Below are 54729 nucleotides of genomic sequence, written 5' to 3' on the forward strand. Positions count from 1 at the left end.
GTAGCTGCCCGTGGCGGAGGTAGCTGCCCGTGGCGGAGGTAGCTGCCCGTGGCGGAGGTAGCTGCCCGTGGCGGAGGTAGCTGCCCGTGGCGGAGGTAGCTGCCCGTGGCGGAGGTAGCCGCGGTGGCGGTGGGGCTTGGGGGTCAGCGTTCGCGGCCGCCGTCGTTGTTTCGGCTTCGGTCGGCTTCGCGGGAGCGGTCGCCGCGCATGTGCTCGGGGCGTTCGCCTTGGTTTCCTGCGCCGCTCTCGCGGGTCGCTCCGGCGGCGGGGGCTACTCCGGTGCGGGTCTGCTCCAGCGTGTCCCGCTCGCCGGACGGGATCTCCGGGCCTTGGCCGTTGGTCGCCTTGCCGTTCTGACGGTAGTGGTCGAGCAGCGGCTCGACGGCCGGCTGTGGCCATTCGACGGACGTCTGGCCCTGCTCCTCCGAACCGAGCTCGGCCTGCGAATCGACCGCCGACTGTGCGGTGCTGCTGGCCTTCTCCGCACCACCGGGCCCCTGCTGCCCGGCCTCACCCGGACTTTGCTCGCCGCCCTGCATCCCCTGCTCGGACGTCTGCCCTTGCTGAGCCGCCTGACCCTGCTGAGCCGCTTGCCCTTGCTGAGCGGTCTGCCCCTGCTGGGACATGTCGACCTGCTGCCCCTGACCATCTTGCGTCTGAACGTCCTGCGCTTGAACGTCCTGCGCTTGAACGTCCTGCGCTTGAACGTCCTGCGCTTGAACATCTCGCGTCTGAACGTCCTGGGTCTGGCCGTCTTGAGTCTGGCCGTCCTGGGTCTGGCTGTCTTGGGTCTGGCTGTCTTGGGACTGGAGGTCTTGGGCCGATGCCTGCTCGTCCTGGGTCAGGTCGGTTTGCTGTGTGGTGTCTGGCCCGAGGTCCTGCTGGTCGGCCAGGTCAGCCTGGGCCTCTGAACCCTGCTCCAGGTCGGCCCGCTGATCCTGCGCGGGCACGTCCTGTTCGTGCCGCAGGTCAGTCTGCTGGTCCTGCGCAACGTCGGTCTGCTGGTCCTGGGCGGGCGCTTGCTGCTCCTGGGTCACGTCGGTCTGCTGCGCGTCGTCCTGTCCGCGGTCCTGCTGGTCTCGCTGCAGATCCTCTTGCTGGCCCTGGCCGGCCGGGTCTTGCTGGTCCTGCTCGGCCTCGGTCTGCTCCAGGTTCTCGGGACGGTTTGCCGGATCCTGCTCCTGACCGAGATCCTGCTGCTCCTGCTGCGCCTGCTGCAGGTCCTCCTGCTGGCCCTGGTCGGTCGGGTCCTGCTGGTCCTGCTCAGCTTCGGTCTGCTCCAGGTTCGCGGGCTGAGTCGCGGGGTCCTGCTCCTGACCGGGGTCCTGCTGCTCTTGCTGCTCCTGCTGCAGGTCCTGCTGCCGGCGCTGGTCTTCCGGATCCAGCGCGGCCTGTTCGGCCAGCTCGGGGTTCTGCTGGTCCTGCGCCGCCTCGGCCTGTTCGACGTTGTCGGGCTGGGTCGCCGGGTCCTGCTGCTCCTCGAGATCCTGCTGCTCCTGCTGGTCCTGGAGGTCGTCGGCCAGCTGTTCTTCGTCCAGGCGGTCGTCGAGTTCGTCGGCTGCGGCCACCGTGCCGGCGGCGGCTGCTGCGGCGCCGGGGTCTATCCCGTCACGGGACTCCTGGGCGCGCCGCTGGTCCTCCTCGCGCTTCTTCTCCGCGTCTTCGCGGTCCCGTGCCGCTTCGCGGTCCTCGATCGCCTGGTCCGTCTCGGCCTCGGCCTCGGCGTCGTCCGCCGCCCGGTCCTCGGCCGCGTTCTGGTTCTCGTCCGCGACCCGGCGCTCGTAGTCGTCGGGGATGTGGTCCCCATCGCGGTCGTTCAGGGCCTGCGCGTCCGCGTCCCGCTGGTCCTGGGCGCGCTCCGTCTCGTTGCCCTGCTGCTGCTCGCGCAGGAGGTCGCGCTGGTTGCGGAGGTCGGCTGCCTCGGTCTCCAGATCATTGGCCCGTTGTTCCGCGGCGCGCACCTGACGCTCGATGTCCTGGGTGTCCGCGCGCGGGTCACCCTGCACGCCCTGATTGCCGTTTCCGTTGCGGCGCTGGAGGAGGGCCGTCTCGAGTCCGGCCCGGATCCGCTGCTGCGGGCTGAACCGGCTCCGCGCAATGCCCTCGAGGCGCTTCATGAAGGCATACAGCTGCCTGAGTTCCCGGCGGAGGTCAGCGAACAGGTCCTCGGCTTGTACCTCTGACATCAGGCCACCTCGCTGGCGTAGACGGAGTATCCGAAGCCGGCTGTCGTGTCGTCCGGTCCCGGCTGGGACGCAAACAGGTGGAACTCGGCTCCCGGCCGGAGCCAGACCGCCAGGTGCCGGCGGCGGCCGCGCCACTCCGGCGGGATCCGGACGTCGTTCCCCGACCCGACGAAGACCGGCGGCCCCCAGTACCGGCGGGCGAGATCGAGCTGGGCCGGCCAGTGATCGTCGATGCCGTCCTCGACTGCTGAGAGCTCACCGGCACCGATGTCGTACGCCGACCAGCCGCTGCGGGGACTCTCGGGCAGTACGGCGTCGGGCAGCACGAGCATGACCGTCTCGCGCGGTGTGACAAGGCCCCAGGTGTAACGATCCGGGTCGATGTTGCCGGGCGCCCATGGGCGCCAGCCAGTGGCGGCGGTGACGCGATTGACCAGGGCGCGGATCGCGTCCATGCCGGTGGCCGGCGGTCCCCAGATCGATCGCCAGTCGACGACCTCGGCCAGATCCGCCATCGCGCGCTCGTCGTCCTCGGACGACCGCTCCTGCGTCTTCACTCCGCCACACTCCTCTCACGTGTTGGCCCAGAGTATGCCCGGATCGGTACCACCTACCGCCGATCATTGCGCGCCTGTGGACAACCGATCCCGGTACGCCGTTCGCGAGCAGTAACCGCAGATCGCCGTACGCCCGGCCCAAGTTGAGTTGTAGTGGAAACATGAAGCTGCCGGCGCCACCGACGGAGAAGTCGTTCCCCTCGCCCCTGCACCATCCACGGGTGGCGACGGTGATCGGCCGCTGGCTGGGGATCGCCGTCGCGGTCTGCTTCCTGACCGGGCTGTACAGCCACTTCCAGCAGGACACTCCCACCTGGCTGCCTGTGCCCAGTCGTCCGGCCGGCCTGTACCGCGTCAGCCAAGGTCTGCACGTCCTGAGCGGCACCGTGGCGATCCCGTTGCTGCTGGCAAAGTTGTGGACGGTCTACCCGAAACTGTTCGCGAAGCTGCCCAGCCCCAAGGATCTCGCGCCCCTCCTCGAGCGCGCATCGATCCTGGTCCTCGTCTCCACCATGGCGCTCGAACTGTTCATCGGCTTCCTCAACACCCTGCAGTGGTACCCGTGGCCGTTCCCCTTCCGTCAGACCCACTACGCCCTCGCGTGGATCATCGTCGGCGCACTCCTCGTGCACCTCGCAGTCAAACTGCCCCTGATCCGCGAAAACTGGCGCCGTACGCCGGAACTCGCGCCGGAATCGCTGCCACCGGCCACCACCGGACTGACCCGGCGCGGCCTGTTCCGAACCGTCGCCGGCGCCGCGACGCTCGTCGGCATCACGTCGGTCGGCCAGTCCGCCCCGGCCCTCGGACCGGTCGCCGTACTCGCGCCCCGCAAGCCGAACGTCGGCCCGCAAGGCCTGCCGGTGAACCGTACGGCGGAAGCCGCCGGCGTGACCGGGATCGGCCCGGACTGGCGCTTCACCGTCGAGGGCCTACGGCAACTGTCGTACACGATCGACGAACTCCGAGCGCTGCCGCAGAACGGTTCCGACCTGCCGATCGCCTGCGTCGAGGGATGGAGCCAGGGCGCGCGCTGGGAGGGCGTGCGGATCCGCGACCTCCTCGAACTCTGCGGCGCCCCACCGAAGTCGCGGGTCCGCGTGGTGTCGATGGAGAAGGGCGGCTTCTACGCGACCACCGAACTGCCGGAGGAGTTCGCCGCCGATCCGCTCACGCTGCTGGCGCTCAGATTGAACGGCGGTGAGCTCGCGCTCGACCACGGGTTCCCGGCGCGGATCATCGCTCCGAACCGGCCCGGCGTCCTGCAGACCAAGTGGGTTCACCGGCTGGAGGTCATCGCATGAAGACCCGGATCGCCCTACTGGCCGCAGGTCTCGCGACCGGCCTCTGGGGCCTGTGGACTCTGGTCCACACCGTCGAACTCCGAGCGATCACCAGGCTGCCGATCTGGCTGGCCGGCGCCGTCATCGCCGACGACTTCCTCCTGATACCGCTGACCGTCGCGACCGGCTGGCTGGTCACCCGTTGGTCGACCGGCCCCGGCCACCACCGAACAGTCGGCGCACTGCGCACCACCTTGCTGTACGTCGGCATCACCACCCTGATCGCCCTGCCGTTACTGCTACGGCAGGGAACCGGGGCCAACCCGACGATCCTCCCCCGCGACTACCTCCGCGACTGGCTCTTGCTGGAGGCAACAATCATCGCGGTCGGAGTGATCAGCGCCGCACGTTCAAGAGGTCGCGGGCCTCGTCGGGCGACATCGGCGGACGCTGGGCGAGGGTCGCGAGCGTTGCGGCGCGTTCGACGAGTTCCGCGTTGTGAGTGACCGACTGACCCTTCGCGAGCGTCAGCGTGTCCTCCATACCGACCCGGAGGTTGCCGCCCTTGGACAGGGCGGCCAGCGCGACCGTCAGCGCCGTACGGCCGATGCCGGTGGCGGACCAGGACGTGACAGCGTCGGGGAGGGCGTTGACGGCGGCGACGAGCGCGTCCGCCGTACCGGGCATGCCGCCCGGGACACCCATCACGAGGTCACAATGCACGCGACCGCCGTACGGCAGGCCGTACTTGTCCAGCAGCCGATGTAGCGCGGCGACGTGACCGAGATCGAACAGCTCGAACTCGGGGACGACCTCGCGTTCCTGGGTGAGCTGGAAGAGCTGCGTGACGAACGGCCACGGGTTCATGAAGACGTCGTCGCCGAAGTTGACCGTGCCCATGGTCAGCGAGCAGGAGTCGGGTACGGCGTCCAGCACCCGCAACCGATTCTCGTACGGGTCGGTGACGGCACCGCCCGTGGAGAGCTGGACGATCAGCGCGGTGTTCTCCCGGACCGCGGCGACCGTCTCGGTCAGCCGGCCGAGGTCGAGAGTCGGCCGGTGCTCGCCGTCGCGGATGTGGATGTGGATCATCGCGGCCCCCGCGGACTCGCAGCGCTTCGCTGTCTCGACCAGCTCGTCGAGCGTGGTCGGCAACGCCGGGCAGTCCGCCTTCGCGGTCTCGGCACCGGTGGGAGCAACAGTGATCAGAGTCGACGCCATGGACGAATCCTGCCAGATCGCACTTCGAAACGGATATTTGCCGGTCGCGGGGTCCGATCACCGGACGATCTCCGGCACGGCAGGATGTTCCTATGAGAGCCGTAGTACAGCGAGTCAGTCAGGCCTCGGTCAGCGTGGACGGCGAGGTGGTCGGGGCGATCGACGCGCCCGGACTGCTGGTCCTGCTCGGCGTCACCCACGACGACACCCCCGAGAAGGCCGCCACGCTCGCCGCCAAGATCTGGACGCTGCGCATCCTGCACGACGAACGCTCCGCCGCCGACGAACAGACCCCGATCCTCGCGATCAGCCAGTTCACCCTGTACGCCGACACGCGCAAGGGCCGCCGCCCCTCATGGAGCGCGGCGGCCCCCGGGCCGGTCTCGGAACCGCTGTACGACGCGTTCTGCAGCAGCCTGGAGACCCTCGGCGCGAAGGTCGAACGCGGCCGCTTCGGCGCCGACATGCAGGTGTCCCTGGTCAACGACGGCCCGGTCACCCTCATCCTCGACGCCTGAGAAAGACGTCTGGGAACAACCACCCGGACAACGAACAACCGGCCCCCGGATCCGTGCGGGATCCGGGGGCCGGGAGTTCTGGGTCGGTGAGGTTCGACTCAGAGCGTGTCTACTGAGCTCAGCTGACGACGCCGGCGGCCGAGTGGCCGACGATGACCTTGGTGTTCAGGCTGTAGACGTCGACGACCAGCGCGTTCACCGAGATGTACCGCTTCTGCCGCATGACCTCGTTGAAGGTCAGACGGGCAACGCCCGGGATGTCCAGCGTCTTGTTCTCGCCGGTCGGGACGTTGTAGGTCTTGTTGCCGACCTTGATCGAGGCGATCTGCGAGGACGAGCTGACGCCGCCCTTGCCGTCCTTGGTCTTCCACGCCGACGCCGAGGACTCGATGGCGCCGATGGACAGCGTGCCCACCTTCACGCCCGCGACGTGCGAGGTGAAGTTGATGTAGGACTTGTTCTCGCCGATGGCGCCGTTCTTGGTGGTGTAGACACCACCGACGTAGGCGACCTTCGGGATGTTCAGCTCGCCGACCGCGACCCGGACCGTCTTGCCCTCAGTGCCCTGGCAGGTGGTCTGAAGCGACGTCGGGCTGGACACGACCAGCTTGTCGGCCTTGGCCTGGGTGCCGTAGGCGTCACCGATCACCAGCGCGGTGGCCGGCTTCGAGATCTCCGCGCGGGTCTTCAGGACCGCGACGTCGACGCCCTGCGGGATGTACTGGTTCTTCACCGTCGCGTGCAGCACGACGGCCTGCGCGTACGAGTAGATGCCGGAAGCGGTCTTCACACCGCCGACACGGTTCAGCACGATGTAGCCGAGGCCCGGAACCGCGACCTTGGTGTTCGGCTTGGGGTTCAGCAGCGACGGCACCGTGATTGCGCCGATCTTCACGCCCGCGAACGAGGTGCTGCCGGTGTAGGACAGCTGGCCGTTCGAGTACTTCGACGTGGTGGTGGTCTTCACGCCGGTCAGCGTGAGCAGGGTGCCGACCTTGACGTCGGCGGCCGTCGCGGTGCTGGTGACGCCCGTCCCGCTCTTGTCGTTGAACCCGTGCGTGTCGGTCTTGACCGAGCGCGCGATCGCCTGGTTGTTCACGTTCGCCGTGGCCAGGTCGTTCTTGTCAGCCTTGGTGGCGTCCGTGGTGCAACCGAACTTGCTGATGACCTGCGGGCCGCTGTTCGCCAGACCGGATTCGACGTCGGTCCCGTACGAGTAACCGCTGTATCCGAAAACCGGCGAGGCGGACGCCGAACCCGAGGTCAGCGCGATCGTAGAAGCCACGCCGACAACCGCCGCAACTCCGACGGCGGCGAGCTTCTTGTATCCGATGCGGGGTCGCATTGACCCCTCCTCCCTGAGTGATGACGTGACCCGAAGTGCGGGTCAGGACACAGACACAACTCGGCCGACTGCGGTAGGTGACGAGCCGACCCCGCTCCGAGACCAAACCGTTACATTCCCGCCCCCTCCGGCGAGATTTACCCGACACCCCGTAACTCGGGTGCGATGACCGGCGCGAATCCCTGCTATGTAAGCGATTCCGGGACGTCTCCAGGCATGCCGAAGGGCCCGGACGCGCAAGGTCCGGGCCCCTCGGTGCTTACTTCAGGGTGGGCCACCTCGGGTGGTGGTGGCACCTTCAGTAACGAACGACTGCTCAGACGGTGACGGCCACTTCCGCGACCTCGCCGTACTGCGCGACGACCTGCCGGTCGACCGGCTGTGCCTTCGGCGCCAGCGTGCGCAGCGTCCAGCTGCCCGGCGCCGCGAAGAACCGGAAGTGTCCGGTCGCCGAGGTCGGCACCTCGGCCGTGAACTCACCAGTGGCGTCCAGCAGCCGCACGTAGGCGCCGCCGACCGGCTCCTCGCCGCGCAGCACCTGGCCCTGGATCACGGCCTCCTTGTCGACGTCGACGCCCTTGAGGTCGAGGCCGCCCTGCTTGGCTCCGCACATGTGTCACGCCTTCCCGGGCTCGTCGCCGAGCGCAACGGGTACGCCGACCAGCGAACCCCACTCGGTCCAGGAACCGTCGTAGTTCTTCACGTTCTCCTGGCCGAGGATCTCGTGCAGCACGAACCAGGTGTGCGCCGAGCGCTCGCCGATCCGGCAGTACGCGATCGTGTCCTTGCCGAAGTCCACACCGGCGTCGGCGTACAACTGCTTCAGCTCGTCGTCCGCGCGGAAGGTGCCGTCGTCGTTGGCCGCCTTGCTCCACGGGATGTTCGCCGCGGTCGGGATGTGACCCGCACGCTGCGCCTGCTCCTGCGGGAGGTGCGCCGGGGCGAGCAGCCGGCCGGCGTACTCGTCTGGGCTGCGCACGTCGACCAGGTTCTTCACGCCGATGGCCTCGTTGACCTCGTCACGGAAGGCGCGGATGTCGAGGTTCGGGGCCTTCGCGGTGTACTCGGTCGCCTCGCGCTTCTCCACCTCGTCGGTCAGCTCGCGGCTGTCCAGCTCCCAGCGCTTGCGGCCGCCGTCGAGCAGGCGGACGTCATCGTGGCCGTAGAGCTTGAAGTACCAGTACGCGTACGCCGCGAACCAGTTGTTGTTGCCGCCGTACAGCACGACCGTGTCGTCGTTCTTGACGCCACGCTCGGACAGCAGCGCGCTGAACTGCTCCTGGTTGACGAAGTCGCGGCGGACCGCGTCCTGCAGGTCGTCCTTCCAGTCCAGCTTGATCGCGCCGGCGATGTGGCCGGCGTCGTACGCCGAGACGTCTTCGTCGACCTCGATCAGGACGACACCGGCGTCGTTCTTGTGCTCCTCGACCCAGTCGGCCGAGACGAGCGCGGATTCCCTGCTCATGTGTGCTGCCTCTCAGTTGGTAGCGGTGGTAGCTGGCGTACGAATGCGGTGGATCAGCAGATAGGCCTCGCAGCCGAGGCAGAGCCCGACGGCCGCGTTCACGAACGCGGCCACCAGGGCGAATCCGGTGGCGACCACTCCCAGCACGGTGAAACCGGTCAGGTACCCGGCCAGGCCGATCACCGCGAAGACGAGGCCGACCAGCTGGGCGAACCGCGGCGGGGCCGCGTCCTCCAGCTCCTTCGGCGGGCCGAGCCGGGGCCGGACCAGCCGCTTGAACAGCAAGCCGTACGGCGACGCGCCGACCCCGAACGCGACCGAGACCGCGAACACGACGGCTTGCACCGCCAGCGGCCAGGGGTTGTTCAGGACGAGCGTCAGCGCCAGGACGAGCGTGGTGAGTCCGGCGGCGAACCGGAGTCCGCGCGGATCGACCTTCTGTGCCGCCTGTGGTTCGGACATGACGACTCCCGGAAAAGGAGGGTGCCGAGCCGGATCCCGCCCGGGTACGCGGGGAGGCGACGTACGCGGAACCGTGCTCAGTGACCGGTTCCGCAGCGCTCGGGACGCCGCCTGGTCAGCGGCGACGACACAGCGATGAGCGCACCCGGCAGTTGTCCACTGCCCTGCGCTTCGTCAGCCATGTCGTGTAAACCACGCATCGAGCGTACGGAACCCCGGCGGCCCTGCTCACCCTGGTCCCATCAGTTGAGACAACTGATCACATCGCGGACTATCGGGTCCGTACCACGTTGGTACCAGCCACCTTGTCGTGCAGCGCCTGCTTCTTGTCGTCCCACAGCGGCCAGAGGTAGTCGAGCAGCACCAGGAAGCTGAACAGCGTGCCCACCAGCGGGACCGCGCTGAGCAGGCTGAGGAGGATCTCGAAGCCGTACCGCTTGGCCACGGCCTGACCCGGCGGGTTACCGGGCACGTCCCGCAGCCGGACCGCGATACCGAGCGCCATCTTGCCCGGCGTCGCGCCCTTCTTGGTCAGGAACAGGTACTCGTAGAGGAAGCCGACCGCGGCGCTCAGCAGCGTCGCCGGGATGATCCACTTGTAGACATCGGGCGGCAGCGACGTGTTGGTCTGCGGGTTGCCGGCGGCGGCCGCGTCGAACACGTCGGTCAGGAAGCCCTGGAGGATCTTGCCCTCCTGCCAGTAGAAGTAGCCGGTCAGCGGCAGGCCGACGATCCAGATGATGATCGAGTCGATGAGGTGCGCCCACACGCGGCGCCACCAGCCGGAGAGCGGCTGCCCGTCCGGAGTCGCGTAGACCTTCTGCCCCGGGTAGCCGTAACCACCCTGCTGCTGCGGATGACCGGCGTACTGGCCGTACTGCTGTTGCCCGTACTGCTGTTGCCCGTAGTGCTGCTGGCCGTATTGCTGCCCGTACGGCTGCTGGCCAGGGGTCTGCGGCTGGCCGGGCGCCGGCGGCTGGTAGCCGGGCGCGTACTGGCCGTACCGGGGCTGCGGGACCGGTTGCCCGTGCTGCGTGGGTCCTGGGCCACCGGCGCCGTACACCTGCCCGTGCTGGGCGGCCTGACCGAACTGGCCCTGGAACGGCGGTGGGCCCTGCTGCGCGCGGCGCTGATCGGTCCAGGTGCTGCCGTCCCAATAGCGCTGCTGCTTGGGGTCCTCGGGGTCGTCGTACCAACCGGCTGGAGAGGTCACGCGGAGAGTCTTGCTTACGTCGCGGCTCTTTCGCCATTCTGCTGTTCGATCGCGACGGCCAGAGCAGCGATCACGTCCGGCTTCCGGGGTGCTCCGCTGGCGCGCTTCACGACCGCTCCGGTGCTGTCGAGCACCAGCGTGGTCGGCGTACGGAGGATGTCCAGGCGCCGGACGAGCTCGAGGTGCGACTCGGCGTCCAGCTCGACGTGGCGCACGCCGTCGACCATGCCCTCGACCTCGACCAGAGTCCGCCGAGTCGCGCGGCAGGGCGCACAGAACGCCGACGAGAACTGCAGTAGCGTCGCCCGCTCCCCCAGCTCGCCGCCCAGCTCAGCGGCCGTCACCCGCTCCACGTCGTCCTCGCTCTTCCCGCGAAACCGCCCGTCGACCCACGCCTTGAGCCCACTGAGCACCAGGCCGGCGGCAACAGCCCCCACCAGTACCCACAATCCCAAGCTCACAGCTACCCACGGTACGACGCCCCATTCAGGATTCAACCGCCCGTTTCACGTACTGAGAAGCTCCACCGGGTCACCACCGAGCCGGTGCCGGGACCGCCCGGTGGGCCAGGGCAGACAGTCGTCACCGTCGCCCGGGTACCGCGGCACCACGTGGATGTGCAGGTGGTCGATGCTGCGACCAGAGTCCGGACCGCTGGCGTTCAGCAGGCAGACACCGGTCGCGCCGAGGCGGTCGACCATCCGCTGGGCGATGCGCTGCGCCAGATCCATCACGTGCACCAGGTCGCCGGGCGGTGTGTCCAGGACGCCGACCTTGGTATGACGGCGCGGGACCACGAGCGTGTGGCCCGGTGAGATCTCCTCGCCGGGCAGCGGAAGGAACGCGACCGCCGCGTCCTCGTTCGCGATCCAGCGGGCGGTGTCGGCTGAGATGAGGCCGCAGAAAACGCAGGTATCCATCGGACAATTCTCCTCCGGTCTAATGGGTCCTGTGGAGAGTGGACTGACCGTGCGTTCGGGTGTGGTGATCCCCGAGGGCGAACTGGCGTGGCGGTTCTCACGGTCGAGCGGACCGGGCGGGCAGTCGGTGAACACCACGGACAGCCGCGTCGAGCTCAGCTTCGACGTCGCGGGTACGTCGGCGTTGAGCGACGTACTGAAGACTCGGGCGCTGGAACGGCTGCAGTCGCGGCTGGTCGACGGGGTGGTCACGATCGCGGCGTCGGAGTACAAGTCGCAGTGGCGGAACCGGGAAGCTGCGCGGGAGCGGCTGGCGACGCTGCTGCGTGAGGCGATCGCACCACCGCCGCGGAAGCGCCGCCCGACGAAGCCGAGCAAGGGCTCGGTCCGGCGCCGCCTGGACGACAAGAAGCGCCGCGGCGAGACCAAACGCCTCCGGGGTCGCCCGACCGATTAGGACGCCCCTCTGGATGGTTAGGCTTCCGCCGTGCAGGAAACGGGGACCGGGGGGTCTGAGCAGCAGGAGCCGGAGGAGCTTCCGGAATTCCAGGACCTGAAGGTACGGGGCCGTTCGGTCCGCACCTGGGCGATCAGCGCCGGCGTCGTCCTGCTGGTGATCTCAGCGGCGTTCGGCGGGCTCAAGAAGGCCGGCGACGAGACGCCGCACGTGGCGGCCGGGACCGCGATCGACGCCGGACAGTTCGAGGTGAAGATCCAGCGGGCCGTCGCCGTGAAGGACCTGAAGCCGTTGTTCGTCCCGGACGAGGGTGGCCTGCTGATCGCGGTCGTGACCAAGCTGAAGGTGACCGACGACCTCGGCACGACGCCACCGCCGGACCTGATCCGCCTGATCGGCGTACCCGGGGTGAAGGACACCGACCCGCCACTCGGGACCACCAACCTGCGCGACGAGACGATGAACCCGGTGCTGACCCCGGACGCCGCCGAGGACGTCGCGTACGTCTGGAAGCTCCCGAAGGGCACCAAGCTTCCGGCCGACGTCAGCCTGACGGTCCAGGGCTACGAACACGAGGACGAGTCGCTCCTCGACCACCACGAGAAGTGGCTGCCGGACACGATCGTCGCGGACAGCACGGTCGCGGTGAAGGACAACACCAAATGAGCACTCGCAAGTTGCTCAACGTCGCCCTCACCCTCGGCGTCCTGGTCGCGATCGTCGGCCTCTACCGGCTGACGCCGACGCAGAAGGACATCCAGCAGCCCACCCCGGTCCGAGGGATCGTCGGCCGCGCGGTGAAGACACCGCGATTCGACCTGACCGTCGATGACGTCCGGGTCGGCAAGAAGCTCCGGATCCCGCACTCCACGCCCGACCGGGACAGCCTGACCGACTTCGTGGTCGTCGACGCGACCGTCACCGCCACCCAGGAGCCGGTGCACATCCAGAACGTGCGGATCCGGTCATCCGACGGCGTCACCTATCTCGGTGCCAACCGCAGCGGTCTCGACCAGGTCGACCTGACCGGCAGCGAGTTCGCGCCGGACATCCCGACCCGCGGCTCGTTCGTGGTCGAGATGCCGGCCGACAAGGTGCCCGGGGCAACGTTGCTGGTGATGGAGAAGTCGATCCTGAACGACCTCGAGCCCCAGGTCACCGTCCCGCTCGGCGAGGACGCACCGCAACTGCAGGACGTCGTCACCCTCTCCGCCGCGAGCGACACGTGAGCGGCGCGCGCCGCGCCCGCCGCGGCTGGCTCCGGAAGAACACGGTCGCGCTCGCGACGCTGGCGCTGACGATCCCGCTGGCCGGTTGGTGGACCACCCACAGCGACTACAAGTCCTGGTACGACGCTGAGCCCCGCGATCCCGTGGTCGTGTCGGCGAGCGGGACGCCGTACAACGGGGCGACCTGGTTCGGTGCCGGCGTCGAGCAGAACCCGCAGGCCTCGGAGACGGGTCGTGATGACGACCTCCCCAGCGGTACGACGCGGATCCGGGTCTACTTCCGCTTGCAGGTCGATCAACTGTCCGCGCTCGACGGTCTCGGCGGTTGCCAGATCCAGCTCCGTGCGCCGGACGGCCGGATCTGGAAGGAAACCGTGGTCGCTGACGCCTACCAGGACCGTCCGACCGGGTGCACGGGAGGTACGGACGACAAGCCGGAGAGCTGGCGTGGCGCGCAGGCGCAGTACTTCGTGAAGCCGGTGGCCGGGAAGCCGTTCGAGACAGTCGCGATCTTCGTCGTACCGACAGCGGTGGCCGGCAGCGTGCGGCCGACGATCACGTGGGCTACGAAGCTCCCTCAGTACCTGGCATTCCCGAAGTAGCCGCGCTCAGGTCGGTGACGCCCTGGTCACCGGCCGGCTGCTGGTGGACCGCCCGCGTCCGCGGGGTCAGGTAGCCGGAAAGACCGCCGATCATCCGGTCGTAGGCCGCGGCGAGGAGACTCACCTGCAGCATCGTCTTCAGGCCGTCGGTGATCAGGTTCAGCGGTTCGTCGATGACCAGCCAGAACTGCAGCGTGTGCGGCCCGAGGACCCAGAGTTTGAGGGCGATCCAGACGGCGCTCGCGGCGAACGTGACGATCGCCCAGGCCAGGAAGTACCCGAGCATCGGCCGCAATCCGGAGCGGACCACCAACCGGAACGCCTCGACGACCGGCGTCCACCGGTCCTTCCAGTCGGCGACCACCGAGTTGCCGGCAACCCGGACGATCCGCGGGGTGCGCTGCCAGCGGTGGGTGATCCGGTCGAACCGCCAGCGCGGCCGGTCGAGCTTCTTCACGACCCGGCCGTAGATCACCGCGGTCATCGTGATCCACATCAGCGGCAGGACCGCGGCGTCCCACAGGTCGCCGATGCCGGCCGCGAGGAAGCCGGTGACCGCGTCCCACACCTCCCGGACCTGGTCGACGCCGAGCACATGGTCGAGGACCCAGGTGTACCCGTCGTGCAGCCACTGCCAGGCCACGCGCTCCTTCAGCCACGTCATCGGCGGCGGGATCACGGACGTCGCCTGGTAGGTGACGACGAAGATCCAGAGCGCCTCGAGGTAGGTGACGAAGAGCTTGCGGACCGGCCCTTCCTTCTCCTTCTTCCACTTCTTGAACGCGAACCGGAGCAGGTACGCCGAGACGCCGAGCCCGAGGAACAGCCAGGTGGACAGCGATTCGAGACCCTCCGACCGCTGCGGCAGCGGACCGCCGCTCAGAACGGTGGCCGCCACCTCGTTCGCCTTGTGTACGGCGAGTTGGTACTCGTAATCGAGCGCCTCGTTCTGCAGGAACTTGTACGCCGCGTAGAACGCCAGGAACGGGAGCAGCGCGGCAGCCAGCGCATCGAGCGGCTTGTGCTCGCTGCCCGGTTCGACACCGTCAGGGGCGAGCATGCCCTCGGCGACCGCCCGGCGATGGAACGGCAGCTCACCGCGCAGCACCAGGAACATCGTGACGTACATCGCCAGCGAGACCATGACGAGCAACGCCAGTACGGCGATGCCGGCCGCCTCGGCCTTGGCTCCGGCCTGGACGGCCACCCACTGCAGGCCCCGGTGCGCGAGCTGCGCGACCAGGAACACCGCGAGCAGGCGCGGCCACGCCTTGCCGAACAGGACCCCCGCCCGCCCCACTGTCGTGAGTAGCGTCCCCGACTCCATCGCCACGCGAGGAATCTACCTCCTGGGGAGCTCTCCCGGCGGGCCGGCTAGACAGGCTCGCTCAGCCGCCGGCGAACGGCGGGAGAGCGTCCACGAGGGCACCCTGGGTGAGCGGCGTGTTCGGCTCGGCGCGCTCCCCGTCGAGGAGGAACGTGCAGATCGACAGCACTCGCGCCAGGTCCGGACGGTCGGTGGAGACGGTCGTCACCAGGTCGCGGATCGAGGCCGCCTCAGCGGTCGCCGACGACTCTCCGGCGGCCGAGCGCGCGGCGGCGAAGTACCTGATGGTCACTTCCGGCATCTGGTCGGCGCCTCACTAATCGGTTAAGTCTTCCGCTATTATGTCAGCTTGCTGTTACGACCAAGTGTGTCCCAGGCCCCCGGCAACGACGCCGTCGGGGCCTGACGTGCACGTGGACCGGATCGCCACCGCTGGATCCGATGATCAGCACAAGGAGACAGCGTGAGCACGTTGCTTCTGCTGACGAACGCTCTGCAGGCTTCCACCGAGGTCCTGCCGTCGCTCGCCCTGCTCCCGCACCAGATCCGGATCCTGCCCGCCGAGGTCGCCGCATTGGTCGACGCACCGGACGCCGACGCCGTCCTGCTGGACGCCCGTCGTGACCTGGTCGCCGTCCGCAGCGCCTCCCGGCTGATCCGCACCACCGGCATCGACGTACCGCTGCTGCTGGTCGTCACCGAGGGCGGTCTGACCGCCGTCAACGCCGACTGGGGCGCGGACGACGTACTGCTCGACACCGCCGGACCGGCCGAGATCGAGGCCCGGCTGCGGCTGGTGATCGGCAGGCTCGCCGCGACCCGGAACGACGAGCCCGAGTCGACGCTGATCCGCAGCGGTGACGTGATCATCGACGAGGCGTCGTACACGGCGAAGCTCAACGGCCGGGCGCTGGACCTGACGTACAAGGAGTTCGAGCTCTTCAAGTTCCTCGCGCAGCACCCTGGGCGGGTCTTCACCCGGGAGCAGTTGCTGCAAGAGGTCTGGGGCTATGACTACTTCGGCGGCACCCGGACGGTGGACGTGCACGTACGGCGGCTGCGCGCGAAGCTCGGCCCCGAGCACGAGTCGCTGATCGGGACCGTCCGCAACGTCGGCTACCGCTTCGTCGTCCCGCCGCAGCCGACGACGCGCGAGCCCGCGGAGTCCAAGTCCTGAGGCTCAGAAGAAGAACTTCAGCAGGGTGAACGCGATCGCCAGAGCCGTGGTCAGCGCGGCCTTCCAGGAGCCCAGACCCTGCTTGAACCCGGCGACGAAGGTCCCGATCGTGATCGGTACGAGCATCACCAGGAGCGTCACCCCGGCGGCGTGCACGCCGACATGCGACTGCCAGGTCAGCAGCCATCCGACGAGGTAGGCGAACGTCAGCCCGAGCCAGCTGGTGATCTGGACCGATCCGTCACTACTGCGGTGACCACGGTGCGACGCCCGGGCGGGCCGCCGATGCGAGGTCGGAGCAACGTGCGACATCGCTCACCTTCCGTAAGTAGCTGAGTACGCAAGGTACCAGCTCCCCCGGTGGGAACGAAAAAGCCGGTACGCCGCCCGCGAGGACGACGTACCGGCTGATCGGTCGTGCTCAGGAACCGACGGAGATGCGGTCGGTCGCGACCGGGGTGTACGGGTCGTGCGCGGTCAGGTACTTCGCGAAGGCGTCGATGTCGAGCCCACCGAAGTACTTGTTCGTCGCCGTGGTGAAGGCCGGGAAGCCGTCACCACCGTCGGACAGGAAGTTGTTCGTGACGATGCGGTACGACGTACCGTCCACCAGCGGCTGGCCGCCGATCTTGATCGAGCCGGCGACGACCTTCGAGCCCGCGGCGGCCGCCGGGTTCCAGGTGTAGGTGATGCCCGCGACCTGGAGCACCTTGTACTTCGCCGCCTCCGGACCGTTGACGCCGGAGAACTGCTGCTCGAGCAGGGCCTTGATCTGCGTGCCGGTCATGTCCATCGAGACCAGGAAGTTGTTGAACGGCTGCACGGTGAACGCCTGCCCGAAGCTGACCTCGCCGTTGGTCGACGCCAGGTCCGCGCGGATGCCACCCGGGTTCATGAACGCGGCGACCGGGGTCTTGCCGTCCGTCACCACCGACGGATCGGCCAGCTGCGCGTCCGCGATCAGGTTGCCCAGCGGCGATTCGAGCGAGTCGTCGTTCGTCCGGACCACCGACGGCGTGGTGATGTGACCGATCACCTTGTTCGCGATCGGGGCGACCAGCTCCTTGTACTTCGCGATCAGGGCCGCGGTCTTGGGGTCCTGCACGACGTCCTGGGTGACGATCTGGTTGTTCGCCAACGTGTTCACGCGGTCGACGTCACCGGTCGCGTTGTCGACACTCAGCCGGACCTCGGTCACGAGCCGGCCGAACGACGACGCGCTGGTCACCAGCCGTGGCTTGCCGGCCTTGTCCGGCAGCGAGCAGTTGTACGCCTGGTGGGTGTGGCCGGAGATGATCGCGTCGATCTCCGGGTCCAGCCCGGCGTTGATGTCGACGATCGGGCCGGAGATTCCCGGGCAGCTGTTGTACGCCTTCGGATCGGCCGGGAAGCCACCCTCGTGCAGCAGCACGACGATCGACTTCACACCCTTCTTCTTCAGCTCCGGGACCAGCGCGTTCGCGGTCTCGATCTCGTCCTTGAACGTCAGCCCCTCGACACCGGACTTGGTGACGATGTTCGGCGTGTTCTCCAGCGTCATCCCGATGAAGCCGACCTTCTGGCCGTCCGCGAAGGTCTTGATCGTGTACGGCGCGAACAGCGTCTTGCGGGTGTTCTCGAAGAACACGTTCGCCGAGAGGTACTTGAACTTCGCGCCCTCGAACGGATGCTTCGGGTCCGGGCAGGAGTTCTGGTTGTTCTGCCCGTCGCCGTCCGGCAGGCAGCCGCCGGTCTGCATCCGGAGCAACTCGTGCCAGCCCTCGTCGAACTCGTGGTTGCCCACCGACGCAGCCTCGAGTCCCATCCCGTTCAGCGCTTCGATCGTCGGCTCGTCGTGGAACGCGGCCGACAGCAACGGCGAGGCGCCGATCAGGTCACCGGCGGCGACCGTCACCGAGTCCTGCCCCTTCGCCTTCGCGGCCGCCCGGAGGTCCTTCAGATGCGTCGCCAGGTACGCCGCGCCACCGGCCGGGATGCCGTTCACGTTCCCGCTCGAACCGGTCGCCGGCTCCAGGTTGCCGTGGAAGTCGTTGATCGCGAGCAGCTGGATCTGGGTGTGGGTCGGCTTCGGCTTCTTCGCCTGCACGGCGGTCACCTGGGTCGCGGCCTGCGGCGCCGTACCCGACTGGGTCGCGGCACCGGCCTGGCTCACGGATCCCCCCGCGGCGAAGGCGAGCGCCACGGCCGTCCCGGCGGCGAGCAGACCAGCTGCGCGCCGTCCCCCCAACCGTGCTCTGTCTCGTCCTGTCAGGGCCATGTGTTGTCTTCTCCGTCGTCGTCTCGGTCACCGCGGATCGCGCGGCCCCGCGAAATCCTCCGCGGTGACGGGAAAGCTACCCAAGGCGACGTGTCGCCGCCAGGACCTGAGCATGAACTGAACCGGACCTTTTACGGTATTCAGGTGACCCTCGAAGCCGTTCCCTCACCGTTGCCCTCGGCCACCGCCGCCGCCGTCACCGAACTCACCCGCGCCGCAGCACAGAGCGACGGCGTACACCCGCTCTCCGAACGCACCCTGCTGCACCTCGACGGCGAACACCCCGGCGACGTCCACGTCCTCGCCTACGAAGGCGATCCCGGCACCATCGAGGTCACCGGCCTGCAGAGCGCCCGGAACCTCGTCGGGTACGGCGCCCTGTCCCCCGACGGCTCCGCCGAACTCGTCGTCGCCCCCACCGCCCGCCGCCAGGGCTACGGTACGGCGCTCCTCCGCATGCTGCTCGACCACGGCGGCACCCGGACCCGCGTCTGGGCCCACGGACGTCTCCCTGGCTCCGACGAACTCGCCCACCGCCTCGGTCTGGAGGTATCACGGGAGCTGTACTTCCTCCGCCGTACCAGAGCCGACCTTCCGGAACCGGTGTGGCCCGACGGGATCGCCGTACGCACGTTCGTCCCCGGCCAGGACGACGCCGCCTGGCTGGAGGTCAACGCTGCCGCCTTCGCCGACCACCCCGAACAGGGCAGCTGGACCGCCGCCGACCTCACCGAACGCCTGCAGCAGCCCTGGTTCGACCCCAACGGCTTCTTCCTCGCCGTCGACGCCAACGGCGCGGTAGCCGGATTCCACTGGACGAAGGTCGAGGACAACGAAGGCGAGGTCTACGTAGTAGGCGTCTCCCCCACCCACCAGGGCCTAGGCCTGGGCAAGGCCCTGACCCTCCAAGGCCTCCACTACCTCCAAACGGACCGTGACCTCGCCTCAATCACCCTTTACGTAGACGGCACCAACACCGCAGCCCGCTCCCTCTACACCTCCCTAGGCTTCAAAACCGCCGCCCTGGACGTCCAGTACGCCCCCGCGTAAAGCCTTGGGGAGGATCTCGTCCCAAATCGGGCACACAATCCTCCCCACCCACCCTGAACGGCATCACAGCCAGCTCACCACCCACCCGCGTCATAAACCGCCCCCACACCCGTCCCACCATCAACCAGGAGCCGTCCGAGCCTCTAACCCCCCAGCCGGGCGGCTCCTGGCCCCAACGCCCGTCCACAACTGCACCTTGTGACATCGAGCCAAGCGCCCATGTCCCGTTACGATCGTGTCGACTACGGAGGGCTGACACTCGTGACACACCGCAACAGGCCAACCCAAGCACTCCTGGCCTGCCTAGCCACCACCACACTCCTCACCGCCTGCGGCCCCGGAAGCCCCAAAGCCGGCCAACCCAACACGGCCCCACCCCCGGCGACAAGCAGCGTGCCGAGCGCATCTGCGTCGACGCCGACCAGTTCCGGGGCGAAGGCTCCAGAACGGCCTGCCGCCGCGAACGGCCTGACGCTTGCCGCCGCCGAGGCGTTCTACAGGTACTACATCGACCTCAAGAACTACGCGGCCGCCACGGGAGACACCAAATCGCTGATGGCCGCGAGCGAAAGCGGCTGCGAGGGATGCAGCGATTACGCGAACTACGTAGCCAAAGTCAATGTGGCGAACGGCGGAATCTCGGGCGACTACATCGAGAAAATCAAGGAACTTAACCAACTCACGCGCGGATCGACGGGGCGGGTCGGCGGCTCTGCAGTGATCGCCGTAGGAAACTTCACGACAAAGAACTCGCCGACCGCGACACCAATTATCAGTCAGCCCGCCGAATACACAGACACGATTTCATTGTCACCGAAGGGCCAGAACTGGGTGATGTATGAGATGTTGTTCGAGGAACGATGAGTCAGCCACGGGGACGACTTATCATATTCGCTGCGATCGCACCACTGCTACTCACCGGCCTCTCACTGACGGCGCAGGCAGCAACGAGAGCCGATCCGGACACGACCATCGACTCACAGAAGACAACTTCCGGCGTTCAAATTGGCGGGAAGCAAAAGAAACTCGGGCGTCTAGAGATCGATAACAAGACCCCGAAGAAGACGGCGACAAAAACCTCCGACGCATCTACCCCTCGCCGGCCGTTCCCACTGACGACACACCCCACCGAAACTGTCAGTAAGCAGCGAAAGACCCGGCTGAACATCGGGCTTTGTGGTCGCGAGCAGCCAGACGGAACGATCCCAGGTCCGACTCGCTGCCAACCGTACGTTCCGGATCGACCCGACCAGCGCAAACCGACAACGACGCAGACGCCCAGGCCTCCACGTCCGCAGGATGTCACGTGGGAACAGATTGCCAGCGAGACCAAGGACGTCTCGTTTCCGGCACTTACGGTGCAGGTGCAGCCGCGCGGCCGCACCCTGGTGAACCTGGACACCATCGTTTACACCGACAACAACGGTGTTACCGCCAACTGGGTGAGCGTCCTCGGCTTTCCGGTGCTCGTTGAAGCCACGCCACAAAGGTTCAAATGGAACTTCGGCGACGGCACGACCATGACTACGACTTCTCCAGGTCGCCCTTACCCATCGAAGGACATCACCCACAAGTACATGAAGCGGGCGACTGTTGGACTCACAGTGACGGTCGAATACACGGCCCGGTTCTTCGTGAGCGGCGCAGGCTGGCGAAATGTGGATGGAGTCGTCTCGATCACCGGTCCAGTCACCACGCTCCAGGTCCGCGAAGCAGTCCCGGTACTCGTGGACCCTGGACGCTGATCCCCCGGCTCGCTTGAACTGGTGGCGAGTAGCGGAATCGAGCGCACCAGCGGCCGGATGTCGGGACGTGCCGAATTCGGGAACTAACTCGGCAGCGGCGACGGCGACTCTGACCACACGGCACCTGGACAACGTGGCCCACCCGTAGCCAATGACGAGTGCCTCGGCTAAGGAGAGCTAGTGCTCGTGACAGCCCGCAACGAGGACGGCCGGCCCCGCCACGAAGCCACCCGTGCTGGTTGACCTCGAGTGCTGACGCTGATCCGGGTCGGGCTGCTAGCGCCGGTCAGTCTCGGGTTCGGTTTGGTGGGTGGGTTGATCTGGTTCGGGGGTCGGACGTGGGGCGGCGGGTGGAATGATCGAGGGCGGGCTGTTGGGTTACGGCGTTGGCAGCGGGGGCGTTGGCAGTGAGGAAGCGGAGGCTGTCCAAGGTGTCGCGGCGTGCGTCCGATCCGGAGAACTGAGGCTGCGCCCGCGCTGACGGCGGGCGTGAGGCGACGATCAGTCGATCTCCCCCGACGGGACGGTTCGGCTGGTAGCGGTGTCTCAGTTCCTCGACCTTGGCGTCGAGAGCTGAGCGGATTTCGCGGGCGACGACCTGGCCGGTTTCGGTGGATACCTTCGGCAGGGTTGGCCAGTGCGCGTGGAGCATTGGCTTGATGAGGGCTGCTCGGGCCTCCCGTTGATCCGCCTCACGATTCGGGATCACGTCGGCCAAGCGGTTCGCTACGACGGCGTGGGCGAACTGGTCGAAGTGCATGACGCCTGGCCCAAGAGTCGCGTCGTCGATCTGCCTCTCTCGAGTAGGCCGGTCCAGTGACGTGGACGACGAGGTCATGGGTTGCAGCGAAGGCTCCCGGGTATTGAGGGGCGCCGAGCGTCAGACCGTGGTAGCCGGCCAGCTTCGTGAACGGCTCGAAATCGACGAATGTGCGGACCTCGGCGACCCTTCGATGAGGCCGAGCGAGTGCTCGCTCCGCACCGCGTTGGGCTCGGTCGGCGCGTCCGTTTCCATCCCGCCGTGAGTCCCCTCATGGAGAACGGTCGCCAGTGCCTGGGCCTGCTGGCGAGGATTGACAGCCACTGTCGAACCTGTCAGGTAGCGCAGTACCCGATGCTCGGACAGCTTCATCGTGCCGGTCCTGGGATGCATGCTGCCCAGGGTGTCCGCGCTCGTTGCGAAGAGCTCGCCGTTCCAGCGATCGGCTGCTGTCGGACGGAGCGATAGCGCGATCCGGTAGAGGCGTTGAACCTCTCGATAAACGTCCGACTCGGCAGACACTAGCCGGTCGAGACTCATTGTCAGTCTGTCTGATCAGACTGGGTCCGCGGCCAGCTCGGCTCACGCAGCTCATTCTCGATGTGCTCGAGGGATCGGGTCATGGCGCGGATGTCGGCTTCCTCGTCATGGGAAGCACGGTCGGCGATCGCCCAGATCTTGCGCCGGGCCTCGGCGAGGGCCGCCACCTTTTCGTCCACCGTCCCGTCGACCGGGTACGCCTCCCCGGCGATCGCGCCGGCTTCGTAGTACAGCGGGCTCCACTCGCGTGGAGGCGGCGGCTCGGCGAGGTCCTCGATCAGCTGCTCGGCCTAGGCGCGACCTTCGCTGTCCGGTTCGTCTGCGATCAGGTCACGAAGCTTCTGCTGCGCTGCAGGCAGATCGAAGTCGGGGTCGCTTCTCTGCTGGTACCGCGCCCCCGTGAAGGCGGAATTGAACCGCGCGATGTCGAACGCCATCAGCACTCCTCGAAACCCGTTTACGTACTAACCGTCACGACAGTCGGGGGTGGGTGGGGCGGGAGTTATCCACAGGGTTGGTGGAGGGTGGTTCTTAGGTGGTTGGTTAGGTGGGTGTGGGCTTGTTGGGTGGCGCCGGGGACGGTTCTTAGGCTGGCGTAGCCGTGGGTCAGGGAGGGGTGGGGGACGTAGGTGAGGGCGTTGCCGGCTGCCGTCAGGGCTTCGGCGTAGTCGCGGGACTCGTCTCGGAGGGGGTCGAAGCCGGCGCTGGTGAGGTAGGTGGGTGGGAGGCCGGTGAGGTCCTTGGCGCGGATCGGGGAGACGATCGGGTCGGGGCGGAGGGTGGGGTCGGGGGTGTAGTGGTCGCGGTACCAGATGATGTCGGCCTCGGTGAGGATGAAGCCTTCGGAGAACAGGTCTCGGCTGGGGCGGCGGGCGACCAGGTCCAGAGCGGGGTAGAGGAGGACCTGGAGTGCGGGCTGCGGGAGGCCACGCCAGACGCACTGCTGGGCGACCACGGCGGCGAGGTTGCCGCCTGCGCTGTCGCCGCCGACGGCTACCAGGGACGGGTCGGCGCCGAGGTCCTCGGCGTGCTGGACGGCCCAGGTGAAGGCCGCGATGGCATCCTCGGCCGCGGTCGGCGCGGGCGCCTCGGGAGCGAGACGGTAGTCGACGGACAGGACCCGGATACCGGCGTCGGCGGCGATCGCGCGGCAGAGGGCGTCGTGGGTGTCCAGGTCGCCGACGACCCAGCCGCCACCGTGGAAGAACACCAGCAGGCCGCGGCCGTCGTCGCGGGGGACGTAGAGCCGGGCGCCGAGCTGGCCGTCGGCGCCGCGGACGGTCAGTTCGGTCACGCGCTGTAGTTCCGCGGGCTTGCCGGGTATCAGCTTGCACAGGTTCCGGAAGTGCGCCCGGGCCGCCGCGGCGTCGGTCTTGGTTGTGTGCGGCAACAAGTTCTCGACCCGGAGGAGCAGTTGCAGGTCGGGATCGAGGAGGTTGCCGTCGATCTGAACCGGTGCGCCGGCCAGGCGCCGGCGGACGGCGGCGGGCAGCACGTACAGCGGGGTGAGCGCGTTCGCCTGTACGGCGGTGGCCGTGTCACGGAGTACCGAGTCCAGTCGTGGGTTCACAAGGAGTGACGCTAGCAACCGCGGGCCCGTGATGGGCTCCGAAGGCAATGGAAACGTCACATCGGTGAACTCGCGGACGGCTACCCCTTGTTCACCAAACAATGCAATCCTGGTCGATGTGGCTGGAGACCTGCTGGCATCGCACAACCGGGAGTACGACGTCGAACCGCCGTACGACATCAGTGCGGCCGGCGACCTCCCGGCGGACCGGTTCTCGGACCGGGAGCTGAGCTGGCTGGCGTTCAACCAGCGCGTCCTGGAGCTCGCCGAGAACGACCGGATCCCGCTGCTCGAGCGGGCCAAGTTCCTGGCCATCTTCGCGAGCAACCTGGACGAGTTCTACATGGTCCGGATCGCCGGTCTGAAGCGCCGGATCGCGGCCGGCGTCGCGGTGAAGGCGGCCAGCGGTCTGCTCCCCCGCGAGGTCCTGGACCGCAGCCTGGCGAAGAGCCGCGAACTGATGGACCGGCACGCGGAGACCTGGCGGAAGTCGGTGCAGCCCGCGCTGACCCAGCAGGGCATCGACATCCTGCGCTGGGACGAGCTGGAGCACTCCGAGCGCGAGGACATGACCCGGTTCTTCCGGGACCGAGTGTTCCCGGTCCTGACGCCGCTGGCGGTCGACCCGTCGCACCCGTTCCCGTACATCTCCGGCCTGAGCCTGAACCTGGCGGTCGTCGTCCGTAACCCGGACACCGGCGGTGAGCACTTCGCCCGGGTGAAGGTGCCGCCGCTGCTGCCGCGGTTCGTGAATGTCGCCGACGGCCGGTTCGTGCCGCTCGAGGACGTCATCGCGACGCATCTGGGCCAGCTCTTCCCGGGGATGGAGGTCATCCAGCACCACACGTTCCGGGTAACCCGCAACGAGGACCTCGAGGTCGAGGAGGACGACGCCGAGAACCTGCTGGCCGCGCTCGAGAAGGAGTTGCTGCGCCGCCGGTTCGGTCCGCCGGTCCGGCTCGAGGTCGAGGAGTCGATCGACCCGCAGGTGAAGGCGCTGCTGCTGTCCGAGCTGGGCGTCACCGAGGCCGAGGTGTTCGAGCTGCCCGGCCCGCTGGACCTGCGTGGCCTGTTCACCATCGCCGGCCTGGACAGGGCCGAGCTGAAGTACCCGGCGTTCGTCCCGTCGACGCATCCGCACCTGGCCGAGGTGGAGACCTCCAACCCGGCCGACATGTTCCACGCGCTCAAGCAGCGCGACGTGCTGGTCCACCACCCGTACGACTCGTTCTCCACCAGCGTGCAGCGCTTCATCGAGCAGGCCGCCGCCGATCCGCACGTGCTGGCGATCAAGCAGACGCTGTACCGCACCAGTGGTGACTCCCCGATCGTCGACGCGCTCATCGACGCCGCCGAGGCCGGCAAGCAGGTGCTGGTGCTGGTCGAGATCCAGGCGCGTTTCGACGAGCAGGCGAACATCAAGTGGGCCCGTCAGCTCGAGCACGCCGGATGCCACGTCGTGTACGGCGTGATCGGTCTCAAGACGCACTGCAAGCTTTCCATGGTCGTCCGCGACGAGCCGGACGGACTGCGCCGCTATGCGCACATCGGGACCGGCAACTACCACCCGAAGACCGCGCGGCTCTACGAGGACCTCGGACTGCTCACCAGCGACCGCGTGGTCACCGAGGACGTCGCACTGCTCTTCAACCACCTGTCCGGCTTCGGCCGCAGCGCCGGCTACCGGCGGATCCTGGTCGCTCCCCAGTCGGTACGGCGTGGGCTCATCGAGCGGATCGAGCGCGAAGTACAGCACCACCTGGCCGGCCGTCCCGCCCGGATCCGGATCAAGGTGAACAGCCTGGTCGACGAGGCCACCTGTGACGCGCTCTACCGGGCGTCGCAGGCCGGCGTACCGGTCGACCTCTGGATCCGCGGCATCTGCACGTTGCGTCCCGGCGTACCCGGTCTGTCGGAGAACATCCAGGTGCGCAGCATCCTGGGCCGGTTCCTCGAGCACAGCCGGGTGTTCCTGTTCGAGAACGGTGGCGAGCCGGAGGTGTGGATCGGCTCCGCCGACCTGATGCACCGGAACCTGGACCGCCGCGTCGAGGTACTGGTGCAGCTGCGGGAGCGGGACCACATCACCGAGCTGGGTGAGCTGTTCGACCTGGCGCTGGACGAGACCACCGGGTCCTGGTGGCTGCAGGCGGACGACACCTGGCAGCCCCGGCTGAGCGCACCTGACGGCGAGCCGCTCCGCGACCTGCAGGAGCGGTTGATCGCGACCCGTGGACGTCGCCGCGCGATCGAACCCATCGGCTAGCACGGAGCGTATTTCGTAGGGTGAACGGATGAGCAACACGCCGACCGTGATCGCCGCGGGTGGTGTCGTCTGGCGGGAACGCCGCGACACCAGGCAGGTGCTGCTGGTGCACCGTCCCCGGTACGACGACTGGTCCCTGCCGAAGGGGAAGCTGACCCCGCACGAGCACGTCCTGCTCGGTGCGCGACGGGAGATCGAGGAAGAGACCGGACAGCGGGTCGTCTTCGGTCCACCGCTCGGCGTGCAGCGCTATCAGGTCCGCAAGAACGGCGGGACCGCTGAGAAGCTCGTGCACTACTGGTCCGCCGTACCGGTCGACGACGGTGAGTTCGAGCCGAACGACGAAGTCGACGAGATCAGCTGGCTCCCGGTGGACAAGGCGCGCAACAAGCTGAGCTATCCGCGCGACGTGGACATCCTGGACGCACTGGAGCACGTGGTGCCGGTCGTGGCCACGATCGTCATCGTCCGGCACGCGGAGGCGGTGAAGCGGAAGGACTGGGACGGCAAGGACACGCTGCGGCCGCTGACCAGCAACGGCAAGGCCGTGGCCGAGCGACTGACCGGCGTACTGGCGGCCCTCGGTGTCGACCGCGTGATCAGCAGCGACGCGGAGCGCTGCGTGGCGACGGTCGCGCCGTACGCCGCCTCGATCAACCGGCACATCACGCTGTGGCCGGAGATCTCCGAGCGCGGGTACGAGGCCGATCCGGGCGGACTGCGTGGCCTGTCCGAGCGGGCGTGGAAACCGGGCAAGGTGACGGTTGTCTGCTCGCACCGGCCGGTGCTGGCGGCGCTGTCGCGGGAGCTGGGCGTGAAGGTCGGCAAGTTCTCCACCGGCTCGTTCCTGGTCGTCCACCGCCTGGCGGACGGCCGCCTGGTCCACGACCGGTTCCATGCTCCTTAGGGCTCCTCAGGGGCTCCTCAGGGCGCCGTAGCAGCGCGACACGGCTCGGTGACGATCCAGGCACGGCCGACGGGCCGGTCGGGTGACACTGGAGCTGACGGGTATGTTCCTACCCGAGGAACCGGCGCCCCACCCCGGTGCCGGTCTGAGGAGAGGTTCGTGGCGCACCATGACGATGATGCGAGAACTGACACTGGTCGGGATCCGGATGGAATCACCCAACCGGGCCCCGGTGATGATGCTGCGGGAGACCGAGGGCTACCGCTACCTGCCGATCTCGATCGGCTCGGTCGAGGCCACCGCGATCGCGTACGAGGAACAGGGCCTGCGCCCCTCCCGGCCGCTCACCCATGACCTGATGCGGGACCTGATCGAGGCGTTCGACGTCCACATCGACGCCGTCGAGATCGTCGAGCTGCGCGACGCCGTCTTCTACGCCGAGCTCGTCCTCGCCAACGGCGCCCGGGTGTCGGCCCGGCCGAGTGACTCCGTCGCGCTCGCAGTCCGTCTGGGTACGCCGATCCGCTGCACCGAAGAGGTACTCCGGGAGGCCGGCGTCGCCACCCCGGAGGAGGAGCAGGCCGAGCTCGAGCGCTTCCGCCAGTTCCTGGACGGCGTCGCGCCGGAGGACTTCTCCAGCTGACAGCTCACCGAAACATCGAACGTTCACGGAAGCCAAGCGCTGAGCGTTACCAAAACGTGAGCGAGAAGCCGTTTACATCGACGGAGAGTCACCGCTCTTAACTCAGTTCACCTAATAGCCGCCTGTCGGCACGCCAGGCGTCGCACACGCTACCGGAACCGTTCACCGCTCGTTCACCAGCGACGGGCCGGTCGGTCACCTCGTCTCCCTACCGTCTGTGGAAGTTCAGAAGTCTGATTCCCGCAGAAGGGCAACACTCTCGTGTCCGTCAATCGCCTGCTCCGCGTCGGCTCCGTCGCCGTGGCATCCCTCGGCGTTCTCGCTCTGAGCGCCTGTGGCAGTGACCCCCAGCCGTCCGGCTCCTCGAGCTCCGGCAGCTCGGACTCCCCGGCCGCCGCCGACTGCCCGCAGGGCACCCTGAACGCTGAAGGCTCCTCGGCGCAGAAGAACGCCATCGACGAGGTCATCAGCAAGTACAACGAGAAGTGCGCCGACGTCACGGTGAACTACAACCCGACCGGTTCCGGCGCGGGTATCAAGCAGTTCAACGCGAACCAGGTCGACTTCGCCGGCTCCGACTCGGCGCTGAAGCCCGACGAGATGACCGCGGCCACCAAGCGCTGCGCGAACAACCCGGCCGTCGACCTGCCGATGGTCATCGGCCCGATCGCGATCGCCTACAACGTCGACGGCCTGGACAAGCTGGTCCTCGACGGCCCGACCGCCGCGAAGATCTTCTCCGGCGCGATCAAGACCTGGAACGACCCGGCGATCGCCAAGCTGAACCCCGGCGTCACGCTGCCGTCGGCCCCGATCTCGGTCTTCTTCCGCTCCGACGAGTCCGGCACCACCGAGAACTTCACCAAGTACCTGAAGGCCGCGGGCGGTGGCGCGTGGACCAAGGACCCGGCGAAGAAGTGGACCGGCACGGGTGCCGGTAAGGAGAAGTCCGCCGGTGTCGCCGAGGGCGTGAAGAGCACCAAGAACTCGATCACCTACGTCGAGTGGTCGTACGCCGTCGACAACAAGCTCGGCGTCGCGCAGATCGACAACGGCTCGGGCACCCCGGTCGACCTGTCCGCGGAGTCCGCGGGCAAGGCCCTCGCCGCCGCGCAGCCGGCCGGCACCGGGTCCGACCTGGCCCTGAAGCTGGACTACGCGACCAAGGCCCCGGGTGCGTACCCGATCATCCTGGTCACCTACGAGATCGCCTGCACCAAGGGCCTCCCGGCCGAGAAGACCGCGATGGTGAAGAGCTTCCTGAGCTACTTCGTCAGCAAGGACGGTCAGGCGTCGCTGACCGACCTGAACTACGCGCCGCTCCCGGCCGAGATCCAGACCAAGGTCGAGGCCGCGATCAAGGCGATCAGCTGATCGCGGAGCTGTCCTGATGCGAGCCCCGGCCGGTCCGAGTCATCGGAGACGCGGTCGGGGCTTCGCCTCGTCAGACCCAGACGTGACATTCACGACTCAGGCGCTTGGAGAGCACCATCGATGAGTAGTCCAGACGGCACGGCACCGCCCGACCGGCCGGACGGCACGACCGCCGGCGAGGCAGCCACGGCGGACGCCGAAGCCCGGATCGAGGATCTGGTCCACGAGGACGCCGGCCCGACGCCGCAGTTCGGTGGTCTGGCCGCCGAACACGCCGAACACGCTGATCACCCGGGGATGCAGCAGTCCACCGAGGTGATGACCGAATCCGGCACCGAGGAGGCGGCGATCACGGCTGCCGCCCCAGAGAGCACGCCCCAGACCACGCCGACGACGACCGAGACCGGTGCGAAGCTCGACCTGGGCGCGGTCGGTCACCTCGGTGACCGGTTGTTCGGCGGGCTCGCCCGCGGGTCCGGCGGCCTGGTGGTCCTGATCGTCGCGTTCGTCGGCATCTTCCTGCTGGCGCTGGCGATCCCGGCGCTGGCCGACAACAAGAGCAGCTTCCTGTTCTCCCGGATCTGGGAGCCGGGCGGCGACCAGCCCCGGTTCGGTATCGCGGCGCTCTTCTACACGACGGTGATCAGCTCGATCATCGCGATGCTGATCGCGGTACCGGTCGCGATCGGCGTCGCGTTGTTCGTCACGTACTACGCACCGAAGCGGCTCGCCGCGCCGGTCGCGCACGCGGTCGACCTGCTGGCCGCCGTACCGTCGATCGTCTACGGCCTGTGGGGCATCCTGTTCTTCGCGCCGATCCTGCAGCCGGTGATCAACGGCATCGCCGCCGCACTCGGCTGGATCCCGCTGTTCGAGAAGCCGCCGGGCGACAACGTCGGCGTGGTCTTCACCGCGTCGGTGGTACTGGCGATCATGATCCTGCCGGTGGTCACCGCGATCAGCCGGGAGATCTTCGCGCAGACGCCGATCTCGCACCGCGAGGGCGCGCTGGCGCTGGGCGCGACCCGCTGGGAGATGATCCGGCTGTCGGTGCTGCCGTACGGGCGTTCCGGTGTGGTCAGCGCCTCGATGCTCGGCCTCGGCCGGGCGCTCGGTGAGACGGTCGCCGTGCTGATCATCCTGTCGGTGCCGAACGGCAACGACCCGTGGAACTCGTCGATCTTCGCCGGTGGCGAGACGTTCGCGTCGAAGATCGCCAACAACGCCGCCGAGTTCGACTCGCCGGAGAAGACCGGCGCGTACATCGCGGCCGGTCTGGTGCTGTTCGTGGTCACGTTCCTGGTCAACTCCGCGGCCCGGATCATCGTCGACCGCAGCGGCCCGGGTGGCAAGAAGCGCCCCCGCCGGAACCGCCGTTCCGGCGCAGCCGAAGGAGCTTCCGTATGAGCGCGATCGCAGAGAACAAACCGGCGTACGACGGGAAGGTCCTGGACCTGACCGGCAAGTCCGGCGCCCGGGCCTTCAAGAACACGCTGGCCACGGTGCTGATCGTGCTGGCGTTCGTGATCGCGATGATCCCGCTGCTGTGGATCCTGCTCACGGTGATCACCAAGGGGTACCACCTGCTGCTGAGTGCCGACTGGTGGAGCCAGTCGCAGCGCGGGATCACCGTGCGGCGGGCCGGCGGCGGCGCGTACCACGCGATCATGGGCACGCTGATCATGGCCCTGATCACCGCGGTGATCGCGGTGCCGATCGCCATCCTCGGCGCGGTCTACCTGGTCGAGTACGGCAAGGGCACGCGGATCGCCAAGGTCGTCAGCTTCATGATCGACATCCTCACCGGTGTCCCGTCGATCGTCGCCGCGCTGTTCGTCTACGCGGTCTGGATCACGGTGTTCGGCTTCAACCGGGTCGGGTTCGCGGTGTCGCTGTCGCTGGTACTGCTGATGCTCCCGGTCGTCCTGCGGTCCACCGAGGAGATGCTGAAGCTCGTCCCGGACGAGCTACGCGAGGCGTCGTACGCGCTCGGGGTGCCGAAGTGGAAGACGATCCTCAAGGTCGTCGTCCCGACAGCGTTCGGCGGCATCATCACCGGCGTGATGCTCGGTCTGGCCCGCGTCATGGGTGAGACCGCGCCGCTGCTGATCCTGGTCGGCTACTCGAAGAACATCAACCTGAACCCGTTCAACGGGTTCATGGGCGCACTGCCGACGATGATCAACCAGGACCGCACCGAGCTCGCGCTGCCGAACGCCGCGGACCGGGTCTGGGCAGCGGCGCTCACCCTGATCCTGCTCGTCCTCGCCCTCAACCTGCTGGCCCGGCTGATCGCCCGGTTCAGCACCATCAAGTCGAAATAGTCACGAGAGGTTCTGAGTCGATATGGCGAAGCGCATCGAGGTCAGCGGCCTCAACGTCTACTACGGCGATTTCAAGGCGGTCGAGGACGTGTCGATGACGGTCGAGCCCCGCTCGGTCACAGCGTTCATCGGCCCGTCCGGCTGCGGCAAGTCCACCTTCCTGCGCACCCTGAACCGGATGCACGAGGTGATCCCCGGCGCCCGCGTCGAGGGCAAGGTGATGCTGGACCAGCAGGACCTGTACGGCTCCGGGGTCGACCCGGTCGCGGTCCGGCGGGTCGTCGGCATGGTGTTCCAGCGGCCGAACCCGTTCCCGACGATGTCGATCTTCGACAACGTCGCGTCCGGCCTGAAACTGAACGGTGTCAAGGACAAGAAGAAGCTCACCGAGGTCGTCGAGTCCTCGCTGCAGGGCGCGAACCTGTGGAACGAGGTCAAGGACCGCCTCGACAAGCCCGGCGCGGGCCTGTCCGGTGGACAGCAGCAGCGGCTGTGCATCGCCCGGGCGATCGCGGTCGAGCCCGAGGTGATCCTGATGGATGAGCCCTGCTCGGCCCTGGACCCGATCTCGACGCTGGCGATCGAGGACCTGATCGAGAAGCTGAAGGACAAGTTCACCGTCGTGATCGTCACGCACAACATGCAGCAGGCGGCGCGGGTCTCGGACCAGACCGCGTTCTTCAACCTGGCCGCGACCGGCAAGCCCGGCCGGCTGATCGAGATGGCCCCGACCAAGCAGATCTTCTCCAACCCGTCGGAGAAGGCGACCGAGGACTACATCACCGGCCGCTTCGGCTGATCCTGGGTACGACGCTGCGCTGGACCACGCTGCCGGCCGCCGCGACGAGACCTGTCGCGGCGGCCGCTGCTTTCAGAACCCCTTACACACAAAGCGTCCGGGCGAAGTTGACCCGGGCAAGCACATCGGCGACATCGCGGGGGGAACCGACGCCGACGTGGGTGTTGTGGGTGCGGTTGCCGTTCTGCACGGTGACCTGGACGAAACCGGTGGTCCGGCGCTCCTTGCAAAGCAGAAAGAGCAGCCCGAGCAGGCAGGCCAGCGCGAAGACGATCGCCAGGATGATCGCCCAGGCGGGGATCTTCTCCTCGGTCCGCGACATGTCCATCGCCGACCAGTTCGCGCCATGTGTCGGCAGCACGCCGGCCGGGGTCACGATCCGCTGCTGCTCGACCGAGATGTCGCCGACGGTGACCAGCACCGGACCGGCCGGCAACGCCTGCAAGGGCATCTGCGGCTGCTGGTAATGCCCGCCGACCGGCGGCGGGAACGCTCCAGGGGCCATCCCGTAAGGACCTGGTTGTGCCTGTGGGGCGGCCTCGAAGGCGGGAGGGGCGGAGTACTGCACCGGGAGGTGGCGGGTCGGTTCGCCGCCGGGAACCTGACCGGGTACCGGTTCACGAGGGGTTTCAGTCACAGGCAGACCCTAAGCGTTCCGCGGCCCGGTGTGGGGGCGTGACCGGGAACCTGTGGAAAAGATAGCCTGCGAGGATTCCTCGACGTTCTCAGAAGGGAACCGCGGTGAGCACACCGACGCCACCTCCCGGCGACGACCAGAACGACCAGAACCGGCCGCAGGACACCCCAGAGACCCCGGGTGAACAGCCGAACCCGTACGGACAGTCCGATCCGTACGGCCAGCCGGGTCAGCAGGGCCAGCCGGGTCAGCCTGAGCAGCCGGGCCAGTACGGCCAGCAGCCGGGCCAGTACGGGCAGCCTGGTCAGTACGGCCAAGAGCAGCCCGGTCAGTACGGGCAGCAGCCCGGCCAGTCGCAGTACCCGGGTCAGCCGGGGCAGTACGGCCAGCAGGGCGGTTACGGGCAGCAGGGCGGCTACGGCGAGCAGCCGGGTCAGCCTGGTCAGTACGGGCAGCAGCAGGGCTACGGCCAGCAGGATTACGGGCAGCAGGCCGGTTACGGTCAGCAGCAGGCGGGTTCGTACGGGCAGCAGCCCGGCCAGTACGGCTCGTACGGTCAGGGCCAGGCCGGCTACGGCTACGGCGCGCAGCCGCAGAGCAACACCCCGCAGACGCTGGCCATCATCGGCATCGTCTGCTGGTTCTGCTGCGGTATCGCCTCGGTCGTCCTCGGTCTGATTGCGCAGGGCAAGTTCCGTGAGCAGGGCCGTCCGGACACGCTGGCCAAGGTCGCCTGGATCGGCGGCATCGTGTCGATCGCGCTGTCGGTCGTCGGCTCGATCATCAACTACAGCAACTGACCCGCGCCCCCGGCTGTCCGGTTCTCAGTGCAGGTTGCGTGCGACGCCGTACACGGCGAGCAGGACGAGCACGCCCTTCAGCACCCAGTCCGCGGCCCGCGGACTCATCGACAGCCGGGGCAGGCGCACCAGTCGCAGTGACTCGAGCGTCCAGGCGAGCACCTGGTAGCCGAGGGCAACACCAACGAGCGGCCCGAGCACCAGGATCACCGGGTTGAAGTGCCATGCGGCGCCCAGATCGCCGCGCAGCAGGGCCGCCGCCATCCGGGTCGATCCACACAGCGGGCAGTTCAGCCCGGTGGTGGCGTGCAGGATGCACGGGATGCCGAGACCAGACAGCTGGTACACGCCGGCCAGTGCGAACCCGCCGACACCGACCGCGGACAGGCCCCACACGCGGCGGTCCAGCGGCTGGACCGGTCCGGCGGGCCGAAGTACGACGCTCTGCGAGACGCTCACCCGACAACGGTAACTCTCATCACGTGGGATCCGTCGAGGGGTCTGAGCCGTCCGACCACTAGCCTGCAACTCACTCCTCAACAGTTATTCATAGAAGGGATCGTCGTGAGCACTCCGACGCCACCGCCGGGTTACGGCCCGCAGGACCCACAGCAGCCGGGTCAGTACGGCCAGCCAGGCCAGTACGGTCAGCCCGGTCAGCAGCAGGGCCAGTACGGGCAGCAGCCCGGCTACGGCGGCCAGCAGCCGGGCTACGGCCAGCAGCCCGCTCAGCCGGGGCAGTACGGGCAGCAGTACGGTCAGCAGCCGGGCTACGGGCAGCAGCCGGGATATCCCCAGCAGCCGGGGCAGTACGGGCAGCAGCCCGGTCAGCCGGGCCAGTACGGGCAGCCGTACGGCGGCCAGGCGGGCTACGGCCAGTACGGTCAGCCGGGCGGCTTCGGCGGCGGCCTCCCGGGCAACCTGGCCGCATGGCCGAACCGGGTCGGTGGCGCGCTGATCGACGGTCTGATCGTCGGTGTGCCGTACGGTATCGGTTCCGCCCTGTCGAACAGCAGCAGCTCGGGCGTGGCGATCATCGCGATCGTCTTCTACCTGATCGGCATCGGCCTGGCGATCTGGAACTACATCATCCGCCAGGGCAGCACCGGTCAGACGGTCGGCAAGCAGGTGCTCGGGCTCAAGCTCATCGGCGCCGAGACCGGTCAGCCGCTGGGCGCCGGCAAGACGTTCCTGCGTCAGCTCACCCACATCCTCGACAGCGCCTCCTGCTACATCGGCTACCTGTGGCCGCTGTGGGACGAGAAGCGGCAGACGTTCGCGGACAAGATCAACAACACGTACGTCGTCAAGCTCTGACACCGGCCTGACGACTTCCGGACGCCGTGGCCTGAACAGGCCGCGGCGTCCGCTCGTTCCGGCCGAGTCCGCGATACTCGTGCCCAGGCACCCAGAGAGGACCCCTCGTGACCACCCCTCCCTCAGGCCCGTACGGCGGCCCTCCTCCCACCCCGTACGGCGGTCAGTACCCGCCTGGCCAGCCGGGGCAGTTCCCGAACCAGGGCTACAACCCCTACGGACAAGGCGCTCCGGGACCGGCCGGCTACGGGTACGGCTACGCGCCGCCCGGCCGCCTCGCGGACTGGCCGATCCGGGTCGGCGCCTCGCTGCTCGACTCGCTGCTCACGGCCATCCCGGCGATCGCCGGCGTGCTCGTCGCGTTGATCGTCAACGGCGACCAGGAGGAGCTGGGCGCGGGCGGTGGGATCGCGATGATCGGTGGCTTCGTGGTGGCGTTCCTGGTCTGGGTGTGGAACCGCATCGTCCAGCAGGGCCGGACCGGTCAGTCGTTCGGCAAGAAGGTGACCGGGCTGCGGGTCGTTGACGCGCACAACGGTCAGCTGATCGGCATGGGCAAGACCATCGGTCGCGAGGTGTGCGCGCAGATCTTCAACCAGCTCTGCCTGCTGAACGTGCTCTGGCCGCTCTGGGACGACAAGCAGCAGACCTGGCACGACAAGGCCGTCGGGGACGTCGTCATCCGCCCCTGATCGTCAGTGCGAGCGGAGCAGTCCGGCGCAGGTGACCGCCCACAGCACGCTGGTGAACGTGCCGATGATGAAGCGCTCGGCGACGGCCTGTGGGGTGACCGACGCCGGCTGATCGGGACTGCGGAGCTCCGGGTACCGCGCGAGGCCCTTGATCGCCAGCACGATGGCAATGCCTTCCGGCCAGCCGGAGACCAGGGCGGCGTAGATGGCCATCCGTTCCAGCGCACCGATCAGGGCGCCGCCACGCAGTACCTCGCCGGCTTTCTGGGTCGACTGTGCTCTGGTGTTGCCCCGGTCGGCCAGAGCCATCACAGAGGTTGTCAGCGGCCCACCGCCGATCACTGCCAACCCCCCGGCCAGGAGGAGCAGTACGTTCCACCAGCGTTCGGCCCAGCCCGTCACTCCGTGACCGGCCAGGAGCAGGACGCCGACGGTGGCCAGGCAGGCCAGCATCACGCCGCTGATGATGATCTCGAGGTTGGAACCGGACTTCGGCACCCACGCGAGGACGGCGAGGACCAGCGCGGCAGCGGTCAGCGACAGGACCAGTGCCGTCACGCAGCGACTCCCGCGGCCAGCAGGTCGGCGGCAAGCACCCGTCCGCGTTGTTCCTCCGCGAATCCGGCGGCCTGCGCCCGCTGCGTCACCGCAGACTGGCTGATGCCGAGTTTCACGCCGATCTCCCGCCTCGTGAGTCCTTCTGCCAGCAGGTCCGCCACCGCCCAGCCACGGTCGCTGCGCCGGCGCAGTACGGACGCCATCAGCCAGAGCACCGTTTCCACCTGCTCCGCGGTCCGGGTGTCCGATCCGACCACGTTCAGGTGGTGCGGGCTGGACTTGGCCCGGGTGACCGCCTCGCGGGCGAACACGAACGCGTCACCGCTGCCGGCCCGGGTACTGCGTGGCAGTGGCTCGACGACCGCGCCGACACCGAGCCCGACGTACCAGCTGTCGGCGCGGAGCAGCTCGACGATCACGTCGATCGTCGGACGGGCCTCGGAGAGCACGCCCTGGACCTCGTCGCCGGCGGTCCGCTCGAACTTCCGCAGCAGTCCGGTCCGCCGTGGGCGGCGGTTCAGGGAGTTCAGTAGCTCGGGTACGAGATCGCTCGTGCTTCGGCTGCCGCGCTGATCTACGGTGAGAACGAAGACCATCCCTGTACCTCCTTCCGAACGGCTTAAGGCTACAGTCTTATTCACGTAGAGTGAAGGCCAAAACCTGAATCGCTTCAGCCAACTACTCCCCGTATCCAGTCTCACAGGCAGTCGCCCTGCCGGGCCCGCTCCCGGCGACCGGCCGGGAGCGGGGATCGGCGATCAGTCGGTGATCGGCAGGTAGAGCTTCTGATCGGTGGACCTGAAGGTCTCGGACATCTCCGCGAAGCCGGCCTCGATGGCCTCGGTCGAGGTCAGCCCGTGCTCCTCGGCGTAGGCGCGGATGTCGGCGGTGATCCGCATCGAGCAGAACTTCGGGCCGCACATCGAGCAGAAGTGCGCGGTCTTCGCGGGTTCGGCGGGCAGCGTCTCGTCGTGGAAGGACCGTGCGGTGTCCGGATCCAGCGAGAGGTTGAACTGGTCCTCCCAGCGGAACTCGAACCTTGCCTTGGACAACGTGTCGTCCCAGGCCTGCGCACCCGGATGCCCCTTGGCCAGGTCCGCCGCGTGCGCGGCGATCTTGTACGTGATCACGCCGGTCTTCACGTCGTCCCGGTCCGGCAGCCCGAGGTGTTCCTTCGGCGTGACGTAGCAGAGCATCGCCGTACCCAGCCAGCCGATCTGCGCGGCGCCGATCGCCGACGTGATGTGGTCGTAGGCCGGCGCCACGTCAGTTGCCAACGGCCCCAATGTGTAGAACGGCGCCTCGCCGCAGAGCGCCTCCTCGAGCCGCACGTTCTCCGCGATCTTGTGCATCGGAACGTGTCCCGGCCCCTCGATCATCACCTGGACGTCGTGCTCCCAGGCGACCCGCGTCAACTCCCCGAGCGTTCGCAGCTCGGCGAACTGCGCCTCGTCGTTCGCGTCCGCGATGCATCCCGGCCGCAACCCGTCGCCCAGCGAGAACGTCACGTCGTACTCGCGGAGGATCTCGCACAGCTCCGCGAAATGCGTGTACAGGAAGGACTCCTGGTGGTGCGCGAGACACCACGCCGCCATGATCGACCCACCCCGCGACACGATCCCGGTGATCCGCCGCGCGGTCAGCGGCACGTACCGCAGCAGTACGCCGGCATGCACGGTCATGTAGTCGACACCCTGCTCGCACTGCTCGATCACCGTGTCGCGGTACACCTCCCACGACAGCGCGGCCGGATCGCCCTTCACCTTCTCCAGGGCCTGGTACAGCGGCACCGTCCCGATCGGCACCGGCGAGTTGCGCAGGATCCACTCCCGCGTCGCGTGGATGTTCTTCCCGGTGGACAGGTCCATCACCGTGTCCGCGCCCCACCGGGTCGCCCAGACCAGCTTCTCGACCTCTTCCTCGATCGAGCTGCTGACGGCGGAGTTGCCGATGTTCGCGTTCACCTTCACCAGGAACTTCTTCCCGATGATCATCGGCTCGCTCTCCGGGTGCCGCCGGTTCGCCGGGATCACGGCGCGGCCGCGCGCGACCTCGTCGCGAACCAGTTCCGGATCGAGTCCTTCCCGAAGGGCGACGTACCTCATCTCCTCGGTGATCACGCCGGCCCGGGCGTGCCCGAGCTGGGTCCGCGGCTCGCGGCCGGCGATCCACTCCTGCCGCAGCGCCGGCAGTCCGGCCTGGACGTCGATCCCGGCCGACGGGTCGGTATACGGACCGGACGTGTCGTAGAGGTCGAAGTGCTCGCCGTTGGTGAGGTGGACGCGCCGCGCCGGCACCCCGAGGTCCCCCCGGTAGATCTTCTCCGAGCCCGAGATCGGGCCGGTGGTGACCGCCGGACGGATCGTGCTGACATTCACCATGCTGGTGCTCCCTACGCCGGAATTACCCGGACAGGTTCGGCGGTCGGCGGCGCCGGCCAGGTGTCGAATCCCTGGGCCAGCCGCCCTCTCAGCCCACTACGGTGCGAGCTCCCGCGATCTCAAGTTGTCACCGCTACTCTATCGAGCCGGTACCTTCTAGGGATGCGCGACCTCGTGTACCCGCCCGTCATCGCCTTCGCGAAGACCGCCTTCACGGTGCTGGACCTGCAGATCCGCCGGACCGGCACCGAGCACGTCCCGCGCACCGGCGGGGCGCTGATCGCGATCAACCACATCAGCTACGTCGACTTCGTCCTCGGCGGGTACGGCGCTCTGCCGGCCAGGCGGCTCGTCCGGTTCATGGCCAAGGAGGTGCTGTTCCGCAATCGGTACTCGGGTCCGTTGATGCGCGGGATGCACCACATCCCCGTCGACCGGGACGCGGGCGCGGAGTCGTACCAGGAGGCGATCCGCTATCTCGGCGCGGGCGAGCTGGTCGGGGTGTTCCCGGAGGCGACGATCAGCCGGTCGTTCGAGCTCAAGGAGTTCAAGTCCGGCACGGTGCGGATGGCCGCGGAGGCCGGCGTGCCGGTGCTCCCGATGATCCTGTGGGGCACGCAGCGGATGTTCACCAAGGACCACCCGCGGGACTTCTCCCGGCACCGCCCGATCGCGATCAGCATCGGCGCGCCGATCACGGTGACCGCGGACGACGACCCGGCCGAGGCGACCGCGCACCTGCGGTCGACGATGGCCGGGATGCTCGACGAGACGATCCGCGGCTATCCCGAGCAGCCGGCCGGCGCCTGGTGGCTGCCGGCCGCGTACGGCGGCAGCGCGCCGACCCCGCAGGAGGCCGAGCGACTGGACCGCGAGGAGCTCGCCCGTCGCGCCGAGAAACGCGAGCAGGCGAACTGACTCCGGACCGCTCGGTCCGTTATGGCGCGGACAAGACCTTGACCCTCGACCCGGATCGAGGGTACGAAAGCACTCGTTGACTGAACAGGAACCTGGGGGGTCCCTGTACGGCGGGTCGCCATCGCGGCCCGGGTACTGAACGGCGGGGAAGGTCTTGTTCGATTCACCGGAAGAGCTACATCTGTTCGACCCAGGGGCGATGACCCCGGCGCCGCACGTGGCCGAGCACATCCCGGACGCGGGAGCGTTCTTCGTCGAGTGGGCGGTCCAGGGGCTGACCACGGAACGCGCCCGCGAGATCGAGTCCGCGGTGAACGGGCGACGGAACCAGAACGGCTGGTTCCCGCTCGAGACCCTGGACAGCATCGGCAGCAAGGGCTTCTGGCGCGGCCCGCTGACCTATCTGGCCCGGATGACGGCCGACGACCCGCAGATCCTCCAGGAGTGGGCCACGGACGGCCTGCGCGGCGAACAGATCGCCCGCATCCAGGCGACGGTCGACCACCTGCTGCACCAGCAGGGGCACGCGGCCGCGGCGACCTGGGCGGTGGCGGTCCGGCCGCGGATGTACCTCGACGCCGAGGTCCTCGGCGACCGACTGCTGGCCGCGTGGGAGTACAACCTCGGCTCGATCCGCGCCAAGGACGTGGCCAAGGCAGTCCGCCGCTGGAACCGCTAGCAGCTGGTACGACGGGCAGCCGCCAGACCGCCCGTCGTACCTCCTGGGCCTCTAGTGGAACTGCGGGATGATCAGGTACAGCCCGTAGAGCACGGCCGAACGACAGGTCCATGCGACCACTTCCCCAGGGGCGTGCGGAGGATCGGCAATGCCGATCGACCGTAGGCCGGGTGAGTGATTCGAAATGAACCGGTTCGGACACCGGGAGCGAGGATTGCCGAAGGGTTACTCGAGGATCCGGTGGACGATCTCGTAGACCAGCGCGGCGACGATCCCGGCCGCCGGGATGGTCAGCACCCAGGCGGTGACGATGCCCTTGGCAACACCCCAGCGAACCGCGGACAGCCGCTTGGTGGCGCCGGCGCCCATCACCGCGGAGGTGATCGTGTGCGTGGTGGAGACCGGGGCGTGCAGGCCGATCGCCATCACGTACAGCACGGTCGCGGAGATCGCCTCCGAGGCGAACCCGCGGGCCGGGTCGAGGTGGATGATCCGGCGGCCGAGCGTCCGCATGATCCGCCAGCCACCGGAGTAGGTGCCGAGCGAGATCGCGGTCGCGGCGGCCAGCTTCACCCAGACCGGGATGCCGTCGCCGGCGTTCGCGTGCCCGGTGGTGAGCAGCGCCAGGAAGATCACGCCCATCGTCTTCTGGGCGTCCTGCAGGCCGTGGCCGAGCGCCATCGCGGCCGCCGACAGCGACTGCGAGAGCCGGAACCCGCGCGTCGTCTTGCCGGGGTTGCGGTTGCGGAAGAGCCAGAGGATCGCGGTCATCAGCAGGAAGGCGCCGGCGAACCCGACCGCGGGCGACAGCACCATCGGGATGACGACCTTGTCGACGATGCCGGACCACAGCACGGTGCTCGCCGAGGCGAGGCCGGCGCCGACCAGGCCGCCGATCAGCGCGTGCGACGAGGAGCTGGGCAGGCCGAAGTACCAGGTGATCAGGTTCCAGGTGATGGCGCCGACCAGGGCCGCGATCACGACCACCAGGCCGTGCTGGCCCGAGGGGGTCTCGATGATGCCCTTGCCGACCGTCTCGGCCACCTCGGTGCCGAGGAAGGCGCCGAGGAAGTTCATCACCGCGGCCATCCCCAGCGCCACCCGCGGCGTCAGCGCGCGCGTCGACACCGAGGTGGCGATCGCGTTGGCGGCGTCGTGGAAGCCGTTGGTGTAGTCGAAGCCGAGGGCGATCACGACGACGGCGATGACGAGCGCGAGCTCCACGCTCAGGACTCCTTGACGGCGATCTGCTCGACCGTGTTGGCGACGTGCTCGAAGGCGTCGATCGCGGCCTCCAGCAGGTCGACCACGGTCTTCAGCTTCATCACGGTCAGCGCGTCGTACTCGCCGCTGAACAGTTTGGCGATCAGCCGCCGGTGGACCGCGTCACCGGTGTTCTCCAGCCGGTTGATCTCGATCCAGTACTCGGCCAGGTCCTTCATGGTCCGCAGCCGCGGCATCGTCTCCGCGGTCAGCTGGGCGGCCCGCTGGAGTACTTCGATCTGCTCGGCGATCTCCTCCGGCAGCTTCTCCAGGTTGAAGAGGTGGACGGTGTCGACCGCCTCCTCCATGAAGTCCATGACGTCGTCGAGGTCGGACGCCAGCCGGTAGATGTCCTCGCGGTCGAACGGCGTGACGAACGTCGAGTTGACCCGGCGGATGATCGAGTGCGTGGTCTCGTCGGCCGCGTGCTCGGCGTCCTTCATCTGGGCGGCGATCTGATGGCTCGAGGACAGACCTGTTCCCGCCGTACTGCCGAGCAGTTCCGCCAAGATCCGGGATCCGTCCACGAGGTGGTTGGCGGACTCGGTGAAAAGGTCGTAGAACGTCGGGTCGTTCGGACGCAGACGTAACGGCACTTCAAGCTCCGGATGAACGAGGGACAAACCGTGAACATGCTAGGGGGAACATGCGGTTGACGTGGCATCAGCCCAGGTCAACCTAGCGCGTCGTGGTGAACTTGCCAGTCAGGCGGCCCACAACGGGTAACCGATCAGTTTCAGCGGGTGATGACGGCGTACAGGTCGAAGAGGCCGACGACGAGCACCAGACCGGCCGCGACCCGGAGTACGTGCTGATGGCCGAGGGCATGGATCGCCCCTCCTTTGGTCCGCCGATAGACGGCGCTGACCGCCGTCCAGCAGCCCAAAGAGAGCACCAGGACGACGATTCCGAGGCCGGTCCGGACGTCGGACGAGCCGTGGCCGGAGGCAAGCAGCAAGGCTCCGTTGGCGATCAGTCCGAGTGCGGTACGGCGCCACGCGAGCAGCGTCCGCTCGGGCTGCCGGCCGGGATCCGGTGTGCTCATCGCCACAGTCAGCGCCAGAGGGAGAACAGCAGGCCGACCAGGCCCACGATCGCGATCGTTGCCCCCAGCATCAACGGCAGCCGGGTCACCGGCAGCGCGCCGCCGCGGCGGATCGCGATCAGGTTCTGCTGCCAGCGGCGGAACGCCCCGCCGGTGGTCACGATACCGGCACAGACCAGAATGACACCGATGACCCGTGCCGGCCAACGGTCCGGCCCCAGGTCGAGGAACTGCACCGCGGACAGGCCACCGGCGTAGCAGGCGAGAGAGGTCCGCAGGTACGCCAGGTACGTGCGCTCGTTCGCCAGGGTGAAGCGGTAGTCCGGCTCCTGTTCCTGGTCCTGCTCCGCGTCGGTCATCCGCAGCTCACCAGGCCATGATCCTGTTTGAGGGTCAGCACACGCCGCACGCTACCCGTCAGCTTCGCCGCGAACGACTTGTCCTCCCCGGCCTTCGCGACCAGGGCGTTCACCATGGTCGCGGTCAGCCCCGCCTTGGCGTTGATGACGATGTCGCCGCCGGCCGCGACGAACCGGGTCGCACGGTCGCCGGCCGGGACCGCCGCGACCTCGGCGGCGGCGCCCACGTCGTCGGTGATCACGACGCCACGCCAGCCGAGGTCGCCGCGGACCATGCCCTGGATGACGGTCGGCGAGAACACCGCGCGGTTGTCCGGATCGATCTTGGTGTACGTCACGGTCGAGATCATCACCATCGACGTACCGGCCGCGATGCCGTCCGCGAACGGCTGCAGATCGGCGTCGTCGCGGACCGTGACGTTGTCCACGACCCCCGCCGCGAAGTCGGTGTTGCCGCGCACCCGCCCGAGCCCCGGGAAGTGCTTCACCGAGGTCGCCACGCCCGCCTGGCGCATGCCCTGGACGAAAGCCCGCACGCCGCGCCCGGCGATCTGCGGCGTACTGCCGTACTCACGGTCCAGCTCGCCGATCGGCGCGTTCTGCGACTTCAACGAGCTCGGTACGACGTCCGCGACCGGCGCGAGGTCGACGGTGACGCCGGCCTGCTTGAGCTGGCTGCCCCAGTCCTGCGCCTGCGCGGTGAGTTCGGAACTCGACCAGGTGCCCTGCACGGTGGCCGCGGGGATCCGGTCGAAACCGGGACCCTTCAGTCGCTGGATCTGGCCACCCTCCTGGTCCGCCGCGATCAGCGGGCGGACCCCCTTCACCGTGGCCGCAGTCGTCATCGCGGCCGTCGCCGATCGCGTGTGCGACAGGCTGCCGCTGCGGCCGACCAGGAAGACACTGCCGGGCTTCTGCTGCCGTACGACGGTCCGCTGGGCGGAGCTCATGCCGCTCGCGTCGACGCCGGTCATGATCAACTGAGCGGCCTGCTCGCGCAGAGTCAGTGCTTGGAGTTTCTGGTCGACACAGCTCGGTGCCTTGGTCGGCTGTTTCGTCGGTGACGGCTTGGCGGTCGCCGTCTCGAGCGGGGTGGCACTGTCGGTGGGCGGACTGGATTCCTCGGTTGCCGGGGCCGTCGACGACGGGACAGTGGCCGGTCCCGCGGTCGGTGCGTCGTTGCCGCCACAGCCGGCCACGGCGAGGGCAGTCAGCGCGAGGAGCGCGACCGGGCGCCTCATTTCAGTTCCGCTCCCAGGCCGCTCGGTCGACGGTGTCCCCGGAGTGGCGGGCCAGCGTGGCGCAGACGTCGTACAACTGCTCGACCTGTTCCGGGGTGAGGGCGTCGAAGATCGAGTTGCGGACCTCCTCGACGTGGCCGGGGGCGGTGTCGATCAGCTTCTGCCGGCCGAGTTCGGTGAGGATCGCGACCTGGCCGCGGCGGTCGGACTCGATACCCTCGCGCTTGACCCAGCCGTTCTGCTCGAGCCGGTTGACCGCGTGCGAGAGGCGGCTGCGGGAGCCGAGCGTGGCGACCGCGAGCTCACTCATCCGCAGCCGGTTGTCGGGCGCCTCGGACAGCCGGACGAGGATCTCGTAGTACGTGTGCGGAATGCCGGCGTCGCGTTGCAGCTGCTGCTCGATCCGGCCGCTCACCACTCGCTGCGCCGCGATGTACGCACGCCACGCCTGCGCTTCTGTCTGGTTCAGCCACCGGGGTTCCGCCATCCCCGCAGCGTACTTGTTCACCGAGCCGGATCAGCAGTACGGCGGCGGCGCAGACCAGCATGCCGACGACGGCCAGCGCACCGATCGTCTCGCCGAAAAGCAGGAACGCGAACACCATCGTGGTCGGCGGGACCAGGTAGAGCAATGCGCTGATCCGGGTCGCACCGGACAGCTTGAGGTTCACGAGGTACAGACCCCAGCCGCCGCCGGTCGCCAGCAGCACCAGCCAGAGCACGGCTCCGTAGAAGCCCGGCTGGTCGGGCACGGTCATTTGGCCGGTAGCAGCGGCCAGCGCGGTGAAGAGGACGGCGGAGACCAGGCTCTGGAGGGCGAGTGCGTCCAGAGAGTTCGTACTCGGCTTGCGATGACGATCCAGGCACGTACCGGCCACGAGGCCGAGCAGACCGCCGATCGGGACCAGGAACAGCAAGGGCGAACCATGGCCCGTGCTCAGGTCGTCGGCGACGACCAGGCCGACGCCGGTGAGTCCGATCACCAGTCCGAACCACTGACGCCGGCTGACCCGCTCCCCCAGCAACGGGCCGGCGACGGTCGCGATCAGCAGCGGCTGCAGCGATCCGATCAACGCGGTAGCTCCCGCCGTGATGCCGTGGTCGATGCCGGTGAAGATCAGGCCGAGGTAGACGAACTGCGTAAGGAATGCCATCCACGCCTGCGACACGAGGTCCCGGCGCGAGATCCGCGGCCGGCGGATCGCCAGGATCACGACCCCGAGCGCCCCTGCGACGAGGAACCGCCAGGCGAGCAGGTCGAAGGCGGAGGTGTACTCCGTGCCCCACCGTGCACCGATGAAGCCGCAGCTCCAGAACACGACGAAACCGGCACCGGCGGCCAAGGCGAGCGCCTGCTGTTTGGTCATGACAGCGACAGTAACCACACCGGTCGGTATACTGTCAGTATGCTCGACCAGCAGATGAGACTGATCGTTGACCGCGAGGTAGCCGCTGCGCCGCGGCTGACCCCGGCCGGCGAGCGCATCCTGACCGCCGCGTCGACGCTGTTCTACGAACAGGGGATCCGGACCGTCGGCGTCGATGCGATCGCCGCAGCCGCCGACGTGACGAAGAAGACGCTGTACGACCGGTTCGGCTCGAAGGACCGCCTGATCGCGGCGTACCTCGAGGAGCGGAACCGGGTCTGGCACGAGTTCCTCGACGAGCAGCTCGCTGCCCGCCGGCCCGCGACGCCGGAAGCGGTGATCCTGGCGTTGTTCGCGGCGCTGACGGACTGGCTGGCCGGATCGCGGAACGGGTGCGGGTTCATCAACGCGAGTGTGGAGCTGGCGGCGCCGGACCATCCGGCGATGCCGGTGATCGTGGGGCAGAAGCAGTGGATGCGGTCCGAGTTCGAGGCGCAGGCCGCGGCAGCTGGGCTCGCGGATCCGCGGGAGCTGGCCGATCGGTTGCTCCTGCTGCACGAAGGAGCACTGGTGAGTTACCGGGTGGCGGCGATGCCCGACGCACCCGAGGTGGCCGCGCGGGCGGCCGCCGATCTGCTGGCCAGCTGGCCGCGGGCCTAGCCGACAGATTTCGCCGGGCGTACCCGACGACCTTTACCCGGCGTCCTCGATAGGTGCTGTCTCCTCGCGGGAGGCGATGATCGCGGCGCGCCGGGCCAGGCGGTGACTCCGCCGGATCTCGGCCTCGCGCAGCCGCCGCCGGTCCTCGTCCGTCACCGGAACGACCTGCGGCACCTCGCGCGGCTTGCCCTCCTCGTCGACCGCCACGAACACCAGGTACGCCGACGCGACATGCACCTGCGGACCCACCGCATCCCACCGATCAGCGGTGATCCGTACGCCGACCTCCATCGAACTGCGACCGGTCCAGTTCACCTGTCCGCTGAAGTGCACGACGTCACCGACCCGCACCGGGACCAGGAACACCATCTCGTCCATCGACGCCGTGACCGCGGGACCGCCGGAGTGCCGCGCCGCGACCACGCCCGCCACCGAGTCGACCAGCGTCATGATCACACCGCCGTGCACGGTGCCGAGCAGGTTCGTCTCGTTCTGCGCGGTGATGTGCGACAGCGAGAGCCGGGTCTCGGAGGTCGGCCGCGACGACGGACTGCTGGACATGCGGGGCTCCTTCGGCGGTGGGCCTGTCGGGGGCAAGGTGCGCAGCGTATCCCGGCGACGTTGTCCACAGGTTCGGATTCGGGCGTCCGGCGGCGGCCGATCCTCGTACCTTCTCTGCCGACTTCTGCAGCCGCTGCCGATCAGGGAGGCCCGCGATGACCCTCGACGTCCCCACCGAACATGCCCAAGGCAACAATTCCGGCCACTCCGATCCGAAGTTCACACCACTGTCCCGGCGCCAGGCGGCGCGGCTCGTGCACCTCGCGCTGGCCACGGCCGCCGACCTCGGGCTCGCCGTCACCTACCGGGGCGGTGCGTCGCTGGTGCCGCGCGATCCATCCGAAAGCGGGCCGGTGCTCGGGCTGAGCAATCTGGCCCGCATCCTGTCCAGGTTCGGCGAGGACCGCTGGCCGGAGCTGATCGCGGAGCATTTCGGTCACCTCATGGAACAGATCGCCGAAGGACCGGTGCCACCACCGGCCGATCCCGAGCGAGAGCTGATCCAACGTCTCGTGCCCCGCGAGTCGTTGCCGCCCGACTGGACGGCGGACCGTCCCGACTTCCTACCGGGCCTGCTCTCCGTTCCGTCCACGGCCGTGGACGGCATCGTGACCATGTTCCTCGAGCCCGCCGATCTGGGGCTCACCTGGTCGGATGCCGAGCGCTTCGGAATGGCGAATCTCCGCCGCCTCGAGGACCATGTGGAGTCCGTCGACCACGACGATCTCCGGCTCACCTTCGTCTCCGGGTCGGCCTTCGCCGCCTCTCGTGCCCTCGTGCTCGACACCGTGCTTCGCGACTCGCTACACGTGGAGCACACGCCGTACGGCGTGCTCGCCGCGGTCCCAGCCCGGGACACGTTGCTGCTGCACGTGATCGAAGATCTGTCGGTCATCCCGGCGCTCGGTCTGCTGCTCAACGTCGCGGCCCGCTGCCACGCCCGCGACCCGGGCCCGTTGTCGCCGGAGGTCTACCTGGTGCCCCCCGGCTTCAGCTGGCATCCGGCGACGACGGTGTCCCTCGGCCATGCGCCGTTGCGGCTGTCCGGCGAGCTCGAGTCCCTCACGAAGGTGCTTGCCCATCGAGAGGCGGCCCGGTGATGAGGCGTGAGGGCTGGTGCGGACAGGTGCGGACAGGTGCTGTGAGCAACTATTCGGGAGGTGTGAAGTGACCGGGCCAGTCGGAGTAGCGGATGCGGGAGATCGAGCGGACCTCGCCGAGCGTCGTCCACTCGTCCTTGCCCAGCCGGGCGAGCGGGCGGAGCCGGCGTACCTCCGGGTGGTCGCCGTCCAGGACCGCGGCGTCGACGGCGATGTGCCGGACCTGCCCGATCACGAGGGTGCAGTCGCCGAGCTCGATCGTGGTGTGCAGCGTGCACTCGATCGCCACCGGCGACTCCGCGACCCGCGGTACGGCGACGGTTCGGGACGGCTCGGTGGTGACGCCGATCGCCGCGAACTCCGAGACCTCCGGCGGGAAGTTCGTCCCGGAGGCGTTCACCTGCTCGTAGAGCGGCTCCGCGGCGAAGTTCACCACGAACTCGCCGGTCGCCTCGACGTTGTTCAGACTGTCCTTGCGTCCGACCGAGGTGAACTGCACCATCGGCGGCTGCACGCTGGCCACGGTGAAGAACGAGTGCGGCGCGAGGTTCAGCACGCCGGCGGCCGATCGGCTCGACACCCACGCGATCGGTCGCGGCACGACCACCGAATTCAGCAACGCGTAGAACTCGCGCCGCCCGACGCTCTCCGGATCCACATCGACACGCACGCCCGCAGTACATCAAACTCGGGGGACGCCGTCGCCGGCCGCCTCGCGGATCCGGCCGGCACTTCCTGCTTTCGACGGAGAGATGGCTTGGGCGAGCGGCACGACTTCCTGGACCGGGTGATCGCTGTCGCCCGGCGGCACGGCGTCGATCCGGGGCAGGTGCACGAGGTCGCGGGCGGGGTCGCCAACCGCGGGTTCGTGCTCGGCGAGGAGCTGTTCCTGCGGGTGTCGCGGCCTGGGTACGAGGACGATCTCCTGAAGGAGACCCGTGTCGTGCCGGCGGCCCGGTCCGTCGGGGTGCTGACCCCGGCGATCGTCGAGTACGACGCCAGCGGGCGACTCGTCGACTCGCCGTACGCGGTGATGGAGCGCGTCCACGGCAGCGAGCCGGCCGACGTACCCACCGGACTGGCGGAGCAACTAGCCCGGTTACACCAGATCAAGCGCGACCCCGCAGCGAACGGCGCACGCCCATCACGGCACACCCCCGGCGCCGCGCCGCACTCCGCGACCGAGGTTTGGGGGGTGCCGGAGGACGGTTGGGGGGATCCGTGGGGGACGGTCGACGAGTTGGCCACGCGTGGGTACGTGGACGTGGGGACGGCGGAGTGGCTGAGCGGTTGGTTCACGCGGCTCGCGGAGCGGGTCGACGACGGCGAACCGAAGGTGCTGATCCACGGGGACGTTGCCGCGCACAACCTTCTCGCCGGCCCGGAGAACGAGCTCCGCGCGCTGATCGACTGGGGTGATGCCGCGTGGGCGCCGCGCGCGATGGAGTTCGCCAAGCTGCCGCTGCTCCAGGTCGCCGGCCTCGTCCCGGAGTACGTCGGGCACGCAGGGTCACGCGAGTCCGAGGAGCAGCTGTGTGCTGCCGTGCTCTGGTTCCACCTCGCCTGGGCGATCGGGAAGATCCCTGCCGCCCCGTGGCCCGGTCAGCGCCATTGGACGGCCCCGCCCGCCAGCCGACTACTCAGCATCCTGCGCTTCTTCACCACCGACCCGCCGGCACCCTGGTCCGACCTCACGTAGCGAAACCGGGGAATCAAGAAGGCACCAACACGTCCATCGCCCGCACACAGCCGAACCGCTGGATCAAGGAGGCGTCAGCGCCTAGGTCCCGCCGGGTACGGCGGAGCCGGAGATCAAGAAGGTCGGGTTCTTGCTGTCAGTGCTGGGGTTTCTGCTGGAAAACAAGGGGGTTTGCACTTGTTGTGACATGGGGCAGACTGGGGTTCCGTGACTGATTATGTGGCGGCTGAGAACCGGTACGACGACCAGATGAGCTACCGGCGGACCGGGCGGAGCGGGCTGAAACTGCCGGCGATCTCGCTCGGGCTGTGGCACAACTTCGGCGACGACAAGCCGTTCGGCACGCAGCGCGACATCCTGCGGCGGGCGTTCGACCTCGGCGTCACGCACTTCGACCTGGCGAACAACTACGGCCCGCCGTACGGATCGGCCGAGACGAACTTCGGGACGCACTTCGCGCGCGACTTCAAGCCGTACCGGGACGAGCTGATCATCTCCAGCAAGGCCGGGTACGACATGTGGCCGGGACCGTACGGTCAGGGCGGCGGCTCGCGGAAGTACGTGCTCGCCTCGCTCGACCAGTCGCTGAGCCGGATGGGCCTGGACTACGTCGACATCTTCTACTCGCACCGGTTCGACCCCGACACCCCGCTCGAGGAGACGATGGGTGCGCTCGACACCGCGGTCCGCTCGGGCAAGGCGCTGTACGCCGGCATCTCGTCGTACTCCGCCGATCGGACCCGCGAGGCCGCGCGGATCCTGCAGGAGATGGGTACGCCGCTGCTCATCCACCAGCCGTCGTACTCGATGCTGAACCGGTGGATCGAGGAGGACCTGCTGGACGCCGTCGGTGACCTCGGCGTCGGCGTGATCGCGTTCTCGCCGCTGGCGCAGGGCGTGCTCACCAACCGGTACCTGGACGGCATCCCGGCCGACTCGCGGGCCGCGCAGGGCAAGTCGCTGAACCCGGACTCGCTGACCGAGGACACCCTCAAGCACGTCCGCGCGCTGGCCGAGATCGCGAAGCAGCGCGGCCAGTCCGTCGCGCAGCTCGCGCTCGCCTGGACGCTGCGCGACGACCGCGTGACCAGCGCGCTGATCGGCGCCTCCAGCGTCGCGCAGCTCGAGGACAACCTGGCCGCGGTCCGCAACCTGAAGTTCTCCGAGGAGGAGCTGGAGGCCATCGACGCCGACGCGGTCGAGGCCGGCATCAACCTCTGGAAGAAGAGCTCGGACGCCTGACCCGCAGTCCGCAGAAGCGCCCGCCACGGCAGGTGGCGGGCGCTTTCGCGTCTGCCGGATATGACCGGAGGATTACAGAGCGGGGTGGGGCGGTTGCGGTCCGGCCAGGATGGGCACACGCTGGGAATAACCCTTGGAGGTGGTTGTCATGACCGCTTCGACGCTCGAACTGGCCTTGACCTACGAACATGCCCGGATCCGGGAGCTGGCCGGCCCGGCTCATCATCCGGATGCCGCGCATCCCGAGCAGCGGCACCAGACCGACTGGTTCTACGCCATCGCCGCGCAGCACCTGGCCGCCGCTGAAGACGTGCTCCTCCCCCACGTCCGGCGCCTCCCCGACGGCGAGTTCCTGGTCAGCAGGTACGTCGTCAACGCCAAGGAACTGGAGCGCCTGCTGCGCTACCTCAAGGGACGGCAGTACGGCGACAGCAGGTTCCTGCATCTCCACCACGCCGACCTGTGGCAGCGCATCGACAAACTGCTCGCCGAGCACGAGACGATGGAGGCGACGTACAGCCGGGACATCTCCGACCAGCTCGACGGCGCCCACCTGAACACGCTGACCGAGGACCTGCTCGAGGCCGAGGAGCTCGCGCCGACCCGAGCGCACCCGTCCTCCCCGCACACCGGCATGGCCGGCCGGGTCGCGCACCGGATGTGGCGGATGGCCGACAACGCCTGGGACAGCGCCGAAGGACGCGTCGTACCGATCAAGTACCACGCCCACCCGAAGCGCGACTCCGCACTCTCCCACTACCTGTACGGCACGCCGATGCCCCGCGAGGAAGAACCGCACTAGTGTCCTGAGTCGGAGGTGCGGCGAGTGATTTCGGTGGTCAGGACACTGGGCGTGGACCCGGTCCCGGCGGATGCCTCCGCCGGGACCGGGCCTGTTCTGCCGGCTCTCACTGCGCCTGGTTGTGGGGCCGGCGCGGGTCCCGCCGCCGCTGCGCCTGGTGTGCGGAGACGGGGCCCTTCGTCCTCCCCCGCTGCGCCTGGTGTGCGGAAGAGGACGGTCCGAGAAACTCGTGCCAGTGGCCCGATTATCCGGTACCCACGGCCTAATCCCGTGGATCATCAGCGCAAGCCGTCGATCGCCTTCTTCGCGCCCGGGTGCAACGGCACCGGATCGGTCTTGTCAGCGTTCTCCAGCGTGATGCCCTTCGCGGCCGCGTTGACGGTGACGAGCGCGTCCTTGTTGTCGTAGATGGCCTTCGTCAGTTGCTCGGCCAGGTCGTCCTTCATGTCCTTGCGGACCAGCAGCACGTTCGGCACCACGATCGTCGCGACATCGGCCGGCTGCTTGTACGTCGCCGCGGGGATCGGCGCCTGCGCGTAGATCGTGCCGTACTTCTCCTGCATCTTCGGCAGCAGGTCCGTGAGCGGCAGGAGCTTCACCCCTTTGCCCATGCTGGTGACCAGGTCGGTGATGCCGCCGGTCGGCAGCCCGCCGGACCAGACCAGTGCATCGATCGAGCCGGACTTCATCGCGTCCACCGACTCCGGCAGCCCGAGGCGCTGCGCGGTCACGTCCTTCGCCGGGTCCAGCCCCGCCGACTGGAGCAGCCGGTGCGCGATCACCTCGGTACCGGAGTTCGGCGAACCGGTCGAGACCCGTTTGCCTTTCAGGTCAGCGATCGAGTTGATCCCGGCAGAGGTCCGGACCGCGACCTGCGTGTAGTTGTTGTACAGCCGGGTCAGCGCGACCACGTCCTGCTTCGACGTGAAGCTGTTCTCGCCCTTGACCGCGTCCGAGGCCGAGTCGCCGAGCGAGAACGCGATGTCGTAGTTCCCCGCGACCAGGCCCTGGATGTTCTGCACCGAGGCACCGGTCTCGCTGGCCGTCGCGCGGTACCCGGACACCTTCTGCGAGATCACCGAGGCCAGCGCACCGCCGAGCTGGTAATACACGCCGGTGGTGTTGCCGGTCGCGATCGTCAACCGGCCGCCGGAGGCCGATCCGGATCCGGACGGTTGGCGCTGACCACCACAGGCGGTCAGAGCGGCGACGGTCACGAGCGCCACCGCGGCGGTGGGGAGGCGACGGAATCTCATCCAGCGGTTCCTTCCTCGGCAACGGTCTGGCGTTGCCGCCGGACCAGGTTGATGGCGACGGCGACAAGTAGCAAACAGATTCCGGCGGTGATGGTTACGGGCGCGAGGTAGAGCAGCAGCGCGGCGGCTGGTACGCAGACCGCCCGCTCGACCCAGGTCGCCCGGACGAAGACCCAGCCGCCGGTCACGACGGCGAGCGCGGCGACGGCCAGCATCGACACCAGCGTCGTCCACACCATCCCGACGAACGATCCCTGACCGAGCAGGTGCGCGCCGTTGTCGGTGAGCACGAACGCGAACGGCACCAGGAACGCCGGCAGTGTGTACTTCCACGCCTGCCACATCGTCGGCATCACCTTGCCGCCGGTGATCGCGGCGGTCGCGACCGCCGCCAGCGCGGTCGGCGGCGACACCTCGGACAGTACGGCGTAGTAGAAGATGAACATGTACGCCTCGGGCTGCGTCACGCCGAGATTCACCAGCGCCGGCGAGATGATCACCGCGGCGATGATGAACGACGCGGTCACCGGCACCGCGAGACCGAGGATCAGGACCGCGAGCCCGGACAGCACCACGGTCAGGATCAGCACCACCGTGTGGTTGTCGGTCAGCCCCTTGGCCGCGTTCACGATGATCTCGGCGAGGTTCAGCCCGAGCCCGGTCTGCGTGGTGACCGCGACGATCACGCCCGCGGTCGCGCAGGTCGCGGCCACCGGCAGCACCGAACGGGTGCCCTGGGCAAGCGCTTTGAACAGCGGCCGGCCGGTCAGCCGGTGCTCCTTGTCCAGGAACGACAGCCCGAACTGGATGATCACCGCGTAGACCACGGCCTTGAACGGCGGTACGTCGACCGCCATGAACGCGATGATCACGAACAGCGAGAGGAAGTGGTACCCGAACCGCACGAGCAACCGCCACGCGGACTGCTGCGAGGTCTCCGCCGATGTCGTGCCGTGTTTGCGGGCGTCGATCTCGATCGCGAGCAGGATCCCCAGGTAGTAGAGGATCGTCGGGATCACCGCGAACCCGAGCACCTTCAGGTACGACACCTGCAGGAACTCCGCGATGATGAACGCGGCCGCACCGAGCGTCGGCGGCGACAGAATCGCTCCGATCCCGGAGGCAGCCAGCATTCCGCCTGCCGGTTCGGGCGGATAGCCGGCCCGGCGCAGGATCGGCCACGACACGGTGCCGAGCGACACGGCGGTCGCCGTACCCGAGCCCGAGACGCTGCCGAGCAGGAAGCCCGCCAGCGTGACCGTCCGGCCGGGCGCCGTACGACTGCGTTTGAAGGCCGCGAACGACAGCTCGATGAAGAACTTGCCGGCGCCGGAGTAGTCGAGCACCGCGCCGTAGATGGTGAACAGGACGATGTACGACGCCGCGACGCTCAACGGTGTCCCGTAGAACCCCGCCGTACCCATCGTGAACTGGGCGATGATCGCGTCGAAGTTGAACCCCTGATGGGCCAGCGACCAGGTGTAGGGCAGGTAGCCGCCGTAGTACGCGTACGCGATGAACACCAGGCTGAACACCGGCAGCACCCAGCCGGTGGTACGACGGCACGCCTCGAGCAACAGGACGAGCAGAATCGCGCCCGCCACCACGTCCAGCGTGGTGGGCGCCTGCCGGCGTTCGAGAAAGCCGTCGAAGTCGAACAGTGGGTAGAGGCACACCGCCAGCGCGAGCGCGGCGAGGACCCAGTCGAGGATCCCTGGGTCGTCATGCGCGCGCCTGCGACCCGGAAATCCGCGGTAACACAGCAGCGTGATCGGCAGAACCGCTGCGAGAAAGATCACCAGGTAGAACTGGGTGCCTTGTGGTAGAGGGAAAAACACCTGCACCAGCACGCCGACGCTGATGATTGCGCACCAGACCGAAATCACCAGGTCCAGGGCAGGGCGAAGCCGCCGAGCCGGGCGTTCCTGCTCGTACTCGGCCAGTTCCGCCTCGGA

General features: G+C 68.3%; 62 protein-coding genes and 1 riboswitch (1 of these 63 only partly in view). Of the genes, 28 read left to right on the forward strand and 34 right to left on the reverse strand.

Annotated elements, in window-relative coordinates; translation table 11 throughout:
• Positions 1–143: 143 nt before the first annotated feature.
• Together ACFYRH_RS00395 and ACFYRH_RS00400 are read right to left on the reverse strand one after the other, a co-directional pair.
• Positions 144–2117, reverse strand: a complete 1974-nt coding sequence (locus tag ACFYRH_RS00395; protein ID WP_387765715.1) for a hypothetical protein — start codon at positions 2115–2117, stop codon at positions 144–146.
• 68 nt (positions 2118–2185) lie between these two features.
• Positions 2186–2743, reverse strand: a complete 558-nt coding sequence (locus ACFYRH_RS00400; RefSeq protein ID WP_387765718.1) for a hypothetical protein — start codon at positions 2741–2743, stop codon at positions 2186–2188.
• Between the two features lie 161 nt (positions 2744–2904).
• On the opposite strand from ACFYRH_RS00400, the gene ACFYRH_RS00405 reads away from it, so the two are divergent.
• Positions 2905–4047 carry a molybdopterin-dependent oxidoreductase gene (locus ACFYRH_RS00405; RefSeq protein ID WP_387765721.1) on the forward strand — a complete coding sequence of 381 codons (1143 nt, stop codon included), beginning with the start codon at positions 2905–2907 and terminating at the stop codon, positions 4045–4047.
• A complete protein-coding gene (locus tag ACFYRH_RS00410) occupies positions 4044–4532 on the forward strand; it encodes a hypothetical protein (RefSeq protein ID WP_387765724.1) in 489 nt (162 codons plus the stop codon). The genes ACFYRH_RS00405 and ACFYRH_RS00410 overlap by 4 nt, the downstream gene beginning before the upstream one ends.
• Here the strand turns inward: ACFYRH_RS00410 and ACFYRH_RS00415 are convergent.
• Positions 4423–5247, reverse strand: a complete 825-nt coding sequence (locus tag ACFYRH_RS00415) for a 3-keto-5-aminohexanoate cleavage protein (protein WP_387765726.1) — start codon at positions 5245–5247, stop codon at positions 4423–4425. The two genes, ACFYRH_RS00410 and ACFYRH_RS00415, sit on opposite strands and share 110 nt — an antisense overlap.
• A gap of 92 nt (positions 5248–5339) precedes the next feature.
• On the opposite strand from ACFYRH_RS00415, the gene dtd reads away from it, so the two are divergent.
• The gene (gene dtd, locus ACFYRH_RS00420; protein WP_387765728.1) at positions 5340–5765 is read left to right on the forward strand and encodes a D-aminoacyl-tRNA deacylase; all 426 of its coding nucleotides are present in this window, start codon (positions 5340–5342) and stop codon (positions 5763–5765) included.
• Between the two features lie 118 nt (positions 5766–5883).
• Here dtd and ACFYRH_RS00425 read toward each other — a convergent pair whose 3' ends face one another.
• The 7 genes from ACFYRH_RS00425 to ACFYRH_RS00455 all read right to left on the reverse strand — a co-directional run bounded on the left by ACFYRH_RS00425 (position 5884) and on the right by ACFYRH_RS00455 (position 11170).
• Positions 5884–7110 carry a choice-of-anchor P family protein gene (locus ACFYRH_RS00425; RefSeq protein ID WP_387765730.1) on the reverse strand — a complete coding sequence of 409 codons (1227 nt, stop codon included), beginning with the start codon at positions 7108–7110 and terminating at the stop codon, positions 5884–5886.
• 316 nt (positions 7111–7426) lie between these two features.
• Positions 7427–7723 (reverse strand): DUF1416 domain-containing protein, encoded by a 297-nt coding sequence (locus tag ACFYRH_RS00430; RefSeq protein ID WP_387765733.1) that lies wholly within the window; start codon positions 7721–7723, stop codon positions 7427–7429.
• A gap of 3 nt (positions 7724–7726) precedes the next feature.
• Entirely contained in the window at positions 7727–8575 is an 849-nt protein-coding gene (locus ACFYRH_RS00435; RefSeq protein ID WP_387765736.1) for a sulfurtransferase, read from the reverse strand.
• A gap of 12 nt (positions 8576–8587) precedes the next feature.
• A complete protein-coding gene (locus ACFYRH_RS00440) occupies positions 8588–9037 on the reverse strand; it encodes a DUF4395 domain-containing protein (protein ID WP_387765739.1) in 450 nt (149 codons plus the stop codon).
• 271 nt (positions 9038–9308) lie between these two features.
• Positions 9309–10250 (reverse strand): RDD family protein, encoded by a 942-nt coding sequence (locus ACFYRH_RS00445; RefSeq protein ID WP_387765742.1) that lies wholly within the window; start codon positions 10248–10250, stop codon positions 9309–9311.
• Between the two features lie 14 nt (positions 10251–10264).
• Positions 10265–10711 (reverse strand): TlpA family protein disulfide reductase, encoded by a 447-nt coding sequence (locus ACFYRH_RS00450; RefSeq protein WP_387765744.1) that lies wholly within the window; start codon positions 10709–10711, stop codon positions 10265–10267.
• A 45-nt stretch (positions 10712–10756) separates the two neighbouring features.
• Positions 10757–11170 carry an HIT family protein gene (locus ACFYRH_RS00455; protein WP_387765747.1) on the reverse strand — a complete coding sequence of 138 codons (414 nt, stop codon included), beginning with the start codon at positions 11168–11170 and terminating at the stop codon, positions 10757–10759.
• Positions 11171–11192: 22 nt separating this feature from the next.
• Between ACFYRH_RS00455 and arfB the strand changes: the two genes are divergently transcribed.
• The 4 genes from arfB to ACFYRH_RS00475 are packed head-to-tail and all read left to right on the forward strand — an operon-like array spanning position 11193 to position 13458.
• Positions 11193–11627: an alternative ribosome rescue aminoacyl-tRNA hydrolase ArfB gene (gene arfB / locus ACFYRH_RS00460; protein WP_387765750.1), complete on the forward strand. Its 435-nt coding sequence runs from the start codon at positions 11193–11195 to the stop codon at positions 11625–11627.
• A 30-nt stretch (positions 11628–11657) separates the two neighbouring features.
• A complete protein-coding gene (locus ACFYRH_RS00465) occupies positions 11658–12293 on the forward strand; it encodes a hypothetical protein (protein WP_387765753.1) in 636 nt (211 codons plus the stop codon).
• Complete coding sequence (locus tag ACFYRH_RS00470; protein ID WP_387765756.1) at positions 12290–12856, forward strand: hypothetical protein; 567 nt, start codon at positions 12290–12292, stop codon at positions 12854–12856. The genes ACFYRH_RS00465 and ACFYRH_RS00470 overlap by 4 nt, the downstream gene beginning before the upstream one ends.
• Entirely contained in the window at positions 12853–13458 is a 606-nt protein-coding gene (locus tag ACFYRH_RS00475) for a hypothetical protein (protein ID WP_387765759.1), read from the forward strand. The genes ACFYRH_RS00470 and ACFYRH_RS00475 overlap by 4 nt, the downstream gene beginning before the upstream one ends.
• On the opposite strand, the gene ACFYRH_RS00480 is transcribed toward ACFYRH_RS00475, so the two are convergent.
• The gene (locus ACFYRH_RS00480; protein ID WP_387771650.1) at positions 13421–14785 is read right to left on the reverse strand and encodes a hypothetical protein; all 1365 of its coding nucleotides are present in this window, start codon (positions 14783–14785) and stop codon (positions 13421–13423) included. The genes ACFYRH_RS00475 and ACFYRH_RS00480 overlap by 38 nt on opposite strands.
• A 61-nt stretch (positions 14786–14846) precedes the next feature.
• Positions 14847–15086, reverse strand: a complete 240-nt coding sequence (locus ACFYRH_RS00485; RefSeq protein ID WP_387765762.1) for a MoaD/ThiS family protein — start codon at positions 15084–15086, stop codon at positions 14847–14849.
• Positions 15087–15248: 162 nt separating this feature from the next.
• Here ACFYRH_RS00485 and ACFYRH_RS00490 point away from each other — a divergent pair, with 162 nt between their 5' ends.
• Positions 15249–15962, forward strand: a complete 714-nt coding sequence (locus tag ACFYRH_RS00490; RefSeq protein ID WP_387765765.1) for a winged helix-turn-helix domain-containing protein — start codon at positions 15249–15251, stop codon at positions 15960–15962.
• Between the two features lie 3 nt (positions 15963–15965).
• Here ACFYRH_RS00490 and ACFYRH_RS00495 read toward each other — a convergent pair whose 3' ends face one another.
• Both ACFYRH_RS00495 and ACFYRH_RS00500 read right to left on the reverse strand, forming a co-directional pair.
• Positions 15966–16274, reverse strand: coding sequence for a hypothetical protein (locus ACFYRH_RS00495; protein ID WP_387765768.1), 309 nt, complete (start codon positions 16272–16274; stop codon positions 15966–15968).
• A gap of 109 nt (positions 16275–16383) precedes the next feature.
• Positions 16384–18189 carry a bifunctional metallophosphatase/5'-nucleotidase gene (locus ACFYRH_RS00500; protein WP_387765771.1) on the reverse strand — a complete coding sequence of 602 codons (1806 nt, stop codon included), beginning with the start codon at positions 18187–18189 and terminating at the stop codon, positions 16384–16386.
• Positions 18190–18363: 174 nt separating this feature from the next.
• Between ACFYRH_RS00500 and mshD the strand changes: the two genes are divergently transcribed.
• The 3 genes from mshD (at position 18364) to ACFYRH_RS00515 (ending at position 21014) form a co-directional block, all read left to right on the forward strand.
• Positions 18364–19269 (forward strand): mycothiol synthase, encoded by a 906-nt coding sequence (gene mshD, locus ACFYRH_RS00505; protein ID WP_387765774.1) that lies wholly within the window; start codon positions 18364–18366, stop codon positions 19267–19269.
• 393 nt (positions 19270–19662) lie between these two features.
• Positions 19663–20133, forward strand: coding sequence for a DUF6318 family protein (locus ACFYRH_RS00510; protein ID WP_387765777.1), 471 nt, complete (start codon positions 19663–19665; stop codon positions 20131–20133).
• Positions 20130–21014 carry a PKD domain-containing protein gene (locus ACFYRH_RS00515; RefSeq protein ID WP_387765780.1) on the forward strand — a complete coding sequence of 295 codons (885 nt, stop codon included), beginning with the start codon at positions 20130–20132 and terminating at the stop codon, positions 21012–21014. Before ACFYRH_RS00510 ends, ACFYRH_RS00515 begins: the two co-directional genes overlap by 4 nt.
• 880 nt (positions 21015–21894) lie before the next feature.
• Here ACFYRH_RS00515 and ACFYRH_RS00520 read toward each other — a convergent pair.
• From ACFYRH_RS00520 to ACFYRH_RS00535, 4 genes are all read right to left on the reverse strand, one after another.
• A complete protein-coding gene (locus tag ACFYRH_RS00520) occupies positions 21895–22314 on the reverse strand; it encodes a hypothetical protein (protein ID WP_387765783.1) in 420 nt (139 codons plus the stop codon).
• A gap of 2 nt (positions 22315–22316) precedes the next feature.
• Positions 22317–22493, reverse strand: a complete 177-nt coding sequence (locus ACFYRH_RS00525) for a hypothetical protein (protein WP_387765786.1) — start codon at positions 22491–22493, stop codon at positions 22317–22319.
• A gap of 111 nt (positions 22494–22604) precedes the next feature.
• Positions 22605–22751 (reverse strand): hypothetical protein, encoded by a 147-nt coding sequence (locus ACFYRH_RS00530; RefSeq protein WP_387765789.1) that lies wholly within the window; start codon positions 22749–22751, stop codon positions 22605–22607.
• 65 nt (positions 22752–22816) lie between these two features.
• Positions 22817–23884: an alpha/beta hydrolase gene (locus tag ACFYRH_RS00535; RefSeq protein ID WP_387765792.1), complete on the reverse strand. Its 1068-nt coding sequence runs from the start codon at positions 23882–23884 to the stop codon at positions 22817–22819.
• Between the two features lie 106 nt (positions 23885–23990).
• On the opposite strand from ACFYRH_RS00535, the gene ACFYRH_RS00540 reads away from it, so the two are divergent.
• From ACFYRH_RS00540 to pstB, 7 genes are all read left to right on the forward strand, one after another.
• Positions 23991–26150 (forward strand): RNA degradosome polyphosphate kinase, encoded by a 2160-nt coding sequence (locus ACFYRH_RS00540; protein WP_387771653.1) that lies wholly within the window; start codon positions 23991–23993, stop codon positions 26148–26150.
• A gap of 28 nt (positions 26151–26178) precedes the next feature.
• Positions 26179–27057, forward strand: coding sequence for an NUDIX domain-containing protein (locus ACFYRH_RS00545; RefSeq protein ID WP_387765795.1), 879 nt, complete (start codon positions 26179–26181; stop codon positions 27055–27057).
• Positions 27058–27235: 178 nt separating this feature from the next.
• Entirely contained in the window at positions 27236–27700 is a 465-nt protein-coding gene (locus ACFYRH_RS00550; RefSeq protein ID WP_387765798.1) for a bifunctional nuclease family protein, read from the forward strand.
• Positions 27701–27961: 261 nt separating this feature from the next.
• Positions 27962–29074 (forward strand): phosphate ABC transporter substrate-binding protein PstS, encoded by a 1113-nt coding sequence (pstS, locus tag ACFYRH_RS00555; RefSeq protein WP_387765801.1) that lies wholly within the window; start codon positions 27962–27964, stop codon positions 29072–29074.
• A gap of 318 nt (positions 29075–29392) precedes the next feature.
• Complete coding sequence (gene pstC, locus ACFYRH_RS00560) at positions 29393–30481, forward strand: phosphate ABC transporter permease subunit PstC (RefSeq protein WP_387771656.1); 1089 nt, start codon at positions 29393–29395, stop codon at positions 30479–30481.
• Complete coding sequence (gene pstA, locus ACFYRH_RS00565) at positions 30478–31398, forward strand: phosphate ABC transporter permease PstA (protein ID WP_387765804.1); 921 nt, start codon at positions 30478–30480, stop codon at positions 31396–31398. Before pstC ends, pstA begins: the two co-directional genes overlap by 4 nt.
• Positions 31399–31420: 22 nt before the next feature.
• Complete coding sequence (gene pstB / locus ACFYRH_RS00570) at positions 31421–32197, forward strand: phosphate ABC transporter ATP-binding protein PstB (protein WP_387765807.1); 777 nt, start codon at positions 31421–31423, stop codon at positions 32195–32197.
• Between the two features lie 82 nt (positions 32198–32279).
• Here pstB and ACFYRH_RS00575 read toward each other — a convergent pair whose 3' ends face one another.
• On the reverse strand, positions 32280–32702 hold the full coding sequence (locus tag ACFYRH_RS00575) for a hypothetical protein (protein ID WP_387765810.1): 423 nt from the start codon (positions 32700–32702) through the stop codon (positions 32280–32282).
• Positions 32703–32938: 236 nt separating this feature from the next.
• Here ACFYRH_RS00575 and ACFYRH_RS00580 point away from each other — a divergent pair, with 236 nt between their 5' ends.
• A complete protein-coding gene (locus tag ACFYRH_RS00580) occupies positions 32939–33634 on the forward strand; it encodes a DUF4190 domain-containing protein (protein WP_387765813.1) in 696 nt (231 codons plus the stop codon).
• A gap of 24 nt (positions 33635–33658) precedes the next feature.
• Here ACFYRH_RS00580 and ACFYRH_RS00585 read toward each other — a convergent pair whose 3' ends face one another.
• Complete coding sequence (locus ACFYRH_RS00585; RefSeq protein WP_387765816.1) at positions 33659–34093, reverse strand: DUF2752 domain-containing protein; 435 nt, start codon at positions 34091–34093, stop codon at positions 33659–33661.
• A gap of 105 nt (positions 34094–34198) precedes the next feature.
• On the opposite strand from ACFYRH_RS00585, the gene ACFYRH_RS00590 reads away from it, so the two are divergent.
• Both ACFYRH_RS00590 and ACFYRH_RS00595 read left to right on the forward strand, forming a co-directional pair.
• Positions 34199–34951, forward strand: coding sequence for an RDD family protein (locus ACFYRH_RS00590; protein WP_387765819.1), 753 nt, complete (start codon positions 34199–34201; stop codon positions 34949–34951).
• 107 nt (positions 34952–35058) lie between these two features.
• Positions 35059–35643: an RDD family protein gene (locus ACFYRH_RS00595; RefSeq protein ID WP_387765822.1), complete on the forward strand. Its 585-nt coding sequence runs from the start codon at positions 35059–35061 to the stop codon at positions 35641–35643.
• A gap of 3 nt (positions 35644–35646) precedes the next feature.
• Here the strand turns inward: ACFYRH_RS00595 and ACFYRH_RS00600 are convergent, their stop codons facing one another.
• The 3 genes from ACFYRH_RS00600 to thiC form a co-directional block, all read right to left on the reverse strand.
• Complete coding sequence (locus ACFYRH_RS00600; protein ID WP_387765825.1) at positions 35647–36201, reverse strand: hypothetical protein; 555 nt, start codon at positions 36199–36201, stop codon at positions 35647–35649.
• Positions 36198–36797, reverse strand: a complete 600-nt coding sequence (locus ACFYRH_RS00605; RefSeq protein WP_387765828.1) for a transposase — start codon at positions 36795–36797, stop codon at positions 36198–36200. Before ACFYRH_RS00605 ends, ACFYRH_RS00600 begins: the two co-directional genes overlap by 4 nt.
• Positions 36798–36959: 162 nt before the next feature.
• Positions 36960–38582 (reverse strand): phosphomethylpyrimidine synthase ThiC, encoded by a 1623-nt coding sequence (gene thiC, locus ACFYRH_RS00610; RefSeq protein WP_387765831.1) that lies wholly within the window; start codon positions 38580–38582, stop codon positions 36960–36962.
• A riboswitch (TPP riboswitch) is annotated at positions 38574–38707 on the reverse strand. (Overlaps the previous gene by 9 nt.)
• Before the next feature lie 37 nt (positions 38708–38744).
• Here thiC and ACFYRH_RS00615 point away from each other — a divergent pair.
• Together ACFYRH_RS00615 and ACFYRH_RS00620 are read left to right on the forward strand one after the other, a co-directional pair.
• Positions 38745–39500, forward strand: coding sequence for a lysophospholipid acyltransferase family protein (locus ACFYRH_RS00615; protein WP_387765833.1), 756 nt, complete (start codon positions 38745–38747; stop codon positions 39498–39500).
• A gap of 199 nt (positions 39501–39699) precedes the next feature.
• On the forward strand, positions 39700–40179 hold the full coding sequence (locus ACFYRH_RS00620) for a hypothetical protein (RefSeq protein WP_387765836.1): 480 nt from the start codon (positions 39700–39702) through the stop codon (positions 40177–40179).
• A gap of 225 nt (positions 40180–40404) precedes the next feature.
• Here ACFYRH_RS00620 and ACFYRH_RS00625 read toward each other — a convergent pair whose 3' ends face one another.
• The 7 genes from ACFYRH_RS00625 to ACFYRH_RS00655 all read right to left on the reverse strand — a co-directional run bounded on the left by ACFYRH_RS00625 (position 40405) and on the right by ACFYRH_RS00655 (position 45454).
• Positions 40405–41403 carry an anion permease gene (locus tag ACFYRH_RS00625; protein WP_387765838.1) on the reverse strand — a complete coding sequence of 333 codons (999 nt, stop codon included), beginning with the start codon at positions 41401–41403 and terminating at the stop codon, positions 40405–40407.
• A 2-nt stretch (positions 41404–41405) separates the two neighbouring features.
• A complete protein-coding gene (locus ACFYRH_RS00630) occupies positions 41406–42038 on the reverse strand; it encodes a DUF47 domain-containing protein (protein WP_387765841.1) in 633 nt (210 codons plus the stop codon).
• A gap of 140 nt (positions 42039–42178) precedes the next feature.
• On the reverse strand, positions 42179–42487 hold the full coding sequence (locus tag ACFYRH_RS00635) for a DUF202 domain-containing protein (protein WP_387765843.1): 309 nt from the start codon (positions 42485–42487) through the stop codon (positions 42179–42181).
• 8 nt (positions 42488–42495) lie between these two features.
• Positions 42496–42846 carry a YidH family protein gene (locus tag ACFYRH_RS00640; protein WP_387765846.1) on the reverse strand — a complete coding sequence of 117 codons (351 nt, stop codon included), beginning with the start codon at positions 42844–42846 and terminating at the stop codon, positions 42496–42498.
• On the reverse strand, positions 42843–44087 hold the full coding sequence (locus ACFYRH_RS00645; RefSeq protein WP_387765848.1) for a glycoside hydrolase family 3 N-terminal domain-containing protein: 1245 nt from the start codon (positions 44085–44087) through the stop codon (positions 42843–42845). The genes ACFYRH_RS00640 and ACFYRH_RS00645 overlap by 4 nt, the downstream gene beginning before the upstream one ends.
• 1 nt (position 44088) lies before the next feature.
• Positions 44089–44502, reverse strand: a complete 414-nt coding sequence (locus tag ACFYRH_RS00650; protein ID WP_387765851.1) for a MarR family winged helix-turn-helix transcriptional regulator — start codon at positions 44500–44502, stop codon at positions 44089–44091.
• A complete protein-coding gene (locus tag ACFYRH_RS00655; RefSeq protein WP_387765853.1) occupies positions 44390–45454 on the reverse strand; it encodes a DMT family transporter in 1065 nt (354 codons plus the stop codon). The genes ACFYRH_RS00650 and ACFYRH_RS00655 overlap by 113 nt, the downstream gene beginning before the upstream one ends.
• Positions 45455–45508: 54 nt before the next feature.
• Here ACFYRH_RS00655 and ACFYRH_RS00660 point away from each other — a divergent pair, with 54 nt between their 5' ends.
• Positions 45509–46114 (forward strand): TetR/AcrR family transcriptional regulator, encoded by a 606-nt coding sequence (locus tag ACFYRH_RS00660; protein ID WP_387765856.1) that lies wholly within the window; start codon positions 45509–45511, stop codon positions 46112–46114.
• A gap of 33 nt (positions 46115–46147) precedes the next feature.
• Here the strand turns inward: ACFYRH_RS00660 and ACFYRH_RS00665 are convergent, their stop codons facing one another.
• Positions 46148–46675 (reverse strand): acyl-CoA thioesterase, encoded by a 528-nt coding sequence (locus ACFYRH_RS00665; RefSeq protein ID WP_387765859.1) that lies wholly within the window; start codon positions 46673–46675, stop codon positions 46148–46150.
• Between the two features lie 155 nt (positions 46676–46830).
• Between ACFYRH_RS00665 and ACFYRH_RS00670 the strand changes: the two genes are divergently transcribed.
• Complete coding sequence (locus tag ACFYRH_RS00670) at positions 46831–47775, forward strand: hypothetical protein (protein WP_387765861.1); 945 nt, start codon at positions 46831–46833, stop codon at positions 47773–47775.
• A 49-nt stretch (positions 47776–47824) separates the two neighbouring features.
• Here ACFYRH_RS00670 and ACFYRH_RS00675 read toward each other — a convergent pair whose 3' ends face one another.
• Positions 47825–48445, reverse strand: coding sequence for a flavin reductase family protein (locus ACFYRH_RS00675; protein WP_387765863.1), 621 nt, complete (start codon positions 48443–48445; stop codon positions 47825–47827).
• Between the two features lie 87 nt (positions 48446–48532).
• Between ACFYRH_RS00675 and ACFYRH_RS00680 the strand changes: the two genes are divergently transcribed.
• The 3 genes from ACFYRH_RS00680 to ACFYRH_RS00690 all read left to right on the forward strand — a co-directional run bounded on the left by ACFYRH_RS00680 (position 48533) and on the right by ACFYRH_RS00690 (position 51518).
• The gene (locus tag ACFYRH_RS00680; RefSeq protein WP_387765866.1) at positions 48533–49474 is read left to right on the forward strand and encodes a phosphotransferase family protein; all 942 of its coding nucleotides are present in this window, start codon (positions 48533–48535) and stop codon (positions 49472–49474) included.
• A 207-nt stretch (positions 49475–49681) separates the two neighbouring features.
• Complete coding sequence (gene mgrA / locus ACFYRH_RS00685) at positions 49682–50716, forward strand: L-glyceraldehyde 3-phosphate reductase (RefSeq protein WP_387765869.1); 1035 nt, start codon at positions 49682–49684, stop codon at positions 50714–50716.
• Positions 50717–50864: 148 nt separating this feature from the next.
• Complete coding sequence (locus ACFYRH_RS00690; protein ID WP_387765871.1) at positions 50865–51518, forward strand: hypothetical protein; 654 nt, start codon at positions 50865–50867, stop codon at positions 51516–51518.
• A gap of 278 nt (positions 51519–51796) precedes the next feature.
• Here the strand turns inward: ACFYRH_RS00690 and ACFYRH_RS00695 are convergent, their stop codons facing one another.
• Both ACFYRH_RS00695 and ACFYRH_RS00700 read right to left on the reverse strand, forming a co-directional pair.
• Complete coding sequence (locus ACFYRH_RS00695) at positions 51797–52774, reverse strand: TAXI family TRAP transporter solute-binding subunit (protein WP_387765874.1); 978 nt, start codon at positions 52772–52774, stop codon at positions 51797–51799.
• Positions 52771–54729: the 3' portion of a TRAP transporter permease gene (locus ACFYRH_RS00700; protein ID WP_387765877.1), read on the reverse strand. The gene runs 42 nt beyond the window's last position; 1959 of the gene's 2001 nt are visible here — the last part of the coding sequence; its start codon lies off the right edge, out of view — the gene reads right to left on this strand; it ends in the stop codon at positions 52771–52773. Before ACFYRH_RS00700 ends, ACFYRH_RS00695 begins: the two co-directional genes overlap by 4 nt.

Source organism: Kribbella sp. NPDC004875 (assembly GCF_042873375.1).
In the GTDB taxonomy this organism is placed as follows: Bacteria; Actinomycetota; Actinomycetes; order Propionibacteriales; family Kribbellaceae; genus Kribbella.

Coding starts and splice junctions, on each gene's coding strand:
- ACFYRH_RS00645 (WP_387765848.1), bottom strand. CDS start 44,087: ATGAGGCGCCCGGTCGCGCTCCTCGCGCTGACTGCCCTCGCCGTGGCC.
- ACFYRH_RS00480 (WP_387771650.1), bottom strand. CDS start 14,785: ATGGAGTCGGGGACGCTACTCACGACAGTGGGGCGGGCGGGGGTCCTG.
- ACFYRH_RS00690 (WP_387765871.1), top strand. CDS start 50,865: ATGACCGCTTCGACGCTCGAACTGGCCTTGACCTACGAACATGCCCGG.
- thiC (WP_387765831.1), bottom strand. CDS start 38,582: ATGGTGAATGTCAGCACGATCCGTCCGGCGGTCACCACCGGCCCGATC.
- ACFYRH_RS00440 (WP_387765739.1), bottom strand. CDS start 9,037: ATGTCCGAACCACAGGCGGCACAGAAGGTCGATCCGCGCGGACTCCGG.
- ACFYRH_RS00640 (WP_387765846.1), bottom strand. CDS start 42,846: ATGACCGACGCGGAGCAGGACCAGGAACAGGAGCCGGACTACCGCTTC.
- ACFYRH_RS00695 (WP_387765874.1), bottom strand. CDS start 52,774: ATGAGATTCCGTCGCCTCCCCACCGCCGCGGTGGCGCTCGTGACCGTC.
- arfB (WP_387765750.1), top strand. CDS start 11,193: ATGGGTCCTGTGGAGAGTGGACTGACCGTGCGTTCGGGTGTGGTGATC.
- ACFYRH_RS00435 (WP_387765736.1), bottom strand. CDS start 8,575: ATGAGCAGGGAATCCGCGCTCGTCTCGGCCGACTGGGTCGAGGAGCAC.
- ACFYRH_RS00550 (WP_387765798.1), top strand. CDS start 27,236: ATGCGAGAACTGACACTGGTCGGGATCCGGATGGAATCACCCAACCGG.
- ACFYRH_RS00530 (WP_387765789.1), bottom strand. CDS start 22,751: ATGGCGTTCGACATCGCGCGGTTCAATTCCGCCTTCACGGGGGCGCGG.
- ACFYRH_RS00670 (WP_387765861.1), top strand. CDS start 46,831: ATGACCCTCGACGTCCCCACCGAACATGCCCAAGGCAACAATTCCGGC.
- ACFYRH_RS00615 (WP_387765833.1), top strand. CDS start 38,745: ATGCGCGACCTCGTGTACCCGCCCGTCATCGCCTTCGCGAAGACCGCC.
- ACFYRH_RS00635 (WP_387765843.1), bottom strand. CDS start 42,487: ATGAGCACACCGGATCCCGGCCGGCAGCCCGAGCGGACGCTGCTCGCG.
- ACFYRH_RS00620 (WP_387765836.1), top strand. CDS start 39,700: ATGACCCCGGCGCCGCACGTGGCCGAGCACATCCCGGACGCGGGAGCG.
- ACFYRH_RS00545 (WP_387765795.1), top strand. CDS start 26,179: ATGAGCAACACGCCGACCGTGATCGCCGCGGGTGGTGTCGTCTGGCGG.
- ACFYRH_RS00470 (WP_387765756.1), top strand. CDS start 12,290: ATGAGCACTCGCAAGTTGCTCAACGTCGCCCTCACCCTCGGCGTCCTG.
- pstA (WP_387765804.1), top strand. CDS start 30,478: ATGAGCGCGATCGCAGAGAACAAACCGGCGTACGACGGGAAGGTCCTG.
- ACFYRH_RS00605 (WP_387765828.1), bottom strand. CDS start 36,797: ATGGTCTTCGTTCTCACCGTAGATCAGCGCGGCAGCCGAAGCACGAGC.
- pstB (WP_387765807.1), top strand. CDS start 31,421: ATGGCGAAGCGCATCGAGGTCAGCGGCCTCAACGTCTACTACGGCGAT.
- dtd (WP_387765728.1), top strand. CDS start 5,340: ATGAGAGCCGTAGTACAGCGAGTCAGTCAGGCCTCGGTCAGCGTGGAC.
- ACFYRH_RS00405 (WP_387765721.1), top strand. CDS start 2,905: ATGAAGCTGCCGGCGCCACCGACGGAGAAGTCGTTCCCCTCGCCCCTG.
- ACFYRH_RS00660 (WP_387765856.1), top strand. CDS start 45,509: ATGAGACTGATCGTTGACCGCGAGGTAGCCGCTGCGCCGCGGCTGACC.
- ACFYRH_RS00415 (WP_387765726.1), bottom strand. CDS start 5,247: ATGGCGTCGACTCTGATCACTGTTGCTCCCACCGGTGCCGAGACCGCG.
- ACFYRH_RS00430 (WP_387765733.1), bottom strand. CDS start 7,723: ATGTGCGGAGCCAAGCAGGGCGGCCTCGACCTCAAGGGCGTCGACGTC.
- ACFYRH_RS00395 (WP_387765715.1), bottom strand. CDS start 2,117: ATGAAGCGCCTCGAGGGCATTGCGCGGAGCCGGTTCAGCCCGCAGCAG.
- ACFYRH_RS00485 (WP_387765762.1), bottom strand. CDS start 15,086: ATGCCGGAAGTGACCATCAGGTACTTCGCCGCCGCGCGCTCGGCCGCC.
- ACFYRH_RS00665 (WP_387765859.1), bottom strand. CDS start 46,675: ATGTCCAGCAGTCCGTCGTCGCGGCCGACCTCCGAGACCCGGCTCTCG.
- ACFYRH_RS00425 (WP_387765730.1), bottom strand. CDS start 7,110: ATGCGACCCCGCATCGGATACAAGAAGCTCGCCGCCGTCGGAGTTGCG.
- ACFYRH_RS00515 (WP_387765780.1), top strand. CDS start 20,130: ATGAGTCAGCCACGGGGACGACTTATCATATTCGCTGCGATCGCACCA.
- ACFYRH_RS00655 (WP_387765853.1), bottom strand. CDS start 45,454: ATGACCAAACAGCAGGCGCTCGCCTTGGCCGCCGGTGCCGGTTTCGTC.
- ACFYRH_RS00575 (WP_387765810.1), bottom strand. CDS start 32,702: ATGGCCCCTGGAGCGTTCCCGCCGCCGGTCGGCGGGCATTACCAGCAG.
- ACFYRH_RS00410 (WP_387765724.1), top strand. CDS start 4,044: ATGAAGACCCGGATCGCCCTACTGGCCGCAGGTCTCGCGACCGGCCTC.
- ACFYRH_RS00495 (WP_387765768.1), bottom strand. CDS start 16,274: ATGTCGCACGTTGCTCCGACCTCGCATCGGCGGCCCGCCCGGGCGTCG.
- ACFYRH_RS00520 (WP_387765783.1), bottom strand. CDS start 22,314: ATGAGTCTCGACCGGCTAGTGTCTGCCGAGTCGGACGTTTATCGAGAG.
- pstC (WP_387771656.1), top strand. CDS start 29,393: ATGACCGAATCCGGCACCGAGGAGGCGGCGATCACGGCTGCCGCCCCA.
- ACFYRH_RS00455 (WP_387765747.1), bottom strand. CDS start 11,170: ATGGATACCTGCGTTTTCTGCGGCCTCATCTCAGCCGACACCGCCCGC.